The sequence below is a fragment of the Brevibacterium sp. HMSC24B04 genome (assembly GCF_001806835.1).
In the GTDB taxonomy this organism is placed as follows: Bacteria; Actinomycetota; Actinomycetes; order Actinomycetales; family Brevibacteriaceae; genus Brevibacterium; species Brevibacterium ravenspurgense.
The window spans coordinates 1-47,131 of sequence record NZ_KV786083.1; the positions used below are offsets into that span (position 1 = coordinate 1).

Genomic DNA, 47,131 nt, shown 5'->3' on the forward strand with positions numbered 1-47,131 from the left:
GTGCGAAGGGGTTGTTGCCGGGGCGCGAACCGCCGGGGCGCGGTCCGGGGCGAGGTGCCGCCGGGCGCGGGCCGGGGGTGGGCATTCCCTGCTTGGGTGCGAAGGGGTTGTTGCCGGGGCGCGAACCGCCTGGGCGAGGTGCCGCCGGACGAGGTGCCGGGGATTCTTCGCTCTTTGCGGCAGGTTTGGGTGCCGGCTTCGGAGCGGCGGGTTTCTTGGCCGCGGGCTTGGGTGCCGGCTTGGGAGCCGCAGGCTTCGGCGCTGCCGGCGATGCCGTGGTCTTTGCGCCGGCAGCCTTCGATGCAGCCGGCTTTGCCGTTGTCGACTTAGCAGCGGTCGGCTTAGCAGCCGTCGACTTCGCGGCCGGCTTCTTAGCTGCGGGCTTAGCGGTTGTCGACTTGGCAGCGGTCGACTTGGCGGCGGGCTTCTTTGCCGCCGGCTTCTTGGCGGCCGATTCAGCTTCGGCTTCGGGCTTGTCTGCACCGTCGAAGGCCTCGCGGACCTTGCGCACGACGGGAGCTTCCAGGGTTGAGGAGGCCGAGGTTACGAACTCGCCCATTTCCTGGAGCTTCGCAAGCACTTCCTTGCTTGTCGTTCCCAGCTCTTTTGCGAGCTGGTGAACACGGGGCTTTGCCACTTTTCTCCTGTCCGGGTTCTCTCCGAACAGGAGAGAACCTCATCGAGTCGGAACAGTGCTCATTTCACTGTCCACGTCCGTAAGTCTTGGGTGTCATTTCTGAGCACTCACTACTTGTTTTCCATCTTCTGCAACCACTTTCCGTGATCTTCGTATGCGCTTCGCGGGATCTTCTGCTTGAAGGCAGCTGCGAATGCGCTCTTCTTCACTGCCCGTTCTAGGCAGTCTGTCTGCGGATGAAGCCAAGCGCCCCTTCCGGGAAGCACTCGGCCCTCATCAACTGCAATCCGAATCGGCTCGGTCTGCAGCACCAGACGGATGAGGTCGGTCTGCGGTGCTCTTGCACGGCACCCGATGCACATGCGTTCGGGCACGCCAGTTGAAGAGACCACGCATGTCAGTCTACAGCACGGGCCTTACCTGCCCGCGGGGCCTAGGCTTCGACGATGTCGATCTTCCACCCTGTCAGCTTGGCGGCCAGGCGGGCGTTCTGACCTTCCTTGCCGATCGCAAGCGACAGAAGGTCGGGGCGCACATAGGCGCGCGCCATCTTCGAGGCGGAGTCAAGAACCTCAACGCGCTCGACTTCCGCCGGGCTTAGGGCATTGGCGATGAAGACAGTCGGGTCATCGCTGTAGTCGACGATGTCGATCTTTTCGGCCCCGAGTTCGTTCATGACGGCCCGCACGCGGGTGCCCATCTCGCCAATGCAGGCGCCCTTGGCGTTGAGCCCCGGTACGGTTGCCTGCACCGCGAGCTTGGTGCGGTGTCCGGCTTCGCGTGCAATTGAGACGATTTCCACGCTGCCGTCGGCAATCTGCGGGACTTCGTGGGCAAACAGCTTGCGCACGAGGTTCGGGTGGGTTCGCGAAACCGTGATCGACGGACCCTTGTTGCCGGGACGAACATCGGCGATGAACACGCGGATGCGCCTGCCGTGCGAATAGTCTTCACCGGGCACCTGTTCGTGCGGCGGCAGAAGAGCTTCGACTTCGCCCAGGTCCACCTGGATCATGGCTGCGTCACGGCCCTGCTGGATAATGCCGGAGACGATCTCGCCCTCTTTGTCGCGGAAAGATCCGAGCACGCCTTCGTCTTCAACTGCGCGCAGGCGCTGGTGAATGACATTGCGCGCCGTCATAGCCGCAATACGCCCGAAGTCATCGGGCGTGTCGTCGAATTCCCCGATGGGGTTGTCGTCGGCGTCGAATTCCGTGGCCCAGATGGTGGCCTTGCCGGTTTTCAGGTCAATCTCCGCACGAGAGTCCGGGTAGTGGCCCTCCATGTTGTGGTACGCGCTCAGCAGAGCCTGTTCAATCAGCCCCACCAGCGTCGTCATCGGAATTTCGCGCTCGCTTTCAATCAGCCTTAGTGCGCCAAGATCGATGTCCACTGCCCGCTCCTCTTCTGTCTTGTTATTCAGTTTTTCGGTTCAACCCTAGTTCATGTACGAAGCATGCCGCATCAGCGGAATTTGAGAACCACCTGGGCTTTTTCGATTCCATCAAAGGAAAACTCGACCGGTTCGCGGCCCGAACCCGGCTCCAGAACAATGCCGAGTCCGGTCACGCCGGTGAGCACACCGGTGGTCTTCTTGCCCTCGGTGGGCCTCACCTCGATCGTCCGACCGACGTTCCTGCGGAAGTGACGCGGTTCGGTCAGCGGGCGCAGCGCACCCGGGGAAGACACCTCGAGTTCGTACGGCTTGTCGTTGAACAGCGGAAGCGGATCGATCACCTCGGAGATGACGCGGGTGGCCTGCTCGATGAGGTCCGAAGACACAGCCTCGGTCGTGTCACCCGCAAGATCCACTGTGACCACCAGCCGCCGGTGCACACCCGCGGCGTGCATCTTCACGTCTTCCACCAGCAGACCCAGCTCTTCCAGCGGGCCGGCTGCGGCCTGGGCGATGTCGTCTTCTGAATAAGCCATGCCCCTATTCTTGCCGCACGACCAGCACAAGAACAACGCACCCTGCTCACGTGAACGCATCCGAGGTTTTGTTTCACACCCGCATACTCTTGACGAGTAGGATGAGCGAATGGCCTACTCCAGACCGAAGCACACCAGCAGACGCGCTTTCCTCCTGCTCAGCGCGACTGCGGCACTGTCCGGGTGCGGCCTGCGCTTCGGTTCGCCAGAAGACCGCATACAGGCCGAGGCCGAAGAATCCTCCCGCGGCCGGATAGCCGCGGTTCTGGCCTCCATCAACGACGATGACCACGAAGAAGAGCGCTCGAGGCTCACTGCCGCAATCGGCCCGCCCTGGACATCAGACAATTCCGGATTCCCCGAGATTCCCCCGCAGAACACCTTTGTTTCTGCCATGTACTCCATCGTCGACCTGGTCCTGCGCGACATCCACACACTCGGCGGACCCCAGACAGCCATCATCGTCGACGTGGCGGTCGGCGCATCGAACCTCTTGCCGAACTGGAAACCAGCCCAGCAGCGCTTCGCCCAGCTTCCTGCCCAGGGCTACCCCGATTTCGCGGACCGCAAGCCGTACAGCCCAGGTGACGATGCCGACCCTCTGCACGAATTTGCGAAGGCGGCTTTCAAAGCCTCCTACGGATACACCAAGGTCGCCCTGGCAATGAAGCCCGATAGCCGGGAACGCAGGGCGGCCACCGCCAGGGTGGAAGCACTCGCCAACGCTGCGGCTGATGCCAACACACTGCTCAAACAGGGCGAACGCGAAGAAGCCGCGAACCGTCCAGCGTGGAACCTGCCGCACAACCCGTCTGACCCCGGGTCGGCAAAGAAGCTCGCCCAGCAGCTGGAAGACACGGTCGCCGCAGCCCTGTTCGGAGTGTTCGAGGACCCCGCCGCCGTGCCGCTGGCCGGCCGCGAACTCAAAGCGAGCGCTGATGCTCGCATCGGCTTCGGCGGCAGGCAGCTGCTGCGCTATGAAGGAGAAGCTCAGTGAAAGTACCTCCCGTGCTCCTCAATTCGGCAACGCAGACCCAGGGTGAGGAACGCGCACAGGCCTGGGCTGCTGCCCTTGACCACATCGTGTTCGAGCTGTTCGACCGGTGGAAGCTCACGGACGACCCCCAGCCGGGCTCCCCTTGGGCGGGCGCGGAAAGCCTCGTCATCCCGGTCCGCCTGCACGACGGCTTTCCCGCGGTGCTGCGCATAGCCGCCCCGAACACCGACAATCCCACGGTGCACGAACAGACCATCCGGGCGCTGCGCGCGTGGGGTGGGCACGGTGCTGTGCGGATCATAGAAGACGACCCGTCCATGCGTGCCACCCTGCAGGAACGACTGCGGACCGAAGTCAACCTGTCGACGGAGCCGCTTCACGCAGTTGCCCCTATTTGGGGACAGCTGGTGCAGGCGCTGCGCGTACCGGGCGGCAGCGGTTTCGTGCGCGTGCAGGACATCGCCGCCGCATGGCTGAAGCGCTTTGACGCCGATGTACGTCTGGTCGAAGATTTTCCGGCATTCACACAAACCGACCAGCAGGTGCTCTCGACTGCGCTGTCGTGGACGAAAGAACTGGCGGGTGCTGCAGACAGCTGGCTGCTGCACGCCGATCTGCACTACTACAACATCCTTGCCGGCAATCCGGACGCCAACGGCATCGCCACGTGGAAGGCCATCGACCCGCAGCCCCTGACGGGCCCCACCGAATACATGCTTGCGCCGCTCATGTGGAACCGACTGGGCGAAATCCCCGGAACGGATCCGGAAGGACAGGCGGACTGGCTGCGCGGCTTCGCCGCTGAGCTTTCCCGCTGCGCACAGATCAACCCCAGCGGGGCGATGGGCGCTTCTGTTGCTCGTGAGGTCCAGAACATGTTCTGGTACTTACGCGCCGCCGCCGATGGCAATCCCCGGCTGACAGAAGACGCGGAGCGCTCCCTGTGGGTTGCCCGTGCCCTCACCGGAGTCAGCGTGCAGGGTATTACCACCCAGCAGCTCAAACCACTCGGCTGACGCGCAGCTGCGCTGATACGACAGAAAAAGCCGGTGCCCCAAGCCTTTCGCTTGGGGCACCGGCGTTTGCGTTCAGCCGGCAGTTCGACTGCCAGCATCTGGCGCTTACAGAAGTTCGACGGCGTCCTGCTTGGCGTACTGTTCGCGCAGGCGAGCAACGACGGCGTCAGCGGCTTCATCAACCGGCAGGTCGGTCGATTCGCCGGTGAAGCGGTCACGAAGTTCCACGACACCGTCGGCCAGGCCGCGGCCGGCGACAAGGACGTTCGGCACACCCAGCAGCTCAGCATCGCCGAACTTCATGCCGGGTGAAACCTTCGGACGGTCATCCAACAGAACTCGGAAGCCGGCCGCTTCAATGGCGGCGGCGAGCTTTTCAGCAGCTTCCAGCGGTTCGTCGCCCTTGCCGGTGGCCACAATGTGCACGTCGGCGGGAGCCAGGTGCACCGGCCACAGCAGGCCCTTGTCGTCGGCGAACTCTTCGACCAGGCAGGCCAGGACACGGGTGACGCCGATGCCGTAGCTGCCCATCGTGACGACGCGGGACTTGCCGTTTTCATCAAGCACGTTCAGGCCGAGAGCTTCTGCGTAGCGGGTGCCGAGTTTGAAGATCTGGCCGATCTCCACACCGCGGGCAAGCTGCAGCGGTCCGGAGCCGTCCGGAGCGGGGTCGCCCTCGCGGATTTCAGCAGCTTCGATGTAGCCGTCAGCCTTGAAGTCGCGGCCGGCGGTGAGGTTGAAGACGTGCTTGCGGTCTTCGTTGGCACCGGTGACCCACTGTGTGCCCTCAGAGACGCGCGGGTCGAGGAAATAGCGGATACCAGTGGAGCTTTCGGCACCCAGAATGGGTGCGTCGAGCGAGTTTCCGGGGCCGATGTATCCGGGAACGAGGCCGGGGTGCTTCTTGAGGTCGTCTTCGGTTGCCGGTTCGAGGTCGACTTCACCGTCGCCGAGCAGACCGGTTCCCGCAGCGCGGTCGAGGTCGACAGCGCGATCGCCGGGCAGGCCGATGACGATGACTTCGCGTTCGCCGTCGGGGTGGATGAGGGCGCACACGACGTTCTTGAGCGTGTCTGCAGCCGTCCAGGGGCGGTCAGAGCGCGGGAGGACTTCGTTTGCGCTTTCGACGAGGGTTTCGATGGTGCGCGAGTCCGGAGTTTCCATGACCTGTGCTTCCGGCAGACCGTCAAACGGCACGGGGTCGGCCAGCGGAGTGGTGACGGCTTCGACATTGGCGGTGTAGCCGCCGTCGGAGCGGACGTAGGTGTCTTCGCCGACTTCGCTCGGGTAGAGGAATTCGTGCGTACCGGAACCGCCCATCGCACCGGGGGTGGCTTCCACAACGACGTACGGCAGGCCCAGGCGGTTGAAGACGTTGATATAGGCCCGGCGCATGGCTTCGTAGGAAGCGTCGAGGCCCGCGTCGTCCGTGTCGAAGGAATAGGCGTCCTTCATGATGAATTCGCGTCCGCGCAGCAGACCGGCCCGCGGCCTGGCCTCATCGCGGTACTTGGTCTGAATCTGGTACAGGCCCAGCGGGAGGTCCTTGTACGACGAATAGAGGTCGGACACCAGCATGGTGAACACCTCTTCGTGGGTCGGTGCGAGCAGGTAGTCGTGCTCGCGGCGGTCCTTCAGACGGAAAATGCCCTCGCCGAAGGCTTCCCAGCGCCCCGACTGCTGGTAGGGCTCTGCCGGCAGCAGTGCCGGGAAGTGGACTTCCTGGCTGCCGGCGCGCTCCATTTCCTCGCGGACAATCGCTTCGACGCGCTCGAGGACCTTCAGGCCCAGCGGCAGCCACGAGAAGATACCGGGTGAGGTGCGGCGAATGTAGCCGGCGCGGTGCAGCAGTTTGTGGCTTTTGATTTCTGCATCGGTCGGATCTTCTTTCAGCGTCCGGACGAACAGCTTCGACAGCCGCAGGGTCATGTGGGCTCCTTTTTCGGGCAGGTATCGGGGCAAGATTATCACCGGCGCTACAGTTGTTCGCAGTGTCTTCGCCACCGGGCCGACAACGCCGAAAGGAGCCTCATGCCGGAGCTGAGCTTTGATGCCGGCACAAGCCAGCGGATTGATGTCTGGCTGTGGTGTGTTCGCGCGTTCAAAACACGGTCTTTGGCGCAGAAGCAGATCAAGTCCGGGCACGTGCGCATTGACGGTGACCGGGCCAAGCCGTCGGACAAGGTGAAGATCGGCCAAGTTGTCGTCATCCGCCGGCCGGGTGCTGAGCGCGTGCTCACGGTACAGGGTTTCCTCGACACCCGCGGACCCGCATCTATGGCCGCAGCCTGCTACATCGATACGTCTCCCCCACCGAACCCGCTGCTGCGCGCCCCGGTTCCCAAACGCGAAAAGGGTGCTGGCCGGCCCACGAAGAAGGACCGCCGGGCATGGGACCGGCTGCGCGGGCGCACGTCCCGCTGAGTCTGACGAGGCGCCGCTTACGCCGCGCTGTTCACGCGCCTTTGTGCGGCTCTAACGGGTTGTCTGCGCGCGTGTGCTCGCCTCAGTAGGTCACCGTTGCGAAGGTGCCGACGGGGACGAAGCCGGCTTTTGCGTATGCGCGCAGAGCGGGTGCGTTGTGACTGTTGGCGTACAGCGTGACGATCGGAGCGAAACGCCGGCGAATGAGTGCCGTCGTGGCGGCCATGGCGCGCGAGGCCACTCCCCTGCCGCGGTATTCAGGGTGCACCCACACGCCCTGCACTTGAACCGATGTTCCCGAACCGATCCCGATATCGGCTTTGAACACCACTTGTTCGTCGGACATCCGGTTGGGCCACAGTGGCATGGGGTGACCGGTCGGCCCGGTGCGCGCCGTGTAGCCCAGCGACAGCCCGCTGGCGATGAGCCCCTCGACCCGGTTTCGATAGCCAGCGCTCCCACCTTCGAGAGGTGAATACCCCACCTCTTCTTCGTACATGGCGACGGAAGCCGGGAAGACAACCTCCGCCTCGTACGGGGAGAACTGCCGGACCAGGGGGTCCGGCACAACGGTCGGCGGGGCAAGCGCACTGAGCAGCGGCTGGTTGGGCCTGCGATCCCGGGGTGTTCCCCAGTTCAGCCTGCTGGTCAGATCGAGAACCTGCTCGGCGGGACCCACAAACGACGATGGCCTGCGTCCCTCGTGGTTGAGGATTGCGGCCATCACCCGGTTGGTTTCGGGGTCGGCGCTCAGCGGAACAATCGTGCTGCCCAGCCAGTAGGCGGCAACCGGGCGGCCATCCCGAAAACAGCCCACCATCCGGCCGGCGGGGCTGGCTATTTCGGCTGTGCGCGAGCGTTCCAGCAGTGCCTGCAGGAAGACGTTCGCCGCGGGATCACGGGCGATCTCCGCGGCGAACCAGTCGGTGTGCTCATGCAGCAGCGGGGCTGCCAGAACCGTCACCCGACGATGACCTCGGGTGGGCCGGAAGGTTCATCGGACTCTTCGGCGATGCGGTGGGCCTCTTCGATGAGCGTTTCGACGATCTTCGATTCCGGCACGGTGCGGATGACTTCGCCCTTGACGAAGATCTGTCCCTTGCCGTTGCCGGAAGCCACGCCGAGATCGGCTTCGCGCGCTTCACCGGGACCGTTGACAACACAGCCCATGACGGCCACGCGCAGCGGAATTTCCATGCCCTCAAGGCCGGCGGTGACCTTTTCGGCCAGTTCGAAGACATCGACCTGGGCGCGTCCACAGGACGGGCAGGACACGATTTCAAGCTTGCGCGGACGCAGGTTGAGCGACTGCAGGATCTGTTCGCCGACCTTGACTTCTTCGACCGGCGGGGCGGACAGAGAAACACGGATGGTGTCGCCGATGCCCCGGGAGAGCAGAGAGCCGAAAGCGGTTGCCGACTTGATGGTTCCCTGGAACGCGGGACCGGCTTCGGTCACACCCAGGTGCAGCGGCCAGTCGCCTCGTTCAGCGAGCATTTCGTATGCCTGAACCATGACGACGGGGTCGTGGTGCTTGACCGAAATTTTGAAGTCGTGGAAGTCGTGTTCCTCAAAGAGGCTCGCCTCCCACACGGCGGACTCAACGAGTGCTTCCGGAGTGGCCGAACCGTATTTCTCCATGATCCGCTTATCGAGCGACCCGGCGTTGACGCCGATGCGCAACGACACTCCGGCATCCGAGGCCGCCTTGGAGATTTCCTTCACCTGGTCGTCGAACTTGCGGATGTTGCCGGGGTTGACGCGCACACCGGCGCATCCGGCGTCAATGGCCGCATAGACGTACTTCGGCTGGAAGTGGATGTCGGCGATGACCGGGATCTTCGACTTCTGGGCGATTGCAGGAAGTGCCTCGGCGTCGTCGGCGGACGGGCAGGCGACACGCACGATGTCGCACCCGGCGGCCGTGAGCTCGGCAATCTGCTGCAGAGTGCCGTTGATGTCGGTGGTCTTGGTGGTCGTCATCGACTGGATGCTGACCGGGGATTCCGATCCCACTCCGACGCTTCCGACCTTGATCTGTCGGGTTGTGCGGCGGGGTGCCAGAACAGGCGGGGGCGGTTTCGGCATGCCCAGATTGACCGATGTCACAGGCGGTTCCCTTTCGAACGAGGCTGTGGGGATGTGCACAGTTCTGCGGGCCTAGGCCAAAGCTTCGGCCCGCAGAACGATTCTAGACCCCTGCCCCTGTGGATGCGCCGTGAGCCTTCTTCCGTTCACCTGCTCGCTGGTAGACCGCCATGATGACCGCGACGACCAGACCGACGAGCGACATGGCGATGACCGGGTAGACCAGGAGAAGGCCGGCAAGTGCCAGAATGACCGACTCCCAGGAGGCGAGCTTGCGGAAATAGAACCCTGCCACGGCGGCCGACAACACCGCCATGCCCAGCAGTGCTGTTATGAACACCGGGATGAACATGAGCGGGTTCTGGTCGCCCTGGAACAGCAGCACCGGCTCCATCACGAAGACGTAGGGCACCAGGAATCCGGCGATCGCAACCTTGAGTGCGGTGACACCAGACTTCAGCGGGTTCGATCCGGCAATGCCCGAAGCAGCGTAGGCGGCCAGGCACACCGGAGGGGTCACGTCTGCAAGCAGACCGAAGTAGAAAACGAACAGGTGTGCGGCCAGAACCGGCACATCGAAGTTCGAAATGAGGATCGGCGCTGCCACGGTGGCCGTGACGACGTAGTTCGCGGTGGTCGGCAGACCCATGCCCAGCACCAGGCAGGCGATCATGGTGAAGAACATGACGAGGAAGAAGTTCTCGCCAGCCGCGGTGAGGATGCTGTCGGCCAGGCGGCCGCCCAGACCGGTTGCGGTCACAATGCCGGCGACCATACCGGCGGTTGCACATGCGGCGATGACCGGCAGAGCGGTCTTCGCGCCCTCTTCCAGCAGCAGGATGGTGTCCTTGACACCCAGGCGGGTGCTGGCGCGCAGCAGGCTGATGACGAATGCCACGAGGATGCCCCACAGAGCGGCCTTCTGCGGTGTGGTTCCCGCAAGGAGGGTCACGATGATGACGGCCAGCGGCAGCAGCTGGTCAAGGCGCTTGAGCAGCATCTTCCAACGCGGAAGTTCGTCCTTTGAATAGCCTTCGATGCGCAGGCGACGCGCTTCGAAGTGGACGGCGAGCATAACGCCGGCGAAGTACAGGAACGCGGGAACGATCGCAATCAGGATGATCTGCGAGTAGGGCACGCCCGTGTATTCGGCCATGATGAACACGGCAGCACCCATAACGGGCGGCATGATCTGCCCACCGGTCGACGCGGTGGCTTCAACAGCAGCGGCGAACTTCGGGCTGAAGCCGACCCTCTTCATCAGCGGAATCGTGAACGAACCAGAAGTCACAGCGTTGGCGACCGAGGAGCCGGTGACGGTTCCCTGCATGGCCGAGGCGACAACGGCGGCCTTTGCGGGACCACCCGCATAGCGGCCGGTCAGGCGGAATGCCAGCGAGTTGAAGTATGCGCCGATGTCGGTGCGGACGAGGATGACGCCGAAGAACAGGAACAGGAAGATGAAGCTCGAGGACACCTGGATCGGCACACCGAAAATTGAGCGCGACGAGTAGTAGGTCTGCTGCACCATGTTCTGCCACGTGGTGCCGTGGTAGCGCATGATCGGTGAGTAGTTGCCCAACCAGAAGTAGAGCAAGGCGACAACGGCGATGATGACGATCGGCAGACCCACGCAGCGGCGGGTGGCTTCGAGGATCAGAAGGATCGCAATGAGCGCGACGATCGTGTCAAGGGTCGAGTAGCCGTGGATCTGCACGCCCACGCCCGTCAGGTAGGTGTAGTTGGCCAGCAGGTACACCGAGGTGCCCATTGCCAGCAGCGACAGGACGGTGTCAGCGCAGAGCGACGCGTAGTACGCTTTGCGGTTCTCATCCGTCTTCAGGCTCAGGCTCCTGTGCAGGGGGTACAACAGGAAGATGATGCCCATGGCACCGCCCACGTGAATCGAGCCCTGGATGAGGGTGGGGCGGGTGCCGAACAGCGCTGTGTACAGCTGGAAGAGGGTCAGAGCGACAGACAGGACGAAGACGGCGATGCGCCACGGCCCCATGTCGGAGTTGATGCGGTAGCGCGAAGCGCTGTCCAGGTCGCGCATGACCTTGTCTGCGAGGTCCTGCGCCTTCTGCTGGTCCAGGGGCTCCGCGTCGGCGGAACCAGCGTCCGGGTTTTTGGCGGTGTCAGAGGGAGTCATGATCTTCTTGCCTGTCTGGGGATGGGGTCTGAACGGCGCACGCGGCGACGGCGCTCAATGCGCCGTCGCCGCGGTTGTCAGCCGAGGGTTTGAGGATCAGTTCTGATCCTCAATGCCCTTTTCTTCGAAGTACTTCTTAGCACCCGGGTGGAGCGGAACGTCGCCGCGGCCGAGCAGAGCGTCTTCGGCCTTGATGAGCTTGCCCTGTGCCAGTGAGATCTTGCCTGCGTCTTCGTACAGCGCCTTGGTGATCGCGTAGCCGTCTTCTTCGCTGATCTGATTGGTCGAGCCGACGATTGAGGCGAACACGGTCACGGTCTGCACCGGGTCCTTGGCGAAGTCGTAGGAACCGCCGGGGATTTCGTAGGCTTCGTATTCCGTTTCAGCTGCGATCTTTTCGGCCTTGTCCTTGTCGATCGGCAGCAGCTTGACGTCTGCATTAGCGGCCAGTTCCGAAAGCGAGGCGGCCGGGACGCCGAGGATTTCGATCGAGGCGTCGATGTTGCCGTCCTGCACCTTGGAGCGGGCGTCAGCGAAGCTCTCTTCGTAGGGCTCGTAGTCGCCCTCCTTGAAGCCGTAGGCGTCGAGGATCAGCTTGGCGACAGCTGCCGTGCCCGAACCGGGAGCGCCGACGGCGATCTTCTTGCCCTTGAGGTCTTCAACCGAGTTGAAGCCGCTCTTCTCAAGCGTGATGATCTGGGCTGCTTCCGGGTACAGCTGACCCATCCAGCCGACGTTGTTGAGCTTGCCGACCTCTTCGAAGTCACCGGAGCCGCGCACTGCGTCGTTGGCGGTGTTCGACTGGGTGAAGCCCAGCTGAGCATCGCCCTTGGCGATGCGGCCGAGGTTGTCGACGGAGCCATCGGTTTCAACGGCGTTGACCTTCAGGTCAGCGTCGGTGTCCTGCAGGATGCGGGCGTACTCGTTGCCCAGCGGGTAGTAGACACCCGCGGTGCCACCGGTGGCGAAGGTCAGGTCCTTGGTGAAGTTCTCTTCGGGTGCTGCCGAACCGCCTTCGGCTCCGCCGCGCTCACATCCGGTGAGGACGAGGGCGGCTGCGCTTGCGGCGGCCGCGATCTTGAGAAGAACGCTCTTCTTCATGGGGCTCCTTGTCTGAGGCCTGCCGACGGCAAAACGTGCGGCAGGTCATATTTCCAAATTGCTGTGAGCAGGATAGCGCATCCTCTGTGCGCACTGCCAGACAGTGCACAGTCAGCGCTCAGAAATACATCGGGGACCGGGTACGGCGAGGAAGCCTTGCTCAGACTGAAGGAATCCCCGCCGAGGCAGTCTGCCTCAGCCGAAGAGCCGCACGGGTTTGACGATGTCGACGTAGACGAGCAGCACCGTCATACACAGGAGGACGCCGACGACCCCGTATGTCAGCGGCAGCAGCTTTGCGGTGTCGAAGGGGCCGATGAGCCCTCTTCTGCGGGAGAGGTTGATTCTGCGGCGTGCCCCTTCGTAGAGGGCGACCGCTATGTGGCCGCCGTCCAGGGGAAGCAGCGGAACCATGTTGAACGCAAAGAGGAACAGGTTGAGCGAGGCTGCCAGGCTCAGGCCGAGCTGCACTTTGTCGACGACTTCGAAAGCTTCGGCAGAAACAATTTCGCCGGCAACACGCCCCACACCGACCATGCCCATCGGACCGTTGGGGTCGCGCTCTGCTCCCCCGACGGCAACCTTCCCGATGTCGACGAGTTTCACCGGCAGGGTCGCCAGTGCCTTAAAGGTCTGTCCGATGGCTTTTCCGGCCTCAGCGGGAAACTCCGATGGCGACAGCGGATAGTGCTTCTTCTGCGGGGAGACCCCAAGGAAGCCGACGGTGGTGGTTTCGGGCTTTCCGTCAGCAGTGAACTTCTGCTTGCCTTCATCGTCATAGACCGCTCGCGTGGTTTCGATGATGGGCACGCGCACCAAGTGTTCAGAGCCGTCCCGCTCATAGGCCACGGTGACGGTTCTGCCCGCACTGGCCGCAATGAGCTCCTGCACCTGTTCCCACGTGTCGACGGGAGTGTCGTCAACAGCAGTGATGGTGTCGCCCGGTTTCAGTCCCGCGGCCTTGGCCGGTGCGGGAGTATCACCCGGCTGGCATTCGGCGTTTGGTCCGCGCTTCTGCGCGGTTTCGGCGTCAACGGCACATTCGACAACACCGGACAGCTGCGTGGACAGGCCCGGAACGCCGATGCCCATGAGCACAAGCCCTAAGAAGACGATGCCGAGGACGAGGTTGACCGCCGGTCCGCCGAACATGACGGCCAGGCGCTTGGGAACCGACAGGGCGTAGAAGGTGCGCCCCTCTTCACCTGGCCCGATGCCCTGATTGGAGAATTCGCGGGCATCCTCCATGCTCTGTGCGAACAGGCGTTTGCGCCCGGCCTGTTCCCGCGGATCTTCGCCCTCAACGGCTCGCCGCTTGGCGTCGGCCTCAACGATGTCGTGGGCTGATTCGACTCCGTGAAGATCTTCGGCGCGAGCGTGGACCGCTGACTTCGGCGGGTACATGCCCGGCATGGCGATGAAGCCGCCCAGCGGCAGCAGTTTGACGCCGTAGCGTGTTTCGCCGCGCTTAAAGGAGAACAGGGTCGGCCCGAACCCGATCATGTAGTGGGTGACCTTCACCCCGAAGCGCTTGGCGGGAATCAGGTGACCAAGTTCGTGCAGCCCGATGGAAAGCCCGACAACCGCGAGCATGAAGACGATTCCGAGGGTGTACAGCAGGGCCGTCATGCCCGGTCTCCCCCGCCTGATGCCTGTTCTGCCACCCAGCGCTTCGCAAACTCCCGGGCTTCGCGGTCAGCAGCCAAGACGAGTTCCGCCGTGAGCTTTCCATCCTGTGGAGCGTGGGCATCGAGTGCGGCGCTGATTCCCCGGCTGATGCCGGGAAAGGAGATCTGTCCGGCGTGAAAAGCATCCACCAGAACTTCGTTCGCCGCGTTGTAGACAGCGGGTGCTGTTCCTCCCAGGCGACCGGCCCGCACCGCCAAGCGCAAGGCGGGAAACGCCTCGTGGTCGACAGGTTCAAAAGTCCACTGGGTCGGCTCGTCCCAGCGGTTGGGTGTCGTGATGTTCGACAGCCGCTCCTCATAGCCCAGGGCGTAGGCGATCGGCAGCTTCATATCCGGTGGACTGACCTGTGCAATTGTCGACCCGTCGACGTATTCGACCATCGAGTGGACCTGCGACTGCGGGTGCACCACGACGCTGATCTGGTCGTAGGGAATATCGAAGAGCAGGTGCGCCTCAATGACCTCGAGACCCTTGTTGACAAGGGTTGCCGAGTTCGTGGTGATGACCTTCCCCATATCCCACGTGGGGTGCTTGAGCGCCTGCGCGGGCGTGACGGCTTCAAGATCAGACTGCGTCATACCGCGGAAAGGACCACCGCTTGCCGTGATCACCAGCCGGCTGACTTCCTCGCGGCAGCCGGAACGCAGAGCCTGCCACACGGCCGAATGCTCAGAGTCGACCGGAAGCAGGCGGGCTCCCGTACGGGCCGCGGCTTCCATCACGACATCGCCGCCGATGATGAGCGACTCTTTGTTTGCCAGTGCCACATCCGTGCCGCTCTCCAGGGCGGCAAGAGTGGCAGTCAGCCCCGCAGCCCCCGTAATGGCGTTGAGAACAGTGTCAGCTTCAAGGCGTGCAACCTCGTCAGCCGCACGCGGTCCGACGAAAACCTGCTCGACGGGGTTCTCGACCCCAGCGGCAGCGGCGGCAGAAGCAACAGCCCGCTCCACCTCGTCAGGTGATGATGCGCCGACGGCGCCCAGGGCGCGGGCGCGAAAGCGGACCGCCTGTTCGGCGGCATCCGCAATGTTCGTGTGGCAGACGAGACCGACAATCTGAAAGCGGTCCGGGTGGGAGCTGACCACGTCGAGGGTCTGGGTTCCAACGGAACCGGTCGAACCGAGAACTGAGATGTGAAGCACCCGGCCATCTTGGCAGATAAGGCTGAATCTGCGCTCAGAAGGCCTAAAGGGACATTGGTCACACAAAATACATATCTCGGCTATACTCTTTTTGGAAGTCCTCACTGAGCCCTCTGAAAAAGGAGTGAAATGGCCAAGACCTCGCACCCGGACGAAATCCTCGGACTCGATCACCTCTTCTCGAAGGAAGAGCGCGAATGGGCCGGCATCGTCCGCAGCTGGCTGGATGAAAACGTACGCGAAAAGATCGGCGACTGGTACCTCGAAGGCACCATCCCGGCACGCGAACTCGCTGAAGGCCTCGGCGAACTCGGCCTGCTCGGCATGCACCTGGACGGCTACACGCTGCCCGGTGCTTCCGCCCGCATGTACGGCATCGCCTGCCGTGAACTCGAAGCCGTCGACTCCGGCCTGCGGTCGCTCGTCTCGGTGCAGGGCTCGCTGGCCATGTTCGCCATCCACCACTGGGGTTCGGAAGAGCAGAAGGAAGAATGGCTGCCCCGCATGGGCGAAGGCAAGGCCATCGGCTGCTTCGGCCTGACGGAACCGGACGTCGGTTCGGACCCGTCGAACATGCGCACCACCGCCAAGCGCGACGGTGACGACTGGATCCTCAACGGCGCCAAGATGTGGATCACCAACTCCCCCGTTGCCGACGTCGCAGTCGTGTGGGCCAAGACGGAAGAGACCGACGCCAAGGGCCGCCCCATGATCCGCGGCTTCGTCGTTCCCACCGACACCCCCGGCGTGGAAACCCCCACCGTCCAGCGCAAGCTGTCGTTGCGGGCATCCATCACCGGCGAAATCGTCCTGGACAACGTCCGCCTGCCCGGTTCGGCCGTCATGCCGAAGGCAGAAGGCCTCAAGGGACCCCTGTCCTGCCTGTCGGAAGCCCGCTACGGAATCGTCTGGGGTGTCACCGGTGCTGCTCGCGATTCGCTGGAGCAGGCTCTCATGTACACCGGCAGCCGCATCCAGTTCGACAAGCCGCTGGCCGCTTTCCAGATTTCGCAGCAGAAGCTCGCGAAGGCCTTCGGCCAGTACTCGAACATCACTCTGCTGGCTTCGCACCTGGGTGACCTCAAGGACTCCAAGGACGGCGTGCGCCCCGAGCAGATTTCGCTGGGCAAGATGAACAACGTCGACACCGCTATGAACATCGCCCGCGACCTGCGCGCCCTGTTCGGCGGTTCGGGCATCACCAGCGAGTACTCGCCGCTGCGCCACGCCATCAACCTCGAGACCGTGCTGACCTACGAGGGCACACACGAAGTTCACCAGCTCACGCTGGGCCGTGCGCTCACCGGCATCAACGCTTTCGCCTGATGCTCACCTGACGCACTGAAGGCACAGAAAGGCCCCGCTCCCGAGGTGGAGCGGGGCTTTTCTGTGTGCCGGGGTTTTCGCGGGCTCCTGCTGGGTGCGCGTGTGCAGCTGCGGGCTCGGGTGTGTGCTGGCTCAGTCGTGTGCTGGCTCAGCGCAGCAGAGTGTGGACCGCTTCGAGGCTCTCCAGTGCGGTGACCTCAATGCCGTCAAGGCGCATGAGCGTACGCCCCGGGCCCAGAGGTTCAGCCGCCGCGTGCTTGAAGGCGGCCTGCTTCATGAGCATGTCGACCGGCTTCGGTGAGCTGTCCGGTCCGTCTGCAAGAAGTTCGGCACCTTCAAAGTGAGTGTCGATGGTCCGTGTGGCCGTGTGCATTCCGGCGCGCGCTTTGGTTTCGCCCGCTGGCTGTGGCTGTTCAGAGGAAGCCTCAACTGCAGCCGGCCGGAGGATCGGTGCGTTGGCTTTCTGCTGCGGGGTGAGTCCCTTGGCACCGATGACGGCGCATGTGCCCACGCGCATAGCACCGAGGACGGCCAACAGCAGAGTGGCGGGTTTCAGCCCGTCTTCCAGAATGAGCATCTGCGGAGCCGGTTCGGCCACAGCGCGCAGAATCCCGGCGAACTTCGCTGCCCGATCAAGAGCATCTTCAAAGCTCAGTTCGATCTGGCCGGACGCGAACTCGTCTGCACCGCGGCCCATGACGATGGGATGGTCGAGCAGTTCGAAGACCGGGTTGAACGTGCCCTTGTCCTTCGGCTCGTTGGTCTCAGGCTTGCGGAACCAGTGCAGATCGGTGTTCACGGGCGTCCCTTCAGTCGACGGAGGCCATGACTTCGACGACGCGGTCAATGAACGCATCGACTTCGTCTTCATCATAGGCGCGCTCACCGCGACGAGTGCGGAACAGAACGCGGCGGACCTCATCAACGCTCATAGCGCGGCCCTGTGTGAAGTAGCCGCTGATCTTGTCGCACAGTTCATCGACTTCGGCGATGTCGTAGCCGATGGTGCGGCTGGCAGCGTGCGCGAAGCGCTCACCGTGGGGGCGCTCCAAACGTGCCTGCAGGGATCCGGCGGCAGACGACAGCCTGTCCATCCACGCCTTTTCGCCCTGTTCGGCGATCAGCCGTTCGCGGGAGGCTTTCGCGAAGGCGTCTTCCAGACGGTCAAGGGCAGCGTCTACGACTCCGACGTGATAGCCGCGGCGCACCAGGTCAAAGCCGACGGTGCGCACAGCGCGCGCGTCGAGGTCACCCGGGCGGGGGTGTTCGCGCTCATAGGATTCGCGGGCGCGCTTGAAGAAGCTGTCGACCTGTCCGGGGTCATAGCCGGACTTCCACCCCGACATTCTGGGGAAGTTACCCTCCATGTGGCCTCCTCTTAGCTGATGCGTGCTGTTGCTTGTGGTGTTCGGTGCCGGTCAGTCCTCGCCGGTTGCGGCCAGCTGACCGCAGGCGCCGTCGATGTCCTGTCCGCGGGTATCGCGAATGGTGGTGGGAACTCCCGCTGCAACCAGGCGGTCCACAAATTCCTGTGCCACCTTGGGTTCTGATGCGGTCCACACTGATCCCGGAGTGGGGTTGAGGGGAATCGGGTTGACGTGCACCCATCCCCTGCCCCGGGCGTTGAGCTTCTTGGCCAGCAGGTCCGCGCGCCACGCGTGGTCGTTCATGTCCTTGATGAGCGCGTATTCGATCGACACTCTGCGGCCCGTGGTGCGGTAGTAGTCGTAGGCTGCGTCAATCGCCTCGTCGGCGTTCCAGCGGGTGTTGACTGGGATCATCTCATTGCGCAGCCCGTCATCCGGCGCGTGCAGGCTGAGGGCAAACGTGACTGGGATGTCTTCGCTCATGAGTTTGCGGATGCCCGGCACGAGGCCCACGGTTGACACTGTGATGCGGCGCGGGGACATTCCCAGTCCGTGCGGGGCTGCGTCGGTGAAGCGGCGGATGGCGTTCATGACCCGCTTGTAGTTGGCTAGGGGTTCGCCCATGCCCATGAACACGATGTTTGTGACGCGCTCTTCCCCAGCGGGTGTTTGGGTACCGGAAGGCTTCGCCCCAGTACTGTCGTTCCCAGCTTCAGCACCCGCATCGGATTCACCGGACTCGTCGCCGACCGCGGCTGCCTGTTCGCCGAGCATGTTGATGTCCGGCTCCGCGGTCGGTGCGAGTTCTCCGGCCGCAATGACCTGGTTGGCTCGGATGACCTGTTCGACGATTTCGGCTGTCGACATGTTGCGGGTGAGCCCCTGCTGGCCGGTGGCGCAGAACGGGCAGTTCATACCGCAGCCGCACTGGGATGACACGCACAGTGTGATGCGGTTGCGGTAGCGCATGAGGACGGATTCGACGAGTGCTCCGTCGAAAAGTCGCCACAGGAATTTGATGGTGTCGCCGTTTTTGGTCTTCAGCCGGTGGACTTCTGTCAGCAACGGTGGGAAGAAGGCTTCGGCGAGGGCATCGCGCTTGTCAGCGGGGATGTCCGTCATGAGCGCGGGGTCGGTGATGTTGCGCTGGAAGTAGTGGTTGGACAGCTGTTTGGCGCGGAATGCGGGCAGTCCGAGTTCGCGGACGGCTTCCTGCCGTTCTTCCATCGACATGTCTGCGAAGTGCCGTGGCGGCTGGGTGACGCGCGGGGCGCGGAAGTTCAGCAGCGGGCGGCCATCGCGGGTGGGCGTCTTGGATGTTGTGCCGTCTTCGTGTTCGACGACGGGGCGGACCTGTTTGCGACGCGTGTTGCTCATGACTCCCCTATTATTCCAAAGCTCCCCTGGGCTTCGGGCCAAGGGGAGCGTGTAACAGCCGCATGTGTCAGCCGGTGGTGATGAATCCCGGCAGGATCGTGTAGAGCACGAGCACGACGGGTGCACTGGGCAGAATCGAGTCGAGTCGGTCCATGACACCGCCGTGGCCGGGCAGCAGGTTGCCCATGTCTTTGAGGTCGAGGTCGCGTTTGATCATGGATTCTGAAAAATCGCCGAGTGTGGCGAAGGCCGGAATCACCAGGCCGAGCACGGCGCCTTCCCACCATGGAACGTCGAAGGCGAAGACGGCCATGCAGATTCCGACGGTCACGGCGAAGACGGTTGAACCGGCGTAGCCCTCCCAGGATTTCTTCGGTGAGATTCTCGGGGCGATGGGGTGCTTGCCCCACAGGACTCCGAACACGTACCCGCCGGTGTCAGAGGACACGGCAAGTGCCAAGAACGTGATGAGCAGAAGATCGCCCTGCGGCTGGTGCAGGATGTGGATGATGAACGCCGCCATGAGACCGACGTAGGTCAGGGCGAACAGCGACAGCGATACTTCTTTCACCGGGTTGGGCCGCCCGGTCATCAGCGACACGAGCATGATGATGCCCGCTGACAGGGTGAACGCCACCCACACGGCTTCGCGTCCGCCGAACCAGCTCGACAGCACGAGCCCTGCCGCTGCCATCATGGTCAGCGGTCGGTAGACGTCCGCTCCGGAGCGTGACAGCGCGGTGGACAGTTCCCAGGTGGCGGCGAGAACGCCGATGATTGCGACGACGAGGAAGGCCGGAGGGTAGATGAGAATGCTGGCAAGTACGGCCCCGCCGATTCCAACGCCGACCCCGATTGCGGCCGGCAGGTTGCGCCCGGCCCGTCCGTAGTCCTTTTCCGCCGGAGGGGTGACTTCCTCAGGCGACGGCGCTTGCTCTGCTGCGCTGTCGCCCGAGGAAGTCGAAGGTGATTGAGCAGTCAATTCAGACTTCCATCAGGTCTTTTTCTTTTGCTGCGAGAAGCGTGTCGATTTCGTCGGTCTTCTTCTTCGTCAGCTCGTCGAGTTCCGCCAGACCCGCGCGGACTTCGTCTTCACCGAGGTCGCCGTCTTTCTGGAACTTCTCGAGGGTGTCCTTGGTGCGGCGGCGGACATTGCGGATGGAGACCTTGCCGTCTTCCGCGTAGCCGCGGACGATCTTGACGTAGTCACGGCGACGCTCTTCGGTCAGCTCCGGCAGAACCACGCGGATGACGTTGCCGTCGTTGGCGGGGTTGGCACCGATGTCGGAGTTGCGCAGCGCGGTTTCGATGTTGCCGAGAGCCGACTGGTCGAACGGCGAAATCAGGAGGGTGCGCGCTTCGGGAACCTGGAAGGAGGCCAGCTGCTGCAGCGGGGTGGGCACTCCGTAGTACTCGACCATGATGTTGGCGAAGAGCTGCGGGTTGGCGCGACCGGTGCGCACCGATCCGAAGTTCTCCTGGGTGGCCTCGACGGCACCGTCCATGCGGCCGCGTGCGTCCTTAAGCTCAGAATCGATCATTGTGTCTCCTATGAATAGTGCTGGCTCTCAGGCAGAGAGCACGGTGCCGATGTTCTCGCCCATGATGGCCGAGCGCAGGTTTCCTTCGCCTTCCATACCGAAGACGCGCATTGCGACGTTGTTGTCCATACACAGGCTGAAAGCGGTCGCGTCGACGACTTTGAGCCCGCGCTGCAGAGCGTCCTGGTAGGAGATGCTGTCGAGCTTCTTTGCGGTCGGATCGGTTTTGGGGTCTGCCGTGTAGACGCCGTCGACGCCGTTCTTTGCCACGAGGACTTCGTCAGCGTGGATTTCGAGTGCGCGCTGGGCGGCGACGGTGTCGGTTGAGAAGAACGGCAGGCCTGCACCTGCACCGAAGATGACCACGCGGTCTTTCTGCATGTGGCGCATGGCGCGGCGCGGAATGTAGCTTTCGGCCACCTGCGGCATGGGGATCGCGGTCTGCACGCGCGTGTCGACGTCGAGCTGTTCGAGAAAGTCCTGCAGTGCAAGGCAGTTCATGACGGTGCCGAGCATGCCCATGTAGTCAGCACGGGTGCGGTCCATGCCGCGGTTCTGCAGTTCAGCCCCGCGGAAGAAGTTGCCGCCGCCGACGACGATCGACATTTCGACTTCGCCGACAGTGGGGGCGATTTCACGAGCGACAGATGCGACGACATCGGGGTTCACGCCGACCGAGCCGCCGCCGAACACTTCGCCGGAGAGTTTGAGGAGTACCCTGCGCCGGTGTGTGGCTTCGGGTTTCGGACTCTCGCTCACAGTGTGCGGCATCTGCTTCCTTCCTTCGGTTGGATCGTTCCCAGTCTACCCATCCGGGCCTGCTGTTTCTGTATTCCGCCGTGTGCGGCGGGGGCGGCTTCAGCACCCACATCGACCAGGAGCATAGTAGAGGGGTGAATACGTCCGCCCGTTCCCTCCCGTCCGCACTGCTGAGCCTGCTGCCGGGCCTGCTGCTGTGCGGTGCTGCCGCTGCGGCGGCCTTTGGTCTTGCGGCCTTTGTTCCCCATACCGGCTCTGTTCTCATGGCCATTGTGCTGGGGATGCTTGTGCGCAATCTGCTGCCTGAGCTTCCTGCGCGCTTTGATCCCGGTGTTGCCTTTGCGTCCAAACCGCTGCTGCGTGCTGCGATCATCGCCTTGGGCTTCAAGCTGTCTTTGACGGATATTGCTGCGATGGGTCCGCTCGTGATTGTGCTCGTCGTAGTTCTTGTGGCCGGGGGCTTCTTCCTCAGCGTGGGCCTTGGCCGCCTGCTGGGAGTGGGCCGTGATCTTTCGATGCTGATCGGCTGCGGTTTTTCCATCTGCGGCGCCGCTGCTGTTGCCGGGGCGCAGAGCACTCTGCGTTCCCGCAAAGAGGACACTGCGGCCGCGGTTGCTCTCGTGGTGCTGTTCGGCACCATCATGATCGGTGTGGTGCCCCCGCTTGCCGGTCTGTGGCACCTCGATCCGCGCACCGCGGGCATTTGGACGGGTGCGGGTGTGCACGAGGTCGCGCAGGTTGCCGCCATCGGCGGGATCCTGGGCTCCGCGGCTTTGGAGCCGGCTGTCATCGTCAAACTCGCCCGGGTGCTCATGCTCGCCCCGGTCGTGTTCTTCCTGGGCCGCTGGATGGCACGAGGCGGAGCATCAGAGGGCACAGAATCTTCGGCTCGTGTGCCCCTTGTGCCGCTGTGGGTTGCGCTTTTCATCGTCGCAGCTGTCGCCACCACCTTCCTGCCTCTGCCGGGTTGGTTCCTCACCGGAGCCGACTGGGTGCAGAAGATCTTCTTGACCGCAGCGATGTTCGGGCTGGGCCTTGGCGTGCACTTCAAGTCGCTCATCGGCATGGGTGTGCGCCCACTCATTCTGGCCGCACTCGTGACCCTGGGCGTTGGTTCAGCAGCACTGGGCGGTGCGCTGCTCGTCGCCTGAACCGCACTCCCCCGGCGGGAACAGGCGCAGCCGAGCGGCGCCTCGTGAGTCTTGCGTGCTGACCCTGCCGACCAGCCCGCCCAAACAGCTCGGCGGAGGAAACCCAGACACAGAAATGCCCCCTCGGCAGTGAGCCGAGGGGGCATTTCAGCAGTTCAGACGATCAGACGCCCACGCGGAAGCGCAGGAAGCCCTTCGCGTCGATGCCGGCTTCCTTCAGAACAGCCGAAACCGGGGTCTTGGGCTCCTTGGCGAAGCCCTGGTCCAGCAGGCAGTTGTCCTTGAAGAATGCGTTGACGCGGCCTTCCACGATGTTCGGGATGGCGCGCTCCGGCTTGCCTTCGTTCTTGGCGGTCTCAAGGGCGACTTCGCGCTCCTTTTCGACGACCTCAGCGGGAACGTCTTCGCGCGAGAAGAACTTGGGCGACATGGCTGCGATGTGCACTGCGACATCGTGTGCAACCTGGTCGTCGCCGCCTTCGTAGGCGAAGAGAACGCCGACCTGCGGGGGCAGGTCCTTGTTGGTGCGGTGCATGTACTGCGCGATCGAAGGAGCTTCGATGCGGCCCACGCGGCGCAGGTCAACCTTTTCGCCGAGCGATGCTCCGCCTTCGGTGATGATCTGCGAAACCGGCTTGCCGTCGATTTCGGTGTTCAGCAGGGTTTCAGCGTTGTCGGCGTTGTTTGCAACGGCCAGGTCGAGGACCTCTTCGGCGAGCTTGCTGAAGGTGTCGGACTTGGCAACGAAGTCGGTTTCCGAGTTGAACTCGATCATGGTGCCGACACCGTTTTCGACGCGTGCCAGAACAACGCCGTCCGAAGTGGAACGGCCTTCGCGCTTGGCAGCGCCCTGCAGGCCCTTGACGCGGAGGATCTCAACGGCCTTGGTCTTGTCGCCAGCGGCTTCGTCGAGTGCCTTCTTGACGTCCATCATGCCTGCGCCGGTCTTTTCGCGCAGCTCTTTGATGTCAGCTGTGGTGTAGTTCGCCATGGAATCTCCTTTGGAAGATACGGGGTCGAAGGGACGTGTGGTCAGGCTTCGGGCTTGTCAGCGGCCTTGTCTTCGGCCTTTTCGGCGTCAGCCTTGTCAGCTTCGGCCTTGTCTTCGGCGCCTTCGGACTTGCCTTCGAGGAGTTCGCGCTCCCATTCGGGCATCGGTTCGACGGCGGAAACGTTCTTTTCGCCCTCTTCGCTGCCGCCGTGGCGCTTGATGAGGCCTTCGGCGACTGCGTCTGCAACCACGCGGGTCAGCAGCTTGACGGAGCGGATCGAGTCGTCGTTGCCCGGGATCGGGTAGTCGACAACGTCAGGGTCGCAGTTGGTGTCGAGGATAGCGATGACCGGGATGCCGAGCTTACGAGCTTCGTCAACGGCCAGCTGTTCCTTCTTGGTGTCGACAACCCACACGGCCGACGGGGTGCGCTGCATGTCGCGGATACCGCCGAGGGTGCGCTCGAGCTTGTCCTTTTCGCGGGACAGGATGAGCAGTTCCTTCTTGGTGCGACCTTCGCCCGCTGCGTCCTCGAAGTCGATTTCTTCGAGTTCCTTCAGGCGGCGCAGACGACCGGCGATCGTCTGGAAGTTGGTGAGCATACCGCCGAGCCAGCGCTGGTTGACGTAGGGCTGACCCACGCGGGTGGCCTGTTCTGCGATTGCTTCCTGAGCCTGCTTCTTCGTGCCGACGAAGAGGATCGAACCGCCGTGTGCGACGGTTTCCTTCACGAAGTCGTAGGCGGTGTCGATGTAACCCAGCGACTTCTGCAGGTCGATGATGTAGATGCCGTTGCGCTCGGTGAAGATGAAGCGCTTCATCTTCGGGTTCCAACGGCGGGTCTGGTGACCAAAGTGAACGCCGGATTCGAGCAGCTGGCGAACGGTGACGACGGCCATGCCGAGGTCTCCTTTCTCTGCGCTTGCGCGCCTAGGGTTCCTGCGGTGAGCCCGTGGGCATAGACCGCGGAACGGTTTTCGGTTGATCCTGGCACCCGTGGATCTGTCGACGCGCTTTCCACCGGACTTGGGATCCGTTGGCTGTGGACAGCGCGCACCTTCGGCAGATCGGTTGAATCGGATGCGCGAAGTCAGAAGCGGACACGCTTCTGCTGGTTTCATTCTACGCTGTCGCTCAACCCAGACAAAACGGGGCTGCCGCAGGCCAGGGCCGCCGAGGTGGAACTCCCGGAGTGGAGGTGACTTCAGTTCTCGCGGCTGGGGATTGCGCCGGGCTTTCCCACAGGTGTTTTCCGGGCCTCGCGGCAAGGTGAAGGTGCGGGCTGAACTGAGTGCATGAAAGTCATCACCTCTGCTCTATCTTCTGCTGTTGCTGTTATCGCAGCTTCTGTTTTCGCCGCACTGACCGTGGTGGGCGGGCCGGCTTCTGCCTACGCCCAGAACGCCGACGGCGCCGGTGCTGAAGCTGCGCACCGTTGGCTGACTCCCGTTCCGGGCCTGCAGATTGTGCGCGCTTTCGACAAACCCGAACAGAACTGGAAGGCGGGCCACCGTGGGATCGATGTCGCCGCCGCCGTCAGCGAACCGATCCGCTCCCCTGCCACAGGCACCGTGCGCTTTGCCGGGAAGGTCGCCGGAAAACCGGTTGTCAGTCTCGAAGTGGGCGGCTACGCGGTGTCGTTCGAACCCGTTGCGAGCACTGTGCGCAAGGGCGATCAGGTTGCTGCCGGGCAGGTGATCGGCACCGTTGCGGACGCTTCGCACTGTTCTGAGGGCTGTGTCCACGTCGGCGTGTGGAGGCTGGACCGGGCTAAGGACTATCTGAATCCGGCTGATTTCTTTGTTTCCGACGCCTCGATCCTGCTGCCCGAAGGGCAGGCACCGGACCGCTTGCCGGCCGCGGCACAGGGAGGCTCTGTTGCAAAGTCAGGCGCTGGCGCATGGGGCGGCTACAGCAACGGACAGATCCCGGCGGTTGCCCTGTGCCCGCTGCGATCGGCTCCAGGCCACAGGCTGCGATGCGATGCTGCGAAATCATTTGATGCGCTGTCAGCTGCTTTTGCCCAGAGGTTTGGCCATCCGATCTCAGTGACCGACTCCTACCGCGACTACCAAACGCAGGTGGCACTCAAACGCCGCAAAGGCAAATGGGCAGCAACTCCTGGACGCTCAAACCACGGGTGGGCGCTGGCCGTGGACCTGGGCTCTGGCATCAACAGGTTCGGCACACCGCAGCATCAGTGGATGAAGTCGAACGCCGCCCGCTTCGGCTGGGTGCACCCGCCGTGGGCAGAGCCATCGGGCTCTCTGCCTGAGCCGTGGCACTGGGAATACCGAGATACGGGACAGTAATGTGCCCGGTTTGGCCCCCGCGCGGTCTTCAGGCATTCTGAAGCTGTGAATCCCCAGAACCCCCGTTTGGCAATCATCGGCGGCGCTGGCCGCCTCGGCAAAGCTATTACCGACAGGTACCCGGACGAGGTCGTTTCAATTGTGCGCCGCCCGGAGCAGATGTACGAGCAGATGGAGCTTTCTGACCTCGGCGTATCCCCCGTCCTGGCCGATGTTTCCCGCTCAGCAATCGAGGAACTCGCCGAAACCCTCAGCGGGGTCCACTCCGTCGTATACGCGGCAGGCTCGCGGTTGGACAACAGCTTCGACGTGTTCTCCAACAACCTTGTGGGGTCACTGCGCGCGCAGCAGGCGTCCAAGCTTGCCGGTGTTGAGCGCTTTGTGCAGGTTACGCCGTGCGCATCTCTCGCCGCCGCTGTGGGCTGTGCCCACCCGGAATCAGTGACCATGGCGGACGAAGCACTGCGGATTTCCGGTTTGAACTACACAATCATCAGGCCTTCGGCAATGATGATCGATGCGGCGCCCGGTCTGCAGCTTGCTTCATCGGACATCGACTTCCAGCCTGTGCGCCTGGACGATATCGCCGACCTCGTCTGCGAAGTCCTCGATGCAGACCTCGCGCCAGGCAGTGAAATCAACGTTACGGCTGGTTCGCAGACACCCAGTTCAACCCTCAGGGACTTCCTTCGCCAGCCGAACTCTGTAAGCGCAGGCCAGCAGCCGGTCAATCTTTCTCGCAGCTGACAGCAGACGGCCTGTTCATCGGCAGGCCAAACTCGTATATCCCGTTTTATGCGCGAGGGTGGGCTTGCCGGTAGGTGTCTTTGAGCCGCTGCAGGGAAACGTGCGTATAGATCTGCGTCGAACTCAGACTGGCGTGCCCGAGCATTTCCTGCACTTGGCGAATGTCAGCCCCGTTTTCCACCATGTGAGTTGCCGCTGAATGCCGCAGACCGTGCGGTGCCAGCTTTGGGGAATCGCTGTAGCCGGCAGTTGCCCGCCCTACGACCTCGCGCACTTGACGCGGGTCAATGCGCTTTCCGCGCACGCCGACGAACAGGGCTTCAGGCTCTGCGGCCAGCGCATCCCGCCCCTTGTCCAACCAGGCGTTCAGCGCAGCTTCTGACGGCCCGCCGAAGGGCACTCGGCGTTCTTTGCGCCCCTTGCCGATGACCGTGATGAGTTTGTTGGTGAAGTCGATCGAGTCCAGGTTGAGGCTTGTGAGTTCTGATACGCGCATGCCCGTGGCGTAGAGCAGTTCGACCATGGCTCGGTCCCGCAGCTGCACCGGGGTGGGCTCTGCTGTCTGCTCCGTGTCTGCACTGGGGGTCTGCGCGGTGTTGGCCAGCACAGTTTCAGCGGCACTCTGTTTGAGGACAGCCGGCAGCCGGCCGGGTTTTTTGGGTGCCTGCAGACGCTCGGCGGGTGAAGCCTCGATGCGGCCGCTGCGCCGCAGGAATGTGAAGAACGACCTGACACCCGCGATGCGCCGTGCCGCTGTGCTGGGCGATGCCCCGTTTTCGTGGATCTCCATGAGCCAGTGGCGCAGGTTGGCCAGTTCGACGTCCCGCAGGGCAATGGGTTCCCCGCCGGCGGCGCGCACAAGGAATTCGAGCACGGACTGTGCATCGGCACAGTATGCCCGCCGGGTGTGTTCGGACACTGTCTGATGGACCGTGAGATCAGCCTCGTAGTCCTCAAGGGCCGAAGCGTATTCGGCAGGCAGTGCCTCGCGGGGAAGGTTCGAGGTCATGAATCCAGGATAGCGGGGACAGTTCACCGGCCCTTCTGCCACTCGTCACCGCTGCGCTGTGCCAGCCCGGCAAGTTCGAGTGCGGCGAGCGCGGCCGTCGTGGTCTGCGGGTCCAATCCCGCCCTCACTGCGAGAGTGGAACAGTCAACGCCGCGCTGCACCGGGAGTGCGGAGAACACTTTGAGCTCGGCATCGCTAAGACCGTCCGCCTGTTTGCCGTGTGCCTGTGCACTTTCCCGGCTGAACAGTTCGGCGATGTCCGCCGTGCCCAGCAGTTCGCGCACGTGGTCAGCTTCGGCAACGAGCACAGCGCCGGCATCCCGTATGAGACGGTGGCATCCGGCGGATTCAACATCCGAGGCGCGCCCAGGAAATGCACCCAGTGGGCGACCGAGTTCAGCTGCGTGATGCGCGGTGTTGATAGCCCCGGAGCGCCAGCCCGCCTCGACAACCACAACGGCTGATGACAGTGCGGCTATCAGTCTGTTGCGCGCCAGGAACCTGTGCCGCATGGGTGTGGCACCCGGTGGGCACTCGGAGACCACCAGGTGATTGCGGCACAGCTCTTCCAGCAGGTCCGCGTTGCCGCGCGGATACATGCGGTCCACTCCCCCGGCCATGAGCGCGATTGTTGAGGCTCGTCCGCTTGATGCAGCAAGAGCCCCGGCGTGCGCTGCCGCGTCAATGCCGAATGCTCCGCCGGAAATGACGGTCACGCAGTCGCGAGCCAGTTCAAACGCCGTGTTCTTGGCAAGCGCGGTCCCGTAGCCGGTTGCGGCACGAGCACCGACAAGAGCACAGGAAACATCTGCGAGCTCGGCCAGATTGCCCGGTCCGCGCACCCACAGGGCTGTTGGCGCATCCAAACCGAGGTCATCCAGCTGCTCTGGCCATTCGCTGCTGTCCGGCGTGATGAGGCGAGCGCCAAGCCGTTCCATAATCCTCAGGTCACGGTCGGCATCGCCGTCGTGCCCTGCGATTCTGGCGCGCCATCGTTCGGCGGCTTTGCTCACCGCTTCCGTGCTGGCCGTGATGCCGAATGTGGCCGCACAGCGCGCGATGAAGCTCTTCGCCCCGGCGTTGTCTGTCCCGTCGTGGCGTGCCGCTTCACTGAGCGCGCGCCATGTTTCTTCCACGCCTTCGGCGCGTATGCACACCGCGAGCATCCGGTCGGTGGGCTCTGCTGTGCGCAGGAGGTTCGCGGCTGCTCGCAGTTCGGCAATATCGGTCATAGCTGCTCCTGGGTTCGCAGTGCGGCCGCCGCCATGAGCTCGTCACGCCCGGGGCGTTCAATGCCGCGCAGATCGGCGATTGTTGCGGCTATGCGCAGCACCCGGTCATAGCCGCGCATCGACAGCGTTCCGCGTTCTAAAGCGGTATCCAGGTGCGCTGTTTCCTGCGGTGTGAAGCGGAAGATCTCCCGCAGTCGACTGCCCGGAGCTCGCGCATTGAGGGAAAAGCCGTCAGTGCTGTACCGCTCTGCTTGCACCTGCCGAGCCTGGGCAACCCGCTGTGCGACTTCTGCTGAGCCTTCGCGCTTTTCTTTTCTGTGCAGGTCGGCCGGACTGATGGGCTGCACTGTCAGCTGAATGTCCACGCGGTCCATGAGTGGACCGGACAGTTTGGCTCTATAGCGCCTTTTCTCCGTGGGACTGCACATACACTGCCTGCCGGTCGAACCACCGCACGGGCACGGGTTTGCCGCCAGCACAAGCTGAAACTGGGCGGGAAGATCAACCGAGCCCCACGCCCGGTGAATGCTGCACACTCCGCTTTCCAGGGGCTGTCGCATGGCTTCGAGAACATCGCGACTGAATTCGGGGGCCTCATCGAGGAACAGCACTCCCCTGTGGGCTTTTGACAGCACGCCGATCATCCCCGGTTTGGAACCGCCCACCATTGCCGCGGCAGTCGTGCGGTGGTGCGGAGATTCAAAGGGAGGAACAGCAGCAAGTCCCCGCTCGGGATCAAGTGTGCCGTCCAGAGACTGCAGCGAGCAGGCTTCCACCGCCTCGTCAGGTGACAGGGGCGGCAGCAGACCAGGCAGGCAGCCGGCGAGCATTGTCTTGCCCGCCCCGGGCGGGCCGCTCATCAGCAGGTGGTGCCCACCGGCAGCCGCAACCTCGAGGGCCCACCGGGCGTCGTCCTGACCCTGCACGTCCGCGAGATCGCCCGGACGCTGCGGCTCGACTGCCCGCCGACCACTCAGCTCAACCGGCACGAGGTCAACGGGACGCACATCCCCGCCGAGCACCCGCACGGCATCGGCCAGACTGATGCACCCGCGCACGTCGACATCGCCAGCCAGGAGAGCTTCGCTTTCATTCGCCTTGGGCACAATCACACGCCGCAGGCCTTCCTTCCGCAGCGCTGACACCATGGGCAGCACACCGTTGACCGGATGAAGTCTGCCGTCCAAGCCCAGTTCGCCAATGCAGACGCACGATGCCGCGGAGTCGCGGTTGACAGCCCCTTCTGCCGCAAGAAGCGCCACTGCGATGCTCAGGTCGAACGCGGTTCCGGCTTTCTTCACACTGCCCGGTGACAGGTTCACGGTGATGCGCTGAGCCGAAAGACTCAGCCCCACATTCGACACCGCCGCACGGACTCGTTTGCGCGCTTCCGAAACGGAAGCATCGGGAAGCCCCACGATGTCGATGCCCGGCAGCCCGTTGTTGATGCTCGCCTCCACGGCAATGACCGTGCCGGAAAGCCCCCACAGGGCGACTGCGCTCGTGGCTCCAATGGCCCGGGCTTTCGGTTTGATCACGGTGTAGGCGGGTGCGTCGGCCAGCGTGGTTGGTGCTTCACCAGTCATGGAACACCTGCTCAATGTGGGTAAGCGTCGGCGCTTCACCGCCGAAGCAGATTCCGATGACGTCAATCCGGTAGCTGGGGATGTAGCCCTTCTGTTCGGTCACCCAGCGTGTGGCCAGGCCCTGCAGGGTGCGCAGCTTGTGGAAGTCAACAGCTTCCAGCGGGTCGCCGGAAAAGGCACTCGAACGGGTTTTGACTTCAACGAACACGACGTCTTCGTCGTCATAGGCGATGATGTCGATTTCACCGTCACGACATCGCCAGTTGCGGTCGAGGATGATCCAATCGCAGTCGCGCTCAAGGTAGTTGGCGGCGATTTCTTCGCCCCTGGCACCCAGCGTTGTGTTGTGTGGTTTTCTCTGCGGCTCATTCATGCCGCCAACGGTGCCCGGCAGACCAAGTGGAGCGGCACCTCGTCAAAGGTCTTGGGGATAACCTGCCCTCAGTCCACAGGCGCAGGCACGGAAGTGAGCACCGGCTGAACAGCGCACCCAGCCGCCCGGTGGCCGACCCTCACAACAGCGGCAGACTCAGCCGTCGAGGTCCTCGGGGCCGGGGAAATCGCTCTTGGCGAGCTCTTCGATGTTGACGTCCTTATAGGTGAGTATCCGCACGTTCGTCACAAAGCGGGCGGTGCGCCACGTGTCCCACACCCAGGCGTCGGTGAGCGTGACCTCGAAGAAGACATCCCGGCCGTCGGAGTGCTGCTGCACGTCAACGGAGTTGGCCAGGTAGAACCGCCGTTCGGTTTCCACGGCGTAAGAGAAAAGGCTGATGACGTCGCGGTATTCGCGATACAGCTGCAGTTCGAGAGCAGCTTCAAAAGCCTCAAGGTCTTCGACGCTCATAGCTCCTACCCTAGTGTTCGACCCTCAGAGGGCAAATGACCTGCGGTGCCACTCGGTGGGCCCAAATTCCGCCACGGCGCGCTTGTGCGCGGGGCTGGGGTACCCCTTGTTGCCCGCCCAGCCGTATTCGGGGAACTGCGCGTCGAGTTCGACCATGAGCGCATCACGGTCGACCTTCGCGATGACGGAGGCCGCGGCGATCGTGACAATCCGCCCATCGCCCTTGATGAAGGTGCGGACTTCGGGGACCACCGCGTCAGCGTCAGCAAACAGGTGTGCGTCCACAAGGGACGGTTCATAAGACAGCCAGTTGTGTTTGCCGTCCAACAGCACGACGTCGGCTTCGGGAAGCTCTGCCAGGGCCCTGCGGCCTGCCAGTGCCAGTGCTGCTGTCAAGCCGATTTCGTCGATCTCGGCAGCCGAGGCGTAACTCACTTGCGCGTGCTCCTGCCAGTCGCGGACCGACTGGGCGACACCGGGTCGGCGCGCCGGTGTGATCTGTTTCGAGTCGTTGAGCCCCGCCGGGATGTCAGCGGGTTCGGCCAGGAGTTCATCGAGTGAGAACCAGACGGCACCCACCCCGACGGGGCCTGCGGTGCAGCCGCGCCCCACCTCGTCCATTCCGATGACCCGTCGGATGCCGTCGTCGTACAGCTGCCGTTCAAGGCTGAGGTCAGTCAGTCCGTTCACGGGTTGGGAACGTCGGCGAAGACTTCGGTGGCGGCTTTGACGCGTGAGAAGCGGTCCAGTGGCCAGTTGATGACGAACACCGTGCCGACCACGTTGTCCTTCGATACGAACGGTCCGCCGGCAGATTCGGTGTTGTAGCGCGAATCGAGTGAGTTTGCGCGGTTGTCGCCCATCACCCAGTAGCTGCCCTCGGGGACTTCCACTTTGAATTTGATGGCCGAAGGGTCGGTTCCGCGCTTGATGTAGGTTTCGTCAATCGGCTGGCCGTTGACCTTGAGGCGGCCCTTTTCGTCGCAGCATTCGACTGTGTCACCGCCGACGCCGATGACGCGTTTGATCAGCTGCTGGCCGGCGTTGGCCGGTACGAGACCCAGGAACTCAAGCACCGGGTTCGGCTTGTAGCTGCCCGATGTGTCTGGGGGCAGCCAACCGCCCGGGTCATCGAAGACGATGATCTGTCCGCGCTGCGGTTCGTTCCACGGCAGCTGGTTGACCATGATGCGGTCGTCGATCTGCAGTGTGTTCTCCATCGATGACGACGGGATGTAGAACGAGCGAACGACGAAGGTTTTGATAGCGAAGGAAACGACGAGAGCGATCACCACGATGATCGCGATTTCACGCAGCCCCCGCAGGGCCTTGCTGCCGTCCTTCTTCCGTTCAGTCACCGGGCCATCCTATCGCGGCGCCTGCTGGTCAGATTCTCGGACTGTTCCAATGATCCGCTTGAGCGGGACCATTCCCCCGCCGGGTCGGCCCAGAAGGTTCCGCGAGTCAGTCGAATCGTGCCTGTTGTCGCCCATGAGCCACACGCGCCCTTCGGGCACGCGCACGTGGAATTCCATTTCCGAGGCGGAGCCCTCCTGATCTTTCAGGTACGGCTCTTGCAATGGCTCACCGTTGACGGTCAGCTGGTTGTCCTCGCAGCAGACGATTTCGTCGCCGCCGATGCCGATGACGCGTTTGACGTAGAAGACGTTCTTCGGTCCGATCCCGAACCACGATGCGATGTTCTGCACCCCGCCGGGACCTGTGCCGGGGATCATGCTGCCGCGGCCGTCGAAGACGACGACGTCGCCGCGTTCAATGTCTCCCTTCAGCGCCGGGACGCGCCAGACGGTGATCTTCTGCCCCGGCTGCAGGGTGGGCTCCATGGATTCAGACGGGATGGAGAATCTCTGCACGACGAAGCCGCGTAGGATGCCGGCCAGCAGGAGGCCCACGATGGCCAGCCATGCGATGACCGGCAGGATGCGGCGAGTGCGTGATGTGTGCATGTTCCGGATATGACGAAGGGCGCGAACCGATCGGTTCGCGCCCTCAGTTCGTCATGCTCAGCGCTTCTCGCGGATGCGAGCGGCCTTGCCGTGACGGTCGCGCAGGTAGTACAGCTTGGCGCGGCGAACGTCACCGCGGGTCAGCACGTCGAACTTGTCGATCGTGGGTGCGTGAACCGGGAAAGTACGCTCGACGCCGATGCCGAAGCTGATCTTGCGGACGGTGAAGGTTTCGCCAACACCCTGGCCCTGACGGCGCAGAACAACACCGCGGAACACCTGGACACGCGAACGCGAGCCTTCGATGACGCGCACGTGCACGTCAACGGTGTCACCGGCCTTGAAGTTGGGAATGTCGGTCTTCAGCGAAGCCTTGTCGAGAAAATCAAGTTTCTGCATTGGTTTCTCCTGCATGCGCGCCCCGGATCGTACATGCGCGTGTCAGTATCCGCAGAAAGCGGATGGGCGGATGGTCTGCCGGATGGCCTTGCGGCTTCCCTTATGGACTTGCGAGCCCTCCGAGGCAGGCTGAAGTCAGCAAACGCAGAGACCCAGTTTAGTGCACAGGCGCACGCCTCGCCAAGTCGAGATCAGAACCGCAGATCCGCATCGTGCCGGGCCGGCACCTCGTACGCCCGAGAGCGCCGGCTCAGTGCCGTCAAAATGCCCGCGCAGTGCGGCTCGGCACCTGGTCAGTGCCGGCCGCGAAGCGAGTCGAGGTAGTCGCGGTCCTTCTTGCTGAGGCTGTCCCACAGCTTTTCGAGCATGTCGGGACGCACCTCGCTTGTCCTGCGCAGCCGCTGTTCGTAGCGCCAGCGGGCAATTGCCGCGTGATTCCCCGACAGCAGAACCTCGGGGATGCCGCGGCCGCGCCATTCGGCGGGCTTTGTGTAGGCGGGATATTCGAGCAGCCCGTCTTCGTGGCTTTCCTCGTCCAGTGATTCCGGGTTGCCGATGATGCCCGGGATCAGCCGGGCAATCGCCTCGATCATGACGAGTGCCGCGACTTCACCGCCGTTGAGCACGTAGTCGCCGATGCTGATGAGCTCAACATCGAAGCGGCCATCGTCTGCGGCCCATTCGACAACCCGCTGGTCGATGCCCTCGTAGCGCCCGCAGGCAAACACGAGGTGTTCTCGCTGCGCCAGTTCCCGGGCGATCTTCTGGGTGAAGGGGACACCCGCTGGACTGGGCACGATCAGCACGGGCCGCTCCCCTGTTCCCGAGGTGCCCTCGAGTGTGCTTTCCAGGGCCTGTGCCCACGGCTCGGCTTTCATCACCATGCCAGCACCGCCGCCGTAGGGAGTGTCATCAACGGTGTGGTGGCGGTCAGTGGTGTAGTCGCGCGGGTTGCTCACCCGCAAGTCCAGGTGGCCGTCCCTGCGGGCTTTGCCGATGAGGGAAAGGTCGAGCGGGCTTAAGTAGTCCGGGAAGATTGTGAGAACGTCGAGTCTCACGATTCGCCGTCCTGCGGCAGCAGTCCCGCCGGAGGGGTGATCGTCACGGTACCGGAGTCGGTGTCGACGTGTGGAACGATTTCCTCAACGAACGGGATAAGAGCCTCAGCCCCGCTGTGCAGGGTGATTTCGAGGAGATCCTGCGCGGGGTTGTTGATGACGTCGGCGACTTTGCCGATCACGGTGTCGTTTTCGATCACGTCGAGGCCGATGAGGTCGGCAACGTACCAGGCGCTGTCGTCGTCACTGTCATCCGCTTCGACGCTGATGAGGGTGTTGCGGACTTCTTCCGCCCGCGTGCGGTCGCTGATTTCGGCGAAGGTCAGCAGCAGGCGGTCGCGATGCCACCTGGCGCGGGTCAAGGTGAGAGTGCCGATGTCCGGCTGAGTGGAGAACTCACTGCCGACGAGGAAGCGCTCATCGGGATCATCGGTGCGGACTTCGACGGTGAACTCACCGCGGATTCCGTGTGGTTTGCCCAGCCGGGCGACAACTTGACTCACAGGGGCCTTTCACAGCTTGACGGACCCCTCCAGTGTAACGGCGGGCGGTCTGCCGTGGGGCGCGCCCGAGCTGCTGCGGCCCAGCCGCGCCCTGCACCCCGGCGGCCGACGAAAACCGGACCTCCACCTCGGCCCCTTCCTGCACCCGCACACCGTTTAGCAACAAAAACACCCGAAAACAGTGGCGGCTAACGGGAGTTTTTCTTGCTATCGGGTGGGCCCTTGCGGCTAAAGCGCAGATCCGTCGCTAACGGGTGTGCCAAACCTGCGATATCAAACACAACAGCGCCCCGGGAGGAAATCCTCCACGGGGCGCTGTTTGAAGACTGCGAGTGTGATCAGGCTTCGACAAGATCGACGCGCACGCGTTCGCCGGAAATGGCGTTCACGACTTTGCGCAGCGACTTGGCGGTGCGTCCGGCACGTCCGATGACACGACCGAGGTCGTCAGGGTGGACGCGCACTTCGAGGGTCGTACCGCGACCGCTGCTGCGCTCCCTCACGGAAACGTCGTCAGGATTGTCGACGATTCCCTGTACGAGGTGTTCAAGCGCCTGCGCAAGCATGATCAGGCCTCTTCTGCTTCTTCAGCAGCGGGTGCTTCTTCAGCAGGAGCTTCGGCGGCTTCTTCAGCCGGAGCTTCCTCAGCCTTTTCTTCCTTCGGCTTGATGACCGACTTGGCTTCGGGAGCTTCGAATTCCTGCTTTTCAGCCTGGCCCTCGACGCGGTTGGTGGTGTCACCTTCGCCGGTGAACTTAGCCCAGTCACCCGTGAGCTTGAGCAGAGCCTTGACCTGGTCGGTGGGCTGAGCACCCACTGAGAGCCAGTACTGTGCGCGCTCCGAGTCGATCTTGATGACCGACGGGTTGTAGGTGGGCTGGTACAGACCGATCTCTTCGATCGGACGGCCGTTCTGGCGGGTCTTCGAGTCAGCCACGACAACGCGGTAGTGCGGTGCGTGGACCTTGCCGATGCGGTTCAGACGAATTTTGACTGCCACTTCTGTGGTGTCTCCTTTTGCGATCAGGGTGAAGAACCGAGCGCATGACGTGGGGATGTCAGCGATTCGTATCTTCGTGTTCCAGCCTGTCCGCTGGCTGAGAGGGATCAGCGGGCAGACAAGTACAGCAGATTATTGTGCCAGAAAAGACGCTGGCTTTCCACCGGGGGTTTACTTCGAGAAGCCGCCGAAGCCCTTGGGCAGCTTCGACAGGTCGAACTCTTCGTCATCCCCCAGGTCGATGCCGCCGAAGGATGCGCCCTGCTGGCTGGGTGCTTTGCCTTCGCGGCGCAGCTGCGCTTCGCGTTCCTGTTGGGCGCGCTTGGCCGGATTGCCGGACTTGCCGGCACCGCTGCGCTTCTTGCCGCCGGGCTTGCGGCGCTGCTTGCGGCCTCCCCCGGCACCCATGCCCGGCATTCCCGGCATGGCGGGCATACCCGGCATTTGCGGCATGCCGCGGCCGCCGCCCATCTGCTTCATCATCTTCTGCATGGCGGCGAACTGCTCCATGAGCTGATTGACGCGGCTGACCTCAACACCGGCACCGCGGGCAATACGGGCCCTGCGGGATCCGTTGAGAATCTTGGGGTTGGCGCGCTCAGCCGGTGTCATCGAGCGGATGATCGCCTCGATGCGGTCGAATTCACGTTCGTCGAACTGTTCGATCAGCTGGCGGTGCTGGGCCATGCCCGGAATCATGCCGAGCATCTTCTTCATCGAGCCCATCTTGCGGATGGCACCGATCTGCTTGAGGAAGTCCTCGAGGTCGAAGCCATCACCGGATTCGACCTTCTTGGCGAGCTTCTCAGCTTCCTTCTTGTCGAAGGTGCGCTCGGCCTGCTCGATGAGCGTCATGATGTCGCCCATGTCGAGGATCCGGTCGGCCATGCGGTCCGGGTGGAACTGTTCGAAGTCCTTCAGCCCTTCGCCGGTCGAGGCGAACATGATGGGCTTTCCGGTGACTTCAGCGACCGACAGGGCGGCACCGCCTCGTGAATCACCGTCGAGCTTCGACAGGACGACACCCGTGAAGTCGACGCCCTCAAGGAAGGCCTCGGCGGTCTGCACAGCGTCCTGACCGATCATGGCGTCGATGACGAACAGGACTTCGTCGGGGTTGACGGCAGCACGGATGTCGGCGGCCTGCTGCATAAGCTCCTGGTCGATGCCCAGGCGGCCCGCGGTGTCGACGATGACCACGTCGTGCAGCTTCTGGCGGGCTTCTTCGATCGAGTTCTTGGCAACAGCCACGGGGTCGCCCACGCCGTTGCCCGGCTCCGGAGCGTAGACGGGAACGCTGGCGCGTTCACCCATCACCTGGAGCTGGTTGACTGCGTTCGGCCTCTGAAGGTCACAGGCCACGAGCATGGGGCGGTGGCCTTCGCCGCGCAGCCAGTGAGCGAGTTTTCCGGCCAGGGTGGTCTTACCGGCACCCTGCAGACCGGCGAGCATGATGACCGTCGGCGGTTTCTTGGCGAATTCGAGGCGGCGGGTCTGCCCGCCGAGGATTCCCTTGAGTTCGTCACCGACGATCTTGACGACCTGCTGGCCGGGGTTGAGCGCCTGCGAAACCTCTTCCGACAGCGCGCGTTCGCGCACGCGCCCCGTGAAGGAGCGCACCACCGGAAGCGCGACGTCAGCGTCGAGAAGCGCACGGCGGATTTCGCGGATTGTCGCATCGACATCTGCTTCCGTCAGGCGGCCTTTGCCGCGCAGATTGCGGAAGGTTGCTGTCAGGCGATCGGAAAGAGAGTTGAACACGGGTTCTGACTGCCTTCTTATGTGGACTGAAACTCAACAGACAAGGATAGACGATGCGCCGGGCCCGGTTTCTCAGCTGTTGCCGTCCGGATCCGCTGTCCCACGGCACCGGTGGGGTCAAGCGGCTGTGCCGGTCCCGGTCAGGATTCGAGCAGCGCGTCGACGAAGCCCTCGGCGGTGAACGGCGCGAGGTCGTCAGCACCTTCGCCCAGGCCGATGAGTTTGACGGGCACTCCCAGGGCACGCTGAACGGCGACGACGATGCCGCCCTTTGCGGTGCCGTCGAGCTTGGTGAGCACAATGCCGGTGATGTCGACGGATTCGGCGAACACCTTCGCCTGCTGCATGCCGTTCTGACCGGTGGTGGCATCCAGGACGAGCAGAACTTCGTCAACCTCGTGCCCCTCGCCCAGCGGGCGGGTTGCCACGCGCTTGACCTTGCCGAGTTCGTCCATGAGGTCGCGCTTGTTCTGCAGGCGGCCGGCGGTGTCGATGACGACAACGTCAACGCCGTCGCTCTTGCCCTGTTCAACGGCTGCGTAGGCAACCGATGCGGGGTCGACGCCCTCTTCTCCGCGGACGGTCTCGACACCCACGCGGTCGCCCCACGTGGTGAGCTGCTCTGCGGCTGCCGCACGGAAGGTGTCCGCCGCTCCGAGTACGACCTTGCGGTCTTCGGCTACAAGGACGCGGGCGATTTTGCCCACGGTGGTGGTTTTGCCGGCGCCGTTGACGCCCACCACGAGCATGACGGCGGGGTCGCCGGCTGTCTGAGCGACCTCCGTGCGATCGACGTTGAGCGTGCGGTCCATGGTCGGGTCGACGACTTTGATGAGCTCTTCGCGCAGCAGGGGCTTGAGGTGTTCGGGGTCGCGGGTGCCGAGCACTCGCACCCTTTCGCGCAGCGAGTCGACCAGTTCGGCGGTCGTGTCAACGCCGAGGTCGGCCATGATGAGCGAATCTTCGATGTCTTCCCACGTCTGTTCGTCCAGAGTGTCCTGGGAAAGCAGAGTCAGCAGACCGCGGCCGAAGACGTTGTTGGACTTGGCCAGTCGAGCGCGCAGCCGGGCCAGGCGGGTGGTCGGTTCGGTGGGGGTTTCGTACCGCCGCTCCTCTTCGACCTCAGTGGTTTCGGTGTCCTCGACGAGGTCCGGCACGTGTGCCGGCGGAGTGCGGCGCTTAGTACGCGCAGGGCCGAAGAGCACAAAGCCCACGGCGATGAGAACAATGGCCAGGATGATGCCGACTGTGACAAGAGTGTCCATGGCACCCAATCTAGCGGAACAGAATATTCAGGGTGGTCCTCAGCCCCGCACCGGTTTCCGGGACCTTCCAGTGTCGGGTGCGCGGCCGCAGCGTTGAGAGGCTCGGTGCCGCGTGACGGCGCGGCTGCGGTATGAGCACGTAGTGGTGGTCGGCCATCGCGGTGACGGCGGCTTGTTCGCGCGTGGGAAGGTGCGCGGTTTCTTCGTCTGCTCCGAAGAAGCCGTAGTCGTCATAGCCGGTCCACGAGTGAGGCAGGCGGAAGCGCTGCGAGGAGCTGGCCCTGATGCGGCCTTCTTCGCGCAGGCGCGGCACAGCCACGGCGAGCACGATGATGATGCCGATCGTCAGAATGATCGCCAAGCCGATGAGGAGAATGACAAAGCTGCCCAGACCAGCCATCAGCACCCCGTGATTGGGCGGTTGCAGAACATGGGCAGAAGCTCCTCGGCGGCGTGATTTCGGCGGATCTCAGAAGACCAGCTTAGTGCGACCAAGCTGATAGTTCTATTCGAGAACCACCTATTCGCCTTGCCGGCTGTCGGCCAGCCGCTGTGAGACGACCTTTGAGATTCCATCGCCGCCCATTGTGACGCCGTAGAGGGCGTCAGCAATCTCCATTGTGCGTTTCTGGTGAGTGATGACGATCAGCTGCGAGCTTTCCTGCAGCTCTTTGAAAACGCCGAGAAGACGCGTGAGGTTCGCGTCGTCGAGTGCCGCTTCGACTTCGTCCATGACGTAGAAAGGGCTGGGCCGGGCTTTGAAGATCGCCACGAGGATGGCAACAGCGACGAGCGAGCGTTCCCCACCCGACAGCAATGACAGCCTGCGGACTCGCTTTCCGGCTGGCCGGGCGAACACCTCGACCCCGGTCGTGAGCATGTCGTCGGGGTCTGTCAGCGACAGCGACCCTTCACCGCCGGGGAACAGTCGGCTGAAGATGTCGGTGAATTCACGTGCCGTGTCGGCAAAGGCCTCGGCGAAGACCTCTTTGACGAGTTCGTCGATTTGGCTGACCATGCCGCGCAGATCCTCGCGGGTCTCTTCGATGTCGTTGATCTGCTTTTCCAGGTAGTCGTGGCGTTCCTGCAGCGCGGTGAACTCTTCGAGCGCCAGCGGGTTGACCTTGCCGATGCGCTTCATTTCGCGCTCGGCTTTTTTCTGTGCGGCTTCGACTTCAGCGCGCACAAACGGCCGGGTCGGCAGTTCGTCAGCGTCGCTGTCAACGTCAGCTGAGAAGTCGGGGACGTCGAGGTGGGGGCCGAACTGTTCGACGAGGTTCTGGGCCGCCAGGCCGATTTCCTGTTCCGCTCGCCGGCTGAGCTCTTCGAGCTTGAGTACGAAGCGTTCGCGTTTCAGCGCTGCCGCGTGTTCGGCTTCTGCAAGCTTCGCCAATTCTCCGCGGAGCTCTTCCAGGCTTTCCCGCAGCTTTTCGGCACGTTGGTTGGCTTCCGCGCGGCTTGACTGCAGCCGGGCGTGTTCTGCTTCGGCGCTCTTTTCGCGTTCGGCCAGATGTTCGGCGAGTTCCACGGCGATGGCACCGGCGGCTTCGGTTCTGTCTGCCAGCAGCCTGCGCGCCTGTTCTTCGCGCTGCAGGCGTTCGCGTTCGGCCTGTTGGGCGCGCGCTTTGCGGCGCAGGCTGTCGATGCGGTCGGCTAGGAAGCGCACGCGGTCATCGGCTGAGCGGGCCGCGATCCGGGCTTCCATGACCTCTTCGCCCAGCTGCGAGTGTTCTTGTGCCAGACGGTCGCGGTCTTCTGTGTCGGGTTCGGCATCGACGCTGTCGAGTCCCGCAAGGGCTGCCTGGGCTTTGTCACGCTGCTCTTCCGCCTGGGCTCGGCGTTCTTCCAGCTGTGCGCTGCGGGCATCGAGGCGCTCGATTTCTGCCTCCAGCAGCTGCTCGCGCTCCTTGGCGGCCGTAACGCTGCCTTGGGCGCGGATACCCTGAGCTTCCGCGTCGCGCCGGGCTTCTTGCGCCTGCTGTTCGTCACTGCGGGCAGTCCGGAGGGCTTCGCGCAGCTTCTCAACTTCCGACGAGGCGTCTGCGGCTGCCCGTGTGAGGTCGCCGATGCCGGCCTGGGCTTCTGCGAGCGCATTGCGCGCTTCGGCGCGGGCGGCTTCCGCCCTGCCGGAGCGGCGCACGCGGTGGGCTTCGATGACGGTTCCCGCCCGCGTCACGCAGGTCAGGTCAGGGTGGTCTTCCAAAAGCGCAAGCGCAGCATCGGAATCATCGACGATGACGGTGCGGCTGAGCACCGACCGCAAGGCGGCGTGCAGTGCGGGATCCGTGGAGGCCACGACGTCAACAGCTCGCCTGCCGCCGCTGACCTCGAGAGCTTCAGGACCGCTGGTCTGGGCCGTGGAGCCGATGACGGTGTCGACGTCGGCACCGTCGTCCGTGCTGTCCAACAGTGCGAGCCCTGCTGCATGGCTGCTGGCAAACAGTGCCTGCGCAAACGGGCCGAGTGCTGCCGCAGCTGCTGTTTCGAAGCCCGCTTCGATCTCCAGGAGGTCTTCTACTCGTCCGGTCACCCCGTCGATTTCAAGGGCGAGGAGGTCCTCGGCTGATGCCGAATGCGAGGCGCTCAGCTGCAGGGCCTCAATGCGGGCCTCCGTCTTGCGCAGCTGACCGGTCAGTTCGGCACTGCGCGCACTGGCTTCGTCAAATGCCTTCTGGGCCTGCGCGGTGGCTTCCGCCGCGGCCTTCACAGTGTCGTCGATGCCGATCTGGTCGCCTTCGAGTTCAGCTGCGGCGGCTTCTGCACGCTGGGCTTCGGCGCGTGCGGCTTCGATGTCGGCCAGGAGCTTGTCCCGTGCCGGCGCGGCGTCGGCTTTTTCGCGGGCAATCCCCTCGAGTGCGCGCTTGGCTGTTTCGACATCGGACTCAAGGCCGGCCCGGATGCGGACCTTTTCGGCGATTTCCGCCCGTGCGGCTTTCAGCGCGGCTTCTGCCTGCTCGAGCTTTCCTGAAATCTCCGAGCGGGTCTGCGCCAGCTCTTCGAGGCTCTGTGCCCTCTTGCTCTGCTGGTCTTCGGCATCGCTGAGCTCACCGCGGAAGTGCTCGGCCCGCTCCAGCAGCGCTTCGGGTTCGTCGCCGCTGAGCTTCTGGGCGGGTGTGCGGAGGAATTCCACACGGTCGCGAGCGCGGCCAGCTGCCGCCTTGGCTCGAGTGGCAGCCTGCCCCACCCTGCGCAGCAGCTGCGAGAGGCGGTCGTGTTCTTCTTCTGCCTTCACCGCGACGGTGCGCGCCTCAGAGATTTCCTCTTCCAGCTGTGCAATGCGCGCCTCTAGGTGCTGACGCTGCTGGGATTCCGTGTGGGCATCGCCCGTGTTCTGCAGCGCGGCTTCTGTTTGGACGATGTCGTCGGCCAGCAGGCGGGCGTTGGCATCGCGCAGTTCCGCCTGGACGGTTGCGGCACGCTGGGCGGCACGAGCCTGCCTGCCCAGGGGCCCCAGCTGTCGGGCGAGTTCTGCCCGCAGGTCCTGCAGGCGGTCGAGGTTGGTCTGCAGGCCGTTGAGTTTGCGGACGGCTTTTTCTTTGCGCCTGCGGTGTTTGAGGACACCGGCGGCTTCTTCGATGATTCCGCGGCGCTCAAAGGGGTCGGCGTGAAGGACCTGGTCCAGCTGTCCCTGGCCGACGATGACGTGCATCTCTTTGCCCAGACCGGAGTCTGAGAGCAGCTCCTGGATGTCCAGAAGCCTGGCGGGTGCGCCGTTGACGGCGTATTCGCTGCCGCCTGAGCGGAACAGCGTGCGGCTGATGGTGACTTCCGTGTAGTCAATCGGGATGGCCCCGTCGGTGTTGTCAATCGTCAGACTGACTTCGGCCCGGCCCAGGGCCTGCCGTTTCGAGGTGCCGGCGAAGATGACGTCCTCCATTTTTCCGCCTCGGAGGTTCTTCGCTCCCTGCTCCCCCATGACCCATGCGAGCGCGTCGACGACGTTCGACTTGCCTGAACCATTCGGTCCGACCACACACGTAATGCCCGGTTCGAGTTCAAGCCGGGTGGCGGACGCGAACGACTTGAAGCCGCGCATCGACAGGGTTTTGAGGAACATTCAGATCAGCATAGCCGCATGTCCGGCCTCAGACGGCGTTGATTCCGCCCACAAGGCTGGCGGCACCCTCGTGCATTCCGCGGGCTTTGAGAATGTCGAGTGCCTGCAGCGAGCGCACACCGGCCTGACAGAACAGCACAGTCAGCGGCGCCTCGGACTCCGGCAGCTGTGCTCCCTCCAGCAGGGCGCTGAGTGGAACACTGTGCGCCCCGGCAATGGTTCCGGCGGCGTACTCGTCGGCTTCGCGCACGTCGACCAGCAGGGTCGACTGGCCCGCCTGTAGGCGGGCTTCGAGGGCTGCCGGGGTGATGACAGCCGCGGAGTCGAGGTGCTCGACCGGTGCGCGGTCGGGATCTGCGGCAACCGTGAGGGTCCGCATAGTGCTGGCCAGTCCGTCGTAGATGAGAACCGAGCCGAGTGCGGATTCGCCCACGCCGGCGAGCAGCTTGATGGCCTCCATCGTCATAAGCGTGCCGATGATTCCCGGCAGCACGCCGATGACTCCGGCTTCCGCACACGTGGGTGTGGAGCCCGCGTCAGGGGCTTCCGGGTAGAGGTCGCGGTAGGTGCCGGTCTTTCCCGCCCAGAAGACGCCCACCTGACCGGAGAAGCGCAGGACCGAACCCTGGATGACGGGTTTGCGCAGCATTTCGCACGCATCGGAAATGAGGTAGCGGGAATCGAAACTGTCGGTGCCGTCGATGACGAGGTCCGCATCCCGCAGCACGTGCAGGGCATTATCGGCGGTCAGGCGGTCGGTGTGGAGGGTCAGTTCGATGCCGGGGAACAGACCGCGGCACACATCGGCGGCTGATTCTGCTTTCAGCCTGCCGATATCGGATTCGGAGTGAATGACCTGGCGGTGCAGATTGCTGCGTTCGACAACGTCGTCATCGATGATCTCGATGTGGCCGACACCGGCTGCCGCCAGGTACTGCAGGACGGGAGCTCCGAGCCCGCCCGCGCCGACAACAGCGACCCGCGATTTCAGCAGCCTGGCCTGGCCTTCTTCGCCGAAACCGGCCAAACCCATCTGCCGGCGGAAGCGATCCGCGTCCTCCGGTGTCAGTTTGAGGTGCGTGCTGTCTCTCACTGTGTGACCCCCATTCCGCGGAATCCTTCGGCCGGGTCGTGGCCTGTGACGATTCCATCAAAGCTGCTGGAAGCAACAGCACCGTGCCGGCGCGTGGGAATCCGGCCGGCGCGTGCGGCCCAGTATCCGGATTCAACTGCCATGCGCATGGCTCGTGCCATGGCAACGGGGTCTTCGGCGCGCGTGACGGCACTGGCCAGAAGAACAGCGGAACATCCCAGTTCCATGGCGAGTGATGCCTCGGACGCCGTGCCGATCCCGGCATCCAGCACCACCGGAACAGAGGCGCGCGAGCAGATGAGCTCGATGTTGTGCGGGTTGAGGATGCCCAGGCCGGAGCCGATCGGTGCACCCAGCGGCATGACGGCCGCGGCACCAGCGGATTCCAGTCGCTTGGCCACGGCAGGGTCATCAGATGTGTAGACGTAGGGCACAAAGCCGCGCTCGGCGAGCATCTCCGTGGCTTCAAGCGTGGCAATGACATCCGGCAGGAGGGTCTTTTCGTCCGCGATGACTTCGACCTTCACGAGCGAGGTTTCGCACGCTTCGCGGGCCAGTTCAGCGGTGAGCACAGCGTCGGCCGCGGTGTAGCAGCCTGCGGTGTTCGGCAGCACCTTGATGTCCAGTTCGGACAGCATGGCGAACAGCGAATCGGCTTCTGTCGGGCTGTAGCGGCGCATGGCGACGGTGGTGAGTTCAGTGCCGGATTCCTGCAGGGCTGCCCGCAGGTTGGTGTGGTCTACTGCCCCGCCGGTTCCCATGATGAGCCGGGAGGTCAGGGTGGTCGGGCCGATTGTCAGCGGCTGCACATCAGCCTCCCTGCACAGCTGTGACGATGTCGATGACAGCCCCGTCTGCGACATCCGTTTCTGCCCAGCGGGCCCTTGGGATGACAGCTCCGTTGAGTGCTGCTGCGATGCCGGGTCGGCTGCCGTCTGCGGGTGTTCCGTCCGGGTTGAACTCCTTGTCGGTCGTGCGCGCCACGACGTCAAGCACCGTGAGCTTGCCGTCGAGCTCCTGCTCGGTGCCGTTGACCTTGATGCTCATGGGATCCTTCCTTCCGGGTGGGTGTCGGCGGCCTGGGCCGCCAGGCGGGAAATGTACGGGGTCAGGAGGATGCCGTGCCGGGACAGTCCTCCTGCAACAACAACTGCCGAGGTGCCGCTCACCTGAGTCCGTGTCACCACCGGCATGTCGTCTTCTGTTGTGGGGCGAGCGCGGGTGGTCACGTCGATGAGGTCGCAGTCGCGCAGCCCGGGAACAACCGTGATGGCATCAGCCAGGAGGTCGGCAACGCTGCCGAGGTCTGTGTCGGGGCGGTCTTCGCGGACGGATGCGCCGATGACGATTTCACCGCTTGCCCGCGGCACGACGTACACGCTGCGGCCGGTGACGACGGCGCGGACGGTGCGCGTCAGCAGCGGGCCGAAGCGCAGACGGCTTTCGGGGACGCGCACGCGGATGACATCGCCGTAGACCGGCCGCAGGCTCAGTGCCGCGTCTTCAGGCAGCCCCGCGATGTCGGCGATGCCCATGCCGGCGGCCACGACTGTCGTGTCGAAGCTGTGAAGAACGCCGTCAGCGGTTTCGACGGCCGCACCGTCCAGGCGGGTGACGCGCTGCCGGACAAGTGCCTCCGGTCCCAGTGCTTCCAGCATGGCGTTCGTGAAACGGCGTGGGTCGATGCGCAGGTCACTGGGGATTTCAGCCCCGGCTGACAAGCCCGGAGCAAGGGCGGGTTCGAGACGCGTGAGCCTGCTGCCGGGCAAATGCTCGAAGGCCAGTCCGCGCGCTTCGTAGGCCCGTTCCATGCGTTCGAGGTATTCGCGGTCGCCAGGGTCAGCTGCGACCAGGAGGGTTCCCGCGGTTTCATAGCCGACCGCGTCATGCGGCACCCCGAGCAGTTCCAGGAACTCAGGGTATTCGTCGAGGGCTTTCTGCATGATCGGCAGCAGGCTGTCTTGGCCGAACTGGACTTCTGCGACGGGGGCGAGCATGCCAGCGGCAGCGTAGGAGGCTCCGCTGACCGGCGCGGGATCGAAAACGGCGACGTCGTGGCCTGCGCGCTGCAGCCGCAGGGCTGTGGCGAGTCCGAGGATTCCCGCCCCGATGACCGCTGTCTTCACCATTCTCCTCACGTCGGCATGATCCGCTTCGAGTGCTGATGGTCGGCCGCTTCGCCCTCTCAGCCGGGCGTGCCCCGGCTCCCATGAACCGCCCTCAGAGTAAGCCCCCGGCAGTGTCGGAGCAAATAGCCGGACCTCTCAGCGCAGCCGCTGGGGCTTCTGGCACCCGGGGCACCAGTGGGATGAGCGTCCTGCGATCGTGCTGCTGCGCACAATTTCACCGCACCGTGTACACAGGATGCCGGCTTTTCCGTAGATCCCGTGTTCGTCGTCATAGCCGTGTCCTATGCCTCTAGCGCTCCAGGACGGAGCGGGTGCTTGATTCGGGGGAGAGGTCGATGCGCCGCAGCAGCTGGGCATTGAGCGCTACGACGACGGTCGACAGCGACATGAGAACCGCGCCGACCCACATCGGCATGACAAACCCGATCGGTGCGAGGATGCCCCCGGCGGAGGCGATGGCGACGTCGGTGCCGGCG

The 47,131-nt window shown here is 63.7% G+C and carries 48 protein-coding genes, 1 pseudogene and 1 riboswitch; of the genes and pseudogenes, 7 read left to right on the forward strand and 42 right to left on the reverse strand.

The window, feature by feature from the left end:
* The 4 genes from HMPREF3092_RS03710 to rimP form a co-directional block, all read right to left on the reverse strand.
* Positions 1 to 637 (reverse strand): translation initiation factor IF-2 N-terminal domain-containing protein (locus tag HMPREF3092_RS03710; RefSeq protein WP_176745688.1); only part of this gene is annotated, 637 nt, incomplete at its 3' end.
* A gap of 110 nt (positions 638 to 747) precedes the next feature.
* Positions 748 to 1,029 carry a YlxR family protein gene (locus HMPREF3092_RS03715; protein ID WP_070423880.1) on the reverse strand — a complete coding sequence of 94 codons (282 nt, stop codon included), beginning with the start codon at positions 1,027 to 1,029 and terminating at the stop codon, positions 748 to 750.
* 41 nt (positions 1,030 to 1,070) lie between these two features.
* Positions 1,071 to 2,030: a transcription termination factor NusA gene (nusA, locus tag HMPREF3092_RS03720; RefSeq protein WP_070423881.1), complete on the reverse strand. Its 960-nt coding sequence runs from the start codon at positions 2,028 to 2,030 to the stop codon at positions 1,071 to 1,073.
* A gap of 71 nt (positions 2,031 to 2,101) precedes the next feature.
* Positions 2,102 to 2,569: a ribosome maturation factor RimP gene (gene rimP / locus HMPREF3092_RS03725; protein WP_062019520.1), complete on the reverse strand. Its 468-nt coding sequence runs from the start codon at positions 2,567 to 2,569 to the stop codon at positions 2,102 to 2,104.
* A gap of 109 nt (positions 2,570 to 2,678) precedes the next feature.
* On the opposite strand from rimP, the gene HMPREF3092_RS03730 reads away from it, so the two are divergent.
* Together HMPREF3092_RS03730 and HMPREF3092_RS03735 are read left to right on the forward strand one after the other, a co-directional pair.
* Positions 2,679 to 3,566 carry a hypothetical protein gene (locus HMPREF3092_RS03730; RefSeq protein WP_070423882.1) on the forward strand — a complete coding sequence of 296 codons (888 nt, stop codon included), beginning with the start codon at positions 2,679 to 2,681 and terminating at the stop codon, positions 3,564 to 3,566.
* The gene (locus HMPREF3092_RS03735; protein WP_061943471.1) at positions 3,563 to 4,582 is read left to right on the forward strand and encodes an aminoglycoside phosphotransferase family protein; all 1,020 of its coding nucleotides are present in this window, start codon (positions 3,563 to 3,565) and stop codon (positions 4,580 to 4,582) included. The genes HMPREF3092_RS03730 and HMPREF3092_RS03735 overlap by 4 nt, the downstream gene beginning before the upstream one ends.
* Positions 4,583 to 4,687: 105 nt before the next feature.
* Here the strand turns inward: HMPREF3092_RS03735 and HMPREF3092_RS03740 are convergent, their stop codons facing one another.
* A complete protein-coding gene (locus tag HMPREF3092_RS03740) occupies positions 4,688 to 6,511 on the reverse strand; it encodes a proline--tRNA ligase (protein ID WP_070423883.1) in 1,824 nt (607 codons plus the stop codon).
* A 102-nt stretch (positions 6,512 to 6,613) separates the two neighbouring features.
* Here HMPREF3092_RS03740 and HMPREF3092_RS03745 point away from each other — a divergent pair, with 102 nt between their 5' ends.
* Positions 6,614 to 7,006 (forward strand): RNA-binding S4 domain-containing protein, encoded by a 393-nt coding sequence (locus HMPREF3092_RS03745; protein WP_019174854.1) that lies wholly within the window; start codon positions 6,614 to 6,616, stop codon positions 7,004 to 7,006.
* Positions 7,007 to 7,088: 82 nt separating this feature from the next.
* Here HMPREF3092_RS03745 and HMPREF3092_RS03750 read toward each other — a convergent pair whose 3' ends face one another.
* From HMPREF3092_RS03750 to dxr, 6 genes are all read right to left on the reverse strand, one after another.
* Complete coding sequence (locus HMPREF3092_RS03750; RefSeq protein WP_083274239.1) at positions 7,089 to 7,970, reverse strand: GNAT family N-acetyltransferase; 882 nt, start codon at positions 7,968 to 7,970, stop codon at positions 7,089 to 7,091.
* Positions 7,967 to 9,115: a flavodoxin-dependent (E)-4-hydroxy-3-methylbut-2-enyl-diphosphate synthase gene (ispG, locus tag HMPREF3092_RS03755; RefSeq protein WP_026022735.1), complete on the reverse strand. Its 1,149-nt coding sequence runs from the start codon at positions 9,113 to 9,115 to the stop codon at positions 7,967 to 7,969. Before ispG ends, HMPREF3092_RS03750 begins: the two co-directional genes overlap by 4 nt.
* A gap of 82 nt (positions 9,116 to 9,197) precedes the next feature.
* Complete coding sequence (locus HMPREF3092_RS03760; RefSeq protein WP_070423884.1) at positions 9,198 to 11,246, reverse strand: TRAP transporter permease; 2,049 nt, start codon at positions 11,244 to 11,246, stop codon at positions 9,198 to 9,200.
* A gap of 96 nt (positions 11,247 to 11,342) precedes the next feature.
* Positions 11,343 to 12,347, reverse strand: coding sequence for a TAXI family TRAP transporter solute-binding subunit (locus HMPREF3092_RS03765; RefSeq protein WP_061943452.1), 1,005 nt, complete (start codon positions 12,345 to 12,347; stop codon positions 11,343 to 11,345).
* 195 nt (positions 12,348 to 12,542) lie between these two features.
* Positions 12,543 to 13,976 carry a M50 family metallopeptidase gene (locus HMPREF3092_RS03770; RefSeq protein ID WP_019174849.1) on the reverse strand — a complete coding sequence of 478 codons (1,434 nt, stop codon included), beginning with the start codon at positions 13,974 to 13,976 and terminating at the stop codon, positions 12,543 to 12,545.
* The gene (dxr, locus tag HMPREF3092_RS03775; protein WP_070423885.1) at positions 13,973 to 15,178 is read right to left on the reverse strand and encodes a 1-deoxy-D-xylulose-5-phosphate reductoisomerase; all 1,206 of its coding nucleotides are present in this window, start codon (positions 15,176 to 15,178) and stop codon (positions 13,973 to 13,975) included. Before dxr ends, HMPREF3092_RS03770 begins: the two co-directional genes overlap by 4 nt.
* Before the next feature lie 129 nt (positions 15,179 to 15,307).
* Between dxr and HMPREF3092_RS03780 the strand changes: the two genes are divergently transcribed.
* A complete protein-coding gene (locus HMPREF3092_RS03780; RefSeq protein WP_019174847.1) occupies positions 15,308 to 16,504 on the forward strand; it encodes an acyl-CoA dehydrogenase family protein in 1,197 nt (398 codons plus the stop codon).
* Between the two features lie 148 nt (positions 16,505 to 16,652).
* Here the strand turns inward: HMPREF3092_RS03780 and HMPREF3092_RS03785 are convergent, their stop codons facing one another.
* The 6 genes from HMPREF3092_RS03785 to pyrH all read right to left on the reverse strand — a co-directional run bounded on the left by HMPREF3092_RS03785 (position 16,653) and on the right by pyrH (position 21,560).
* Complete coding sequence (locus HMPREF3092_RS03785) at positions 16,653 to 17,303, reverse strand: hypothetical protein (protein ID WP_070423886.1); 651 nt, start codon at positions 17,301 to 17,303, stop codon at positions 16,653 to 16,655.
* Positions 17,304 to 17,313: 10 nt separating this feature from the next.
* The gene (locus HMPREF3092_RS03790) at positions 17,314 to 17,871 is read right to left on the reverse strand and encodes a DivIVA domain-containing protein (protein WP_019174845.1); all 558 of its coding nucleotides are present in this window, start codon (positions 17,869 to 17,871) and stop codon (positions 17,314 to 17,316) included.
* Positions 17,872 to 17,922: 51 nt separating this feature from the next.
* The gene (rlmN, locus tag HMPREF3092_RS03795; RefSeq protein ID WP_019174844.1) at positions 17,923 to 19,248 is read right to left on the reverse strand and encodes a 23S rRNA (adenine(2503)-C(2))-methyltransferase RlmN; all 1,326 of its coding nucleotides are present in this window, start codon (positions 19,246 to 19,248) and stop codon (positions 17,923 to 17,925) included.
* Between the two features lie 67 nt (positions 19,249 to 19,315).
* On the reverse strand, positions 19,316 to 20,230 hold the full coding sequence (locus tag HMPREF3092_RS03800; RefSeq protein ID WP_070423887.1) for a phosphatidate cytidylyltransferase: 915 nt from the start codon (positions 20,228 to 20,230) through the stop codon (positions 19,316 to 19,318).
* A 1-nt stretch (position 20,231) separates the two neighbouring features.
* Positions 20,232 to 20,789 carry a ribosome recycling factor gene (gene frr, locus HMPREF3092_RS03805; protein WP_019174842.1) on the reverse strand — a complete coding sequence of 186 codons (558 nt, stop codon included), beginning with the start codon at positions 20,787 to 20,789 and terminating at the stop codon, positions 20,232 to 20,234.
* 27 nt (positions 20,790 to 20,816) lie between these two features.
* Positions 20,817 to 21,560, reverse strand: a complete 744-nt coding sequence (gene pyrH / locus HMPREF3092_RS03810) for a UMP kinase (protein ID WP_061943809.1) — start codon at positions 21,558 to 21,560, stop codon at positions 20,817 to 20,819.
* Between the two features lie 122 nt (positions 21,561 to 21,682).
* Here pyrH and HMPREF3092_RS03815 point away from each other — a divergent pair, with 122 nt between their 5' ends.
* Positions 21,683 to 22,699 carry a YeiH family protein gene (locus HMPREF3092_RS03815; protein ID WP_070423888.1) on the forward strand — a complete coding sequence of 339 codons (1,017 nt, stop codon included), beginning with the start codon at positions 21,683 to 21,685 and terminating at the stop codon, positions 22,697 to 22,699.
* 163 nt (positions 22,700 to 22,862) lie between these two features.
* On the opposite strand, the gene tsf is transcribed toward HMPREF3092_RS03815, so the two are convergent.
* On the reverse strand, positions 22,863 to 23,690 hold the full coding sequence (gene tsf, locus HMPREF3092_RS03820) for a translation elongation factor Ts (protein WP_019174839.1): 828 nt from the start codon (positions 23,688 to 23,690) through the stop codon (positions 22,863 to 22,865).
* A gap of 41 nt (positions 23,691 to 23,731) precedes the next feature.
* A complete protein-coding gene (gene rpsB, locus HMPREF3092_RS03825; RefSeq protein ID WP_061943801.1) occupies positions 23,732 to 24,589 on the reverse strand; it encodes a 30S ribosomal protein S2 in 858 nt (285 codons plus the stop codon).
* Positions 24,590 to 24,985: 396 nt separating this feature from the next.
* On the opposite strand from rpsB, the gene HMPREF3092_RS03830 reads away from it, so the two are divergent.
* Positions 24,986 to 26,002, forward strand: coding sequence for a D-alanyl-D-alanine carboxypeptidase family protein (locus tag HMPREF3092_RS03830; protein ID WP_070423889.1), 1,017 nt, complete (start codon positions 24,986 to 24,988; stop codon positions 26,000 to 26,002).
* A gap of 45 nt (positions 26,003 to 26,047) precedes the next feature.
* The gene (locus HMPREF3092_RS03835; RefSeq protein WP_083274240.1) at positions 26,048 to 26,749 is read left to right on the forward strand and encodes an NAD(P)H-binding protein; all 702 of its coding nucleotides are present in this window, start codon (positions 26,048 to 26,050) and stop codon (positions 26,747 to 26,749) included.
* A 46-nt stretch (positions 26,750 to 26,795) separates the two neighbouring features.
* On the opposite strand, the gene HMPREF3092_RS03840 is transcribed toward HMPREF3092_RS03835, so the two are convergent.
* The 23 genes and pseudogenes from HMPREF3092_RS03840 to HMPREF3092_RS10965 form a co-directional block, all read right to left on the reverse strand.
* A complete protein-coding gene (locus HMPREF3092_RS03840; RefSeq protein WP_070423891.1) occupies positions 26,796 to 27,758 on the reverse strand; it encodes a tyrosine recombinase XerC in 963 nt (320 codons plus the stop codon).
* Positions 27,759 to 27,781: 23 nt separating this feature from the next.
* Positions 27,782 to 28,990, reverse strand: coding sequence for a DNA-processing protein DprA (dprA, locus tag HMPREF3092_RS03845; protein WP_061943789.1), 1,209 nt, complete (start codon positions 28,988 to 28,990; stop codon positions 27,782 to 27,784).
* Positions 28,987 to 30,576 carry a YifB family Mg chelatase-like AAA ATPase gene (locus HMPREF3092_RS03850; protein WP_083274241.1) on the reverse strand — a complete coding sequence of 530 codons (1,590 nt, stop codon included), beginning with the start codon at positions 30,574 to 30,576 and terminating at the stop codon, positions 28,987 to 28,989. The genes dprA and HMPREF3092_RS03850 overlap by 4 nt, the downstream gene beginning before the upstream one ends.
* Positions 30,566 to 30,949, reverse strand: coding sequence for a YraN family protein (locus HMPREF3092_RS03855; protein ID WP_019174832.1), 384 nt, complete (start codon positions 30,947 to 30,949; stop codon positions 30,566 to 30,568). Before HMPREF3092_RS03855 ends, HMPREF3092_RS03850 begins: the two co-directional genes overlap by 11 nt.
* 156 nt (positions 30,950 to 31,105) lie before the next feature.
* On the reverse strand, positions 31,106 to 31,423 hold the full coding sequence (locus HMPREF3092_RS03860; RefSeq protein WP_070423892.1) for a DUF2469 domain-containing protein: 318 nt from the start codon (positions 31,421 to 31,423) through the stop codon (positions 31,106 to 31,108).
* 24 nt (positions 31,424 to 31,447) lie between these two features.
* Complete coding sequence (locus tag HMPREF3092_RS03865; RefSeq protein WP_070423893.1) at positions 31,448 to 32,113, reverse strand: ribonuclease HII; 666 nt, start codon at positions 32,111 to 32,113, stop codon at positions 31,448 to 31,450.
* Positions 32,110 to 32,781 carry a signal peptidase I gene (gene lepB, locus HMPREF3092_RS03870; protein WP_019174829.1) on the reverse strand — a complete coding sequence of 224 codons (672 nt, stop codon included), beginning with the start codon at positions 32,779 to 32,781 and terminating at the stop codon, positions 32,110 to 32,112. The genes HMPREF3092_RS03865 and lepB (HMPREF3092_RS03870) overlap by 4 nt, the downstream gene beginning before the upstream one ends.
* 9 nt (positions 32,782 to 32,790) lie before the next feature.
* Positions 32,791 to 33,390, reverse strand: a complete 600-nt coding sequence (lepB, locus tag HMPREF3092_RS03875) for a signal peptidase I (protein WP_070423894.1) — start codon at positions 33,388 to 33,390, stop codon at positions 32,791 to 32,793.
* Positions 33,391 to 33,447: 57 nt separating this feature from the next.
* Positions 33,448 to 33,789: a 50S ribosomal protein L19 gene (rplS, locus tag HMPREF3092_RS03880; RefSeq protein WP_070423895.1), complete on the reverse strand. Its 342-nt coding sequence runs from the start codon at positions 33,787 to 33,789 to the stop codon at positions 33,448 to 33,450.
* A 293-nt stretch (positions 33,790 to 34,082) separates the two neighbouring features.
* The gene (gene trmD, locus HMPREF3092_RS03885; RefSeq protein WP_070423896.1) at positions 34,083 to 34,847 is read right to left on the reverse strand and encodes a tRNA (guanosine(37)-N1)-methyltransferase TrmD; all 765 of its coding nucleotides are present in this window, start codon (positions 34,845 to 34,847) and stop codon (positions 34,083 to 34,085) included.
* The gene (gene rimM / locus HMPREF3092_RS03890; protein WP_070423897.1) at positions 34,844 to 35,350 is read right to left on the reverse strand and encodes a ribosome maturation factor RimM; all 507 of its coding nucleotides are present in this window, start codon (positions 35,348 to 35,350) and stop codon (positions 34,844 to 34,846) included. Before rimM ends, trmD begins: the two co-directional genes overlap by 4 nt.
* A 338-nt stretch (positions 35,351 to 35,688) precedes the next feature.
* Positions 35,689 to 35,916 (reverse strand): RNA-binding protein, encoded by a 228-nt coding sequence (locus HMPREF3092_RS03895; RefSeq protein ID WP_019174823.1) that lies wholly within the window; start codon positions 35,914 to 35,916, stop codon positions 35,689 to 35,691.
* Positions 35,917 to 35,918: 2 nt separating this feature from the next.
* A complete protein-coding gene (gene rpsP, locus HMPREF3092_RS03900) occupies positions 35,919 to 36,350 on the reverse strand; it encodes a 30S ribosomal protein S16 (RefSeq protein WP_019174822.1) in 432 nt (143 codons plus the stop codon).
* 171 nt (positions 36,351 to 36,521) lie between these two features.
* Entirely contained in the window at positions 36,522 to 38,111 is a 1,590-nt protein-coding gene (gene ffh / locus HMPREF3092_RS03905) for a signal recognition particle protein (protein ID WP_070423898.1), read from the reverse strand.
* Positions 38,112 to 38,251: 140 nt separating this feature from the next.
* A complete protein-coding gene (gene ftsY / locus HMPREF3092_RS03910) occupies positions 38,252 to 39,376 on the reverse strand; it encodes a signal recognition particle-docking protein FtsY (RefSeq protein WP_019174820.1) in 1,125 nt (374 codons plus the stop codon).
* Between the two features lie 10 nt (positions 39,377 to 39,386).
* Positions 39,387 to 39,776, reverse strand: coding sequence for a hypothetical protein (locus HMPREF3092_RS03915; RefSeq protein WP_040377204.1), 390 nt, complete (start codon positions 39,774 to 39,776; stop codon positions 39,387 to 39,389).
* A gap of 120 nt (positions 39,777 to 39,896) precedes the next feature.
* Positions 39,897 to 43,433 carry a chromosome segregation protein SMC gene (gene smc / locus HMPREF3092_RS03920; RefSeq protein ID WP_070423899.1) on the reverse strand — a complete coding sequence of 1,179 codons (3,537 nt, stop codon included), beginning with the start codon at positions 43,431 to 43,433 and terminating at the stop codon, positions 39,897 to 39,899.
* A 28-nt stretch (positions 43,434 to 43,461) separates the two neighbouring features.
* Entirely contained in the window at positions 43,462 to 44,526 is a 1,065-nt protein-coding gene (locus HMPREF3092_RS03925) for a ThiF family adenylyltransferase (RefSeq protein ID WP_070423900.1), read from the reverse strand.
* A complete protein-coding gene (locus tag HMPREF3092_RS03930; RefSeq protein ID WP_370919359.1) occupies positions 44,523 to 45,389 on the reverse strand; it encodes a thiazole synthase in 867 nt (288 codons plus the stop codon). Before HMPREF3092_RS03930 ends, HMPREF3092_RS03925 begins: the two co-directional genes overlap by 4 nt.
* The gene (gene thiS / locus HMPREF3092_RS03935; RefSeq protein WP_019174815.1) at positions 45,337 to 45,573 is read right to left on the reverse strand and encodes a sulfur carrier protein ThiS; all 237 of its coding nucleotides are present in this window, start codon (positions 45,571 to 45,573) and stop codon (positions 45,337 to 45,339) included. The genes HMPREF3092_RS03930 and thiS overlap by 53 nt, the downstream gene beginning before the upstream one ends.
* Positions 45,570 to 46,655 (reverse strand): glycine oxidase ThiO, encoded by a 1,086-nt coding sequence (gene thiO, locus HMPREF3092_RS03940; protein ID WP_070423901.1) that lies wholly within the window; start codon positions 46,653 to 46,655, stop codon positions 45,570 to 45,572. The genes thiS and thiO overlap by 4 nt, the downstream gene beginning before the upstream one ends.
* A riboswitch (TPP riboswitch) is annotated at positions 46,641 to 46,747 on the reverse strand. It overlaps the preceding gene by 15 nt.
* 43 nt (positions 46,748 to 46,790) lie before the next feature.
* Positions 46,791 to 47,012: a zinc finger domain-containing protein gene (locus HMPREF3092_RS11500; RefSeq protein ID WP_083274243.1), complete on the reverse strand. Its 222-nt coding sequence runs from the start codon at positions 47,010 to 47,012 to the stop codon at positions 46,791 to 46,793.
* Positions 46,945 to 47,131, reverse strand: a pseudogene (locus HMPREF3092_RS10965) (hypothetical protein); the annotation flags it as partial. The gene HMPREF3092_RS11500 and the pseudogene HMPREF3092_RS10965, both read right to left, overlap by 68 nt.

Excerpts from the sequence above, each read along its gene's own strand:
- HMPREF3092_RS03860 (WP_070423892.1), bottom strand. The coding sequence starts at position 31,423 with ATGAGCGTCGAAGACCTTGAGGCTTTTGAAGCTGCTCTCGAACTGCAG.
- HMPREF3092_RS03915 (WP_040377204.1), bottom strand. The coding sequence starts at position 39,776 with ATGGCTGGTCTGGGCAGCTTTGTCATTCTCCTCATCGGCTTGGCGATC.
- thiO (WP_070423901.1), bottom strand. The coding sequence starts at position 46,655 with ATGGTGAAGACAGCGGTCATCGGGGCGGGAATCCTCGGACTCGCCACA.
- HMPREF3092_RS03850 (WP_083274241.1), bottom strand. The coding sequence starts at position 30,576 with ATGACTGGTGAAGCACCAACCACGCTGGCCGACGCACCCGCCTACACC.
- dprA (WP_061943789.1), bottom strand. The coding sequence starts at position 28,990 with ATGACCGATATTGCCGAACTGCGAGCAGCCGCGAACCTCCTGCGCACA.
- HMPREF3092_RS11500 (WP_083274243.1), bottom strand. The coding sequence starts at position 47,012 with ATGCCCAGCTGCTGCGGCGCATCGACCTCTCCCCCGAATCAAGCACCC.
- rplS (WP_070423895.1), bottom strand. The coding sequence starts at position 33,789 with ATGCAGAAACTTGATTTTCTCGACAAGGCTTCGCTGAAGACCGACATT.
- HMPREF3092_RS03770 (WP_019174849.1), bottom strand. The coding sequence starts at position 13,976 with ATGACGGCCCTGCTGTACACCCTCGGAATCGTCTTCATGCTCGCGGTT.
- smc (WP_070423899.1), bottom strand. The coding sequence starts at position 43,433 with ATGTTCCTCAAAACCCTGTCGATGCGCGGCTTCAAGTCGTTCGCGTCC.
- HMPREF3092_RS03930 (WP_370919359.1), bottom strand. The coding sequence starts at position 45,389 with ATGTCGCAGACGGGGCTGTCATCGACATCGTCACAGCTGTGCAGGGAG.
- HMPREF3092_RS03730 (WP_070423882.1), top strand. The coding sequence starts at position 2,679 with ATGGCCTACTCCAGACCGAAGCACACCAGCAGACGCGCTTTCCTCCTG.
- HMPREF3092_RS03830 (WP_070423889.1), top strand. The coding sequence starts at position 24,986 with ATGAAAGTCATCACCTCTGCTCTATCTTCTGCTGTTGCTGTTATCGCA.
- frr (WP_019174842.1), bottom strand. The coding sequence starts at position 20,789 with ATGATCGATTCTGAGCTTAAGGACGCACGCGGCCGCATGGACGGTGCC.
- HMPREF3092_RS03740 (WP_070423883.1), bottom strand. The coding sequence starts at position 6,511 with ATGACCCTGCGGCTGTCGAAGCTGTTCGTCCGGACGCTGAAAGAAGAT.
- HMPREF3092_RS03765 (WP_061943452.1), bottom strand. The coding sequence starts at position 12,347 with ATGAAGAAGAGCGTTCTTCTCAAGATCGCGGCCGCCGCAAGCGCAGCC.
- HMPREF3092_RS03780 (WP_019174847.1), top strand. The coding sequence starts at position 15,308 with ATGGCCAAGACCTCGCACCCGGACGAAATCCTCGGACTCGATCACCTC.
- rimP (WP_062019520.1), bottom strand. The coding sequence starts at position 2,569 with ATGGCTTATTCAGAAGACGACATCGCCCAGGCCGCAGCCGGCCCGCTG.
- pyrH (WP_061943809.1), bottom strand. The coding sequence starts at position 21,560 with ATGCCGCACACTGTGAGCGAGAGTCCGAAACCCGAAGCCACACACCGG.
- HMPREF3092_RS03855 (WP_019174832.1), bottom strand. The coding sequence starts at position 30,949 with ATGAATGAGCCGCAGAGAAAACCACACAACACAACGCTGGGTGCCAGG.
- rlmN (WP_019174844.1), bottom strand. The coding sequence starts at position 19,248 with ATGAGCAACACGCGTCGCAAACAGGTCCGCCCCGTCGTCGAACACGAA.
- lepB (WP_070423894.1), bottom strand. The coding sequence starts at position 33,390 with ATGCACACATCACGCACTCGCCGCATCCTGCCGGTCATCGCATGGCTG.
- rpsB (WP_061943801.1), bottom strand. The coding sequence starts at position 24,589 with ATGGCCGTCGTCACCGTTCGCCAGCTGCTCGAATCCGGCGTTCACTTT.
- tsf (WP_019174839.1), bottom strand. The coding sequence starts at position 23,690 with ATGGCGAACTACACCACAGCTGACATCAAAGAGCTGCGCGAAAAGACC.
- ftsY (WP_019174820.1), bottom strand. The coding sequence starts at position 39,376 with ATGGACACTCTTGTCACAGTCGGCATCATCCTGGCCATTGTTCTCATC.
- HMPREF3092_RS03745 (WP_019174854.1), top strand. The coding sequence starts at position 6,614 with ATGCCGGAGCTGAGCTTTGATGCCGGCACAAGCCAGCGGATTGATGTC.
- HMPREF3092_RS03790 (WP_019174845.1), bottom strand. The coding sequence starts at position 17,871 with ATGGAGGGTAACTTCCCCAGAATGTCGGGGTGGAAGTCCGGCTATGAC.
- thiS (WP_019174815.1), bottom strand. The coding sequence starts at position 45,573 with ATGAGCATCAAGGTCAACGGCACCGAGCAGGAGCTCGACGGCAAGCTC.
- HMPREF3092_RS03760 (WP_070423884.1), bottom strand. The coding sequence starts at position 11,246 with ATGACTCCCTCTGACACCGCCAAAAACCCGGACGCTGGTTCCGCCGAC.
- HMPREF3092_RS03840 (WP_070423891.1), bottom strand. The coding sequence starts at position 27,758 with ATGACCTCGAACCTTCCCCGCGAGGCACTGCCTGCCGAATACGCTTCG.
- HMPREF3092_RS03895 (WP_019174823.1), bottom strand. The coding sequence starts at position 35,916 with ATGCTTGCGCAGGCGCTTGAACACCTCGTACAGGGAATCGTCGACAAT.